Raw genomic sequence first — 57,671 nt, forward strand, 5'->3', positions numbered from 1 at the left:
GGGCCCACAGCGTGCGCTGTGGGCCCTCCGGCATGTTCACGCCCCGAGGGGCGCGGGGAACCGCGCGGCGAGCCACAGGGGGCTCGCAGGCCTCCTACGGCCCTCGTTCCCCGGCTCTCCCCGCGGAACTGATCGCTATTCGCGACGCAGAGACGGCTTGAGTTCCTTGAACCGGCCGAGCAGGCCGTTGACGAACGACGGCGACTCGTCCGTCGAGAACTCCTTCGCCAGCTGCACCATCTCGTCGAGAACGACCGCGTCCGGGGTCTCGTCGGCCCAGATCAGCTCGTAGGCGCCGAGACGCAGGATGTTGCGGTCGACGACCGGCATCCGGTCCAGCGTCCAGCCGACCGAGTACTGCGAGATCAGCTCGTCGATGCGACGCGCGTACCCGGCGTAGCCCTCGACCAGCTGCATCGTGTACTCGCTCACCGGCGGCTGCCGGGTGTCGGCCCGGGAGAGCCGGATCCAGTCCGCGAGGACTGTCAGGACGTCGACTCCGCGCTGGTCGCCCTCGAAGAGGATCTGGAAGGCGCGCTTGCGGGCCGTGTTGCGGGCAGCCACGGTTAGCTGTTCACCCGGCCGAGGTAGTCGCTGGTGCGGGTGTCGACCTTGATCTTCTCACCGGTGGTGATGAAGAGCGGGACGTTGATCTGGTGACCGGTCTCCAGGGTGGCGGGCTTGGTGCCACCGGTGGAGCGGTCGCCCTGAAGGCCCGGCTCGGTCTCCTGCACGACGAGCTCGACGGCGGCCGGCAGCTCTACGAAGAGCACCTCGCCCTCGTGCTGCGCCACGGTGGCCGTGAAGCCCTCGATCAGGAAGTTGGCGGCGTCGCCGACGGCCTTGCGGTCGACCATCAGCTGGTCGTAGGTCTCCATGTCCATGAAGACGAAGTACTCGCCGTCCATGTACGAGAACTGCATGTCGCGCTTGTCGACAGTGGCCGTCTCGACCTTGACGCCGGCGTTGAACGTCTTGTCGACGACCTTGCCGGAAAGCACGTTCTTCAGCTTGGTGCGCACGAAGGCCGGGCCCTTGCCGGGCTTGACGTGCTGGAACTCGACGACGGACCAGAGCTGGCCGCCTTCGAGCTTGAGCACCAGGCCGTTCTTGAGGTCGTTCGTGGAAGCCACGGTTGCGGAATCTCCTGGACTGACGTGGACGACCCCGGTGCACGCACCTGCCTAGAGGGCGAGCAGCTCCTTGGTCGTGATGGTGAGTAGCTCGGGTCCGCCGTCCGCCTCGGGGCGCACGACGAGCGTGTCATCGATCCGGACACCGCCCCGGCCCGGGAGGTGGACCCCCGGTTCGACGGTGACCGGCACGCAAGCGTCCAGTTTACCCATGGCCGCGGGAGACAACTGCGGGTCCTCCTCGATTTCGAGTCCGACACCGTGCCCGGTGAGCGCCGGAAGGCCCTCGGAGTGCCCCGCGGAGTCCAGGATCTGGCGGGCCGCGCGGTCCACGTCCCGGAAGGCGGCACCGGGTGCCAGAGCCTCTCGTCCGGCCCGCTGGGCAGCGAAGACGAGGTCGTACAGCTCGATCTGCCAGTCGGCCGGAGACGTGCCGATCACGAAGGTACGGCCGATCTCGCAGCGGTAGCCGCGGTAGCTCGCCCCCAGGCAGACGGAAAGGAAGTCACCCTCCTCGACCCGCCGGTCGGTGGGCCGGTGGCCGCGCCTGCCGGAGTTCGGGCCGGTGGCGACCGAGGTGGCGAAGGCGGGCCCGTCGGCACCGTGATCGACGAGGCGCCGCTCCAGTTCGAGGGCGAGATGCCGTTCCGTACGGCCCACCAGGATGGACTCCAGCAGCTCCCCCAGGGCCTGGTCGGCGATCTCGGCGCCGATCCGCAGACAGGAGATCTCCTCCTCGTCCTTCACCACCCGCAGCTGTTCGACCGCGGCACCCAGGTCGGCGAGGCGCAGCCCGGGCGCGACGGAACGCAGTTCGCGGTGGCGGGCCACCGTGAGGTGGTGCTCCTCCACCGCGAGGGAGTCGCCGCCCTCGCCCACGAGGAGGTCGGCGGCGGCGACCGCCGGATCGCCGCCGGGGCGGCGGAGGCAGTGGATCCGCAGGGCCTCGTCCGGCCGGCCCTCGCTCGGACGGTCGTCGGGCGGGTCCACGCAGACGAGAAGATCCTCACGTCTGCCCAACAGCAGCACGGCGCCGCGCGGGGCCGCACCCGCGAGGTATCTCACATTGGCGGGGCGGGAGATCAGCGCGGTGGCGCTGCCGCTCGCGTTGCAGCGTTCTCTCAGCCGGTTGCGGCGGGACGCGTAGACCTCTGACATGACACGAGCGTAGGAGGAGTGGCCGGATTGTGCCGGTTGGGAGGGCGTTCGGGGGAACGGTCCGGGTCGGGCCGGAGCGCTCGGGAGCGCTCTACCACTTCGGGGGGCTCGCGATCGCCCTCGCCAGCACGTCGTCCAGGACCCTCGCCGTCGTCGGGACGTCCAGTTGGGAGTTGTCGATGATGGGAAGGCCGGAGCCGTACCAGCCGGCCATGCGCCCGTGGATACGGGCCACCTCCTCGTCGGTGAGGCGGCGGTTGCCGGCGCGTTCGGCGTTGCGCTCCAGGACGACCTCCAGGCCGGGCAGGAGGACGACGGGCAGCAGCCCCGGGCCCACATGCCGTTTCCAGCCACCGAGGCCCACGGCCGGGCGGTCAGGGAAGATCGCGTCGTCCAGGATGCACGAGATGCCGTTGGCCAGGAAATTGCGGGCGGCGAAGCCGCAGGTGCGGCGGGCCAGGCGGTACTGGGCCTCGGAATGGTCGTTCCATCCCGACTGCGGGTCGGCGAAGCCCGAGCGGACCCATTCCCGTACGTCGTCGAGGCTGACGTGGGCCGTGGGCACGCGGCGGTGGTCGGCCCAGAACTTGGCGACGCTGGTCTTCCCGGCGCCCGCGGGGCCGATCAGCAGGACGGCCAGGGTGGTGGCCGTCGGGTCGGGGACGACGGCGGCGGGCGGCGCGCTGGGCATGGGGACGGGGCCGCCCGGCGGCAGCGGGACATGCCCGGTGGTGTCGGTGCCCTGCGGGACCGGGGCGTGCTGCGGGGCGGGCGGAGGCGGCACCGGCGGCTGGGGCGCGGGCGGGACCGGGCCCGAGGGGGCGCCGAGGTACCCCGGCTGCTGCTGGGGGGCGCCGCCCGGCTGGTGGGGCGGCGGCAGCGGAGAACCCACTGCGTGCTGCATCCGGTGCCACTCCGTCTCGTACAGGCAATGGGCGCTGGTTGTGAGGGGTGCGGACCCCCTGTTCGCTACTGAACGGTACCGCCCCCGGCCGTCCTTTGGTGAACGGCCGGGGGCGGTCCGAAGTGCCCGGTGTGGAAAGCGAATCGGGCGGAAGGGAAGCGGGCGGACCTACTCGCCCGTCCCGCGCTCCTACTCGCCCACCTCCCCGTACGCGGCCAGCAGGACGGCCGGGTCGGGACCCTCGAGGACGTTCGGCTTGGCGAGGCCGTCCAGGACGATGAACCGCAGCAGGTCGCCGCGGGACTTCTTGTCGACCTTCATGTTCTCCAGCAGCTTGGGCCACTGGTCGTAGCGGTAGTGCAGCGGCAGCCCCACCGATTCCAGGACCGTGCGGTGGCGGTCGGCCGTCGCGTCGTCCAGCCGGCCCGCCAGGCGGCCCAGTTCGGCGGCGAAGTGCATGCCCACGGACACGGCCGCGCCGTGCCGCCACTGGTAGCGCTCGTTCTTCTCGATGGCGTGCGCCAGGGTGTGACCGTAGTTGAGGATCTCCCGCAGGCCCGACTCCTTCAGGTCGGACGACACGACGTCCGCCTTGACCCGGATGGAGCGCTCGATGAGCTCGGCGGTGTGCGGGCCCGCCGGGGTGCGGGCGCCCTCGGGGTCGGACTCGACCAGGTCGAGGATCGCCGGGTCGGCGATGAAGCCGGCCTTGATGATCTCGGCGAGCCCGGAGACGTAGTCGTTGACCGGCAGCGAGTCCAGCGCGGCCAGGTCGCACAGCACACCGGCCGGCGGGTGGAAGGCGCCGACGAGGTTCTTGCCCTCGGCGGTGTTGATGCCGGTCTTGCCGCCGACGGCCGCGTCGACCATGGCCAGCACGGTCGTCGGGACGGCGACCCAGCGCACCCCGCGCAGCCAGGTCGCGGCGACGAACCCGGCCAGGTCGGTGGTGGAGCCCCCGCCGACGCCCACGACGACGTCGGTGCGGGTGAAGCCGGACTGACCGAGCGCCTTCCAGCAGTAGGCGGCGACCTCGGCGGTCTTGGCCTCCTCCGCGTTGGGCACCTGGATGGCGACGGCTTCGTAGCCCTGTCCGGCCAGGTCGGCGCGGAGGGCGTCGCCGGTGTCGGCGAGCGCCTCGGGGTGGATCACGGCGACCCGCTTCACCCGGTCGCCGATCAGCCCGCCGAGCTCGCCCAGCAGCTGACGGCCGACCAGGACCTCGTACGGCTCCGAGCCCGCGCTGCCGCCGACCCGGATCCGCGTTACGGACTCGCTGCTCATGCTTCCTTCAACTCCAAAGCGTCCAAGGCCACTTGACCGACCTCTTCGGGCGTACGGCCGTCCGTCGTCACGACCGCGGTGGCGACACCCTCGTAGAGATGACGACGGGCCTCCATCAGTTCGCGCCACTGCTTGCGCGGATTGACGGCGAGCAGCGGGCGCGCCGTGTTCAGGCCGGTGCGCTTGACGGCTTCCTCGACGTCCATGGCCAGGTAGACCACGCGCTGCCCGGCCAGCAGCGCGCGGGTGTCCGCGTCCAGGATCGAGCCGCCGCCGAGCGCCAGCACGCCGTCGTGCTCGGCGAGCGCGCGCCGCACGGCCCGCTTCTCGATCGCGCGGAAGCTCTCCTCGCCCTCGTCGACGAAGATCTCCGCGATGCTGCGGCCCGCCTCGGCGACGATGTCGTCGTCGGTGTCCCGGTAGCCGACACCGAGCCGCTCGGCCAGCAGTTGCCCGACGGTGGACTTGCCCACGCCCATCGGGCCGACGAGGACGACCAGTGGCCCGCTCATCGGATGTGCAGGCTGTCGAGGTACGAACGCACGTTGCGGCGGGTCTCGGTGACGCTGTCGCCGCCGAACTTCTCCGCCACCGCGTCCGCGAGCACCAGGGCGACCATCGCCTCGGCGACGATCCCGGCGGCCGGGACCGCGCACACGTCGGAGCGCTGGTGGTGCGCCTGGGTGGCCTCGCCGGTGGCGACGTCCACGGTCTTGAGCGCCCGCGGCACGGTCGCGATCGGCTTCATCGCCGCGCGCACGCGCAGCAGCTCGCCGGTGGTGAGTCCGCCCTCGGTGCCGCCCGAACGGCCGCTCGCGCGCCTGATGCCCTCGGGCGTGGTGATGATCTCGTCGTGCGCCTTCGAGCCCGGCACGCGCGCGAGGTCGAAGCCGTCGCCGACCTCGACACCCTTGATCGCCTGGATACCCATCAGGGCCGCGGCGAGGCGGGCGTCGAGCCGGCGGTCCCAGTGCACGTGCGAGCCCAGGCCGACCGGTACGTCGTACGCCAGCACCTCGACGACGCCGCCGAGGGTGTCGCCGTCCTTGTGGGCCTGGTCGATCTCCGCGACCATCGCCTTCGAGGCGTCCGCGTCCAGGCAGCGGACCGGGTCCGCGTCCAGCTTCTCGACGTCCGCGGGGGTCGGCAGGACGCCGTAGGGCGCCTTCGCGGCGGCCAGCTCGACGACGTGCGAGACGATCTCGATGCCGGCCGTCTCCTTCAGGTACGACCGGGCCACCGCGCCCAGCGCGACCCGGGCGGCCGTCTCCCGCGCGGAGGCGCGCTCCAGGATCGGCCGGGCCTCGTCGAAGCCGTACTTCTGCATCCCGGCGAGGTCGGCGTGGCCGGGGCGCGGGCGGGTGAGCGGGGCGTTGCGGGCGAGGCCCGCGAGGATCTCCGGGTCGACCGGGTCGGCCGACATGACCTGCTCCCACTTCGGCCACTCCGTGTTGCCCACCATGACGGCAACCGGGGAGCCCATGGTCAGGCCGTGCCGGACACCGCCGAGGAAGGTGACCTCGTCGCGCTCGAACTTCATGCGCGCACCGCGCCCATAGCCGAGCCGTCGCCGCGCGAGGTGGTCGGCGACCATCTCCGTGGTGATCGGCACGCCGGCGGGAAGGCCCTCCAGCGTCGCGACAAGTGCGGGTCCGTGGGACTCCCCCGCGGTCAGCCAACGCAGCCTGCTCAACGATGCTCCTCAGTGCTCGCGCTCTGCTAGCGCTCTGCGCACGCGCGTCCTTCGCGTACGTCGGTGGCGTGACCGGGTGCGCGGCCCTGGCCCGCCACCTCCGATCCTCCCACGTCCTGGCTCCGGAACCGGTCGAGGGTCCAGCCTGCGGACGGTGGAACATCCGGGGACGGGGTCACGGATGGTGCGGGTCCCGGCGCGCGGCGAGCGCGTGCTCGCCCGCCTTGCGCATGGCCTCCACCGGCGCCGGGACACGGCCGGTCATCTGCTCCACCTGGAGGACCGCCTGGTGCACCAGCAGGTCGAGGCCGCTGATGACGGCGCCGCCGAACATGGACCAGCGGGCGGCCAGCTCGGTCGGCCACGGGTCGTAGAGCACGTCGAACAGGGTGGCGGGGCGCTCCGGCACCGAGGCGGCGAGGGCGTCCGTGGCCCCGGCCGGGGTGGTCGCGACGACCAGGGGGAAGTGCAGCGCGTCGGCGGCGTCCGCCCAGTCGGCGATCCGGACCTCGACGTCGAGCCGCTCGCCCCACTGCCGCATCTCGGCGGCGCGGGCGGCGCTGCGGACGTAGGCGACGATCTCGCCGGTGCAGACCCGGGTCAGGGCGGCCAGGGCGGAGGACGCGGTGGCGCCGGCGCCGAGGATCGCGGCCGAGTCGGCCTGTTCGACACCACGCTCGCGCAGGGCGGCGACCATACCGGGGATGTCCGTGTTGTCGCCGAGCCGACGACCGTCCTCCGTGAACACGAGGGTGTTGACCGCCTCGACGGAGGCGGCCGTCTCGCTGATCTCGTCGAGCAGCGGGATGACCGCGCGCTTCAGCGGCATGGTCAGCGACAGACCGGCCCACTCGGTGCCGAGCCCGTCGACGAAGGCGGGCAGCGCCTCCTCGTCGACGTCGAAGCGGTCGTACGTCCAGCCGGTGAGTTCCAGTGCCTCGTACGCGGCGCGGTGCAGCACCGGGGAGAGGGAGTGGACGATCGGGCTGCCGAGTACCGCGGCCCGGCGGGCGTCAGTTGCCCGTGCTGGCATCGAACTTGTCCTTGAGTCTCTGGAATTCCGCGTAGGTCTTGGCGAATTCGGTGTTGCTCTCGCCGTCGGTCGCCACGAAGTAGATCCAGCCGTCCTTGGTCGGATTCATCGTGGCCTTCAGCGCGTCCTCACCGGGATTGCCGATCGGTCCCGGCGTCAGGCCCTTGTTGGTGTAGGTGTTGTACGGGTCCTTGTTGCTGTTGATCTCGGACTCGCTGATGTTGATCTTGCTCTCGCCCTTCAGGTAGTTGAAGGTCGAGTCGAACTGGAGCAACTGGTTGGTCTGGTCGTTCGTGGGCTTGAGCCGGTTGTAGACGACCTCCGCCATCTTGCGGTAGTCGTCGTGCGTCTTGCCCTCGGCCTGGACGAGGCTGGCGACCGTGATGACCTGCAACGGGCTTTCCAGCTTGAGCGTCTTGGCCTTGGCCTCGAGGTCGTACTCGCCGTACGCCTCGTTGGCGTGCGCGACCATCTCCTTCAGGACCGTCTCGGGCTTCATGCCCTTGGCCGCGCCGTACGTCCCCGGGAAGAGGAAGCCCTCCAACGGGTCCTTTATGTCCTCGTTGTCGTTCGCCCAGGCGGGCAGACCGAGCGTCTTGTACTTGCTCTCCGCCACTTTCCTGGTGGCACCGGAGGCGAGTCCGAGTTTCGTGTCGATGTTCTTGTAGACAGACACGTTCCGCTGACCCGGAGTGACCATCACATTGGCCTGGCTGGTCGGGTCGAGCATCATCTCCACGGCGCTCTTCGCGGACATCTCCTTCTTCAGGATGTACGCGCCCGCCTGGATGCCGCCCGCTTCGGGGTTGTTCGTGACCGCGGAGACGAACGCGTCCACACTCTTGACGACGCCGGCCTCCTTGAGCAGTCTGCCGATGGCGGCGCCGCCGGAGCCCTTGGGCACCTGGATGCTCACGGTCTGCTTCGTGCCCTCGCCCGTGTAGTCCGGAGCCGCGGCGTAACGATTCTGGTAGTAGTCGTAGCCGAAATATCCGACGCCCGCGACACCACCGCCGAACACCAGTACGACGACCAGACAGGCGCACCCGTTGCGGCTTTTCTTGCTCTTCGCGCCCTTGCCGCCCCGGCCCCGTCGGTCGCCGCGGCCCTCCGGCTCGCCGTCGTCCTCGTCGCCCTCGGCCCCGCCGCCCGCGAAGAAGGCGTGCTCACCCTGATCGGGCCCGGGGTCCCAGTCGGGCTTCCCCTCGGCGTCGGCTTCCGGCACCGGCTCCGGCTCGGGCTCGGCGCGGCGCCGGGCGGGCGGTTCCGGCGGCGGATACGCCTCGGGAGTGCCGTAGAGGTCGGGCTGTTCGGCGCCGTAGGCCGCGGCCTGCTGACCGTAGGGGTCACCGGGATCGGCGGCGTAGGGGACGTGGGCATGGGTGCCCGTGCCGTCCCAGCCGCCCTCCTGGTACCCCTCGTGGTAGGCCTGCGGGTTCTGGTGGGTGTACTGCTGGTCCTGAGCGCCGTACTGCTGCTGGTCGTAGCCCTGGTACTGCGGGTCGTACTGCTGCTGCCCGTACTGCTGTGCGTCGTACTGCTGTTGGTCGTACTGCTGCGCCTGTCCCTGGCCCCAGTCGCCGTACTCCTGCTGCTGCGGCTGCTGCGGGTAGTGGTGGTGCTGTGGCTGGCCGCCGTAGGCAGGCTGATGGCCCGTGGGGGCCTGCTGCCCTTCCCATCCGCCGTCCCCGTACAACGGGTCCTCCGGATGCCACGGTTCGGAGCCAGGGCCCCGGCCATACTCAGTCATCGATCCCCTAGAGCCGCGAGGCGGCGATCACGCGGCTTTCTCAGGCCCGTCACCGTTCCGTCTCTCTCTGTGCGGCAGCTGTTCGAACACCGCCGCATCGCGCGGAACGTTACCGTATCGCGATCAGATGACCACTTCGACGCCCTCGCCCGGTGCTTTACCTGACACCCGTTCGGATTCCAGGGCCTGCTGAAGGATGATCACAGCGGCTGCCTGGTCGATCACCGAGCGGCCCTTCTTCGCCTTCACCCCCGAGGCACGCAGTCCCTGACTGGCCGTCACGGTCGTCATCCTCTCGTCCACCAGACGTACGGATACGGGCGCGATTTTGTTCGCCAGCTCCTGTGCGAAGCCGCGGACCTTGACCGCTGCGGGGCCCTCGCCCCCCTTGAGGGAGCGAGGCAGACCCACGACGACCTCGATCGGCTCGTACTCCTCGACCAGTTGTCCGAGTCGGCGGTAGGCCGCGGGGACATCCCGGCCGGGGACCGTCTCCACCGGAGTGGCGAGGATCCCGTCGGGGTCGCACGAGGCGACCCCGATCCGGGCGTCCCCGACGTCGATCGCGAGTCGACGGCCCTTCCTCATCGGCTCGCTCACTTGGCCGTTTCCGCCACGAGCCGCTCGACGGCGTCGACGGCGTCGCCGACGGCGGCCGGGTTCTGGCCACCGCCCTGGGCGACGTCCGGCTTGCCGCCGCCGCCACCACCGAGGGTCTTGGCAGCCGTGCGGACCAGCTCGCCGGCCTTGAGACCACGCTCGCGGGCGGCCTCGTTGGTGGCGATGACCGTCAGCGGCTTGCCGTTGTTGACCGTGAACAGGGCGACCACGGCGGCCCGGCCGCCCTGGATGCGGCCGCGCACGTCGAGGACGAGCCTGCGCAGGTCGTCGGGGGTCGTGCCGTCCGGGACCTGACCGGTGACGAGGGCGACACCGCGGACGTCCTTGGCGGACTCCGCGAGACCGGCGGCGGCCTGCAGCACCTTCTCCGCGCGGAACTTCTCGATCTCCTTCTCGGCGTCCTTCAGCTTGCCGAGCATGGCGGAGACCTTCTCCGGGAGCTCCTCCGGACGGCCCTTGATCAGCTCCTGGAGCTGGGCGACGACCGTGTGCTCACGGGCCAGGAAGTTGTAGGCGTCGACACCGACGAGGGCCTCGATGCGGCGGACACCCGAGCCGATCGACGACTCGCCGAGCAGCTTCACCAGGCCCAGCTGGGAGGTGTTGTGCACATGGGTGCCACCGCACAGCTCCTTGGAGAAGTCGCCGATGGTCACCACCCGGACCCGCTCGCCGTACTTCTCGCCGAACTCGGCGATGGCGCCCTGCTTCTTGGCCTCGTCGATACCCATGACCTCGGCCTGGACGTCCAGGTCGCGGCCGAGGATCTCGTTGATCTTCTGCTCGACGTCGGTCATCACGGCCGTCGGGACGGCGGACGGGGAACCGAAGTCGAAGCGGAAGCGGCCGGGCTGGTTCTCGGAACCGGCCTGGGCGGCCGTCGGGCCGAGGGCGTCGCGCAGCGCCTGGTGCGTGAGGTGGGTGGCCGAGTGGGCGCGGGCGATGGCCGTGCGGCGGCGCCGGTCGATCGAGGCGTGGGCCTTGGCACCGAGCGTGACCTCGCCGACCTGGACGACGCCCTTGTGGACGTACACGCCGGGAACCGGCTTCTGGGTGTCGCGGATCTCGATGACGGCGCCGGTGTCCACCTTGATCCGGCCGGTGTCGCCGATCTGGCCGCCGCCCTCGGCGTAGAACGGGGTGCGGTCGAGGACGATCTCGACCTCGTCGCCCTCGGTGGCGGCCGGCGAGGAGGCGCCGTCGACGAGGATGCCGACGATCGTCGACTCGCCCTCGGTGTCGGAGTAGCCGATGAAGTCGGTCGCACCGGCCCGGTCGGCGATCTCGCGGTAGGCACCCACGCCGGCGTGCCCGGTCTTCTTGGCCTGGGCGTCGGCCTTGGCGCGTTCCCGCTGCTCCTTCATCAGGCGGCGGAAGCCGTCCTCGTCCACGGACAGCCCCTGCTCGGCGGCCATCTCGAGGGTGAGGTCGATCGGGAAGCCCCAGGTGTCATGGAGCAGGAAGGCCTTGTCGCCGGCCAGAACCGTGCCACCGGACTGCTTGGTGTCGGTGACGGCGGTGTCGAGGATGTTGGTGCCGGCCTTGAGGGTCTTGAGGAAGGCGTTCTCCTCGGCGAGGGCGACCTTCTCGATGCGCTCGCGGTCGGTGACCAGCTCCGGGTACTGCTGGCCCATCATCTCGATGACGGTGTCGATGAGGTCCTTGACGACCGGGCCGGTGGCGCCGAGGAGGCGCATGTTGCGGATGGCGCGGCGCATGATGCGGCGCAGGACGTAACCGCGGCCCTCGTTGCCGGGGGTGACGCCGTCGCCGATGAGCATCACGGAGGTGCGCATGTGGTCGGTGACCACGCGCAGCGAGACGTCCGACTCGTGGGCCTCGCCGTACTCGACGCCGGTCAGTTCGGTGGCCTTCTTGATGACGGCCATCGAGGTGTCGATCTCGTACATGTTCTGCACGCCCTGCAGAATCATGGCGAGGCGTTCCAGGCCGAGGCCCGTGTCGATGTTCTTGCTCGGCAGGTCGCCCAGGATCTCGAAGTTGTCCTTGCCGATGCCCTCGCCACGCTCGTACTGCATGAAGACGAGGTTCCAGATCTCCACGTACCGCTCGTCGTTGACGGCGGGGCCGCCCTCGACGCCGAACTCGGGGCCGCGGTCGTAGTTGATCTCGGAACAGGGGCCGCAGGGTCCGGGGACGCCCATGGACCAGTAGTTGTCCTTCATGCCGAGGCGCTGGATGCGCTCCTTGGGCACACCGACGACGTCGTGCCAGATGCGCTCGGCCTCGTCGTCGTCCTTGTACACCGTGATCCAGAGCTTCTCCGGCTCCAGGCCGTAACCGCCCTTGTCCTGGGGCGTGGTGAGCAGCTCCCAGGCGTACTTGATGGCGCCTTCCTTGAAGTAGTCGCCGAAGGAGAAGTTGCCGCACATCTGGAAGAAGGTGCCGTGGCGGGTGGTCTTGCCGACCTCTTCGATGTCGGGCGTGCGCACGCACTTCTGCACGCTGGTGGCGCGCGACCACGGCGGCTTGACCTCGCCGAGGAAGTACGGCTTGAAGGGGACCATGCCGGCGGGAACCAGGAGCAGAGTCGGGTCGTCCGCGATGAGCGACGCCGAAGGGACGACGGTGTGCCCGCGCTCCTCGTAGAAGCTCAGCCAGCGGCGGCGGATCTCGGCCGACTCCATCAGTGGTCCTCATTCCGGTTGTGCGAGTACGTCGTGTTCTCGATGTGCTCGGGGTACTGGGGGGTGCTGCGGTTGTGCTCGATGGCGTTGTACCGCCGGGGCGCGGGGAGTTCGGGGTCGTCGTGGATCCCCAGCGCCTCCCCCAGCTCGGCCTCCCGCTGGGCCATGTTGTCGCGGACGTCGAGCGCGAAGCCCACCGCGCGGTCCTTGAGGCGTGCTCCCGTCTCGAGCGCCTTGTTGGCCGCTGACGCGGCGAGGCTCTCGGGGGTCAGCTGCTTCAGCTTGCGATTGACCTTGGTGGTGGCCCAGACACCGGCGGCGACGCCCGTGGTGAACCAGAAGGTACGGCGGAACATCGCTGGTCTCAGTCCCTCTTTCCACGGGGCTTGCGCTTCTCCCGCCGGGAGACCGTTCGGCCCACGATCACGGTCCGCCGGGGCTCCCTGGCGGGCACGTCGTCCTTACGGCCGCCGAGGGCCCGGCGGACGCCGTAGCCGAAGGCGGCGACCTTCACCAGGGGGCCACCGAAGGTGGAGGCGACCGTGGTGGACAGCGCCGAGGCGTTCGACGTGACTTCCTGGACGTCGGTGGCGATCGCGTCGACCCGGTCGATCTGGGTCTGCGCGGAACGCACCGCCGCGGAGGCGTCGGCCAGCAGCGGCACGGCCTGCTCGGTCACATCGGCGACGAGTCTGGTGGTCGCCCTGAGCGTCTGGGCCAGCCTCGCCAGCGCGACGGCGAGGAAGGAGACCAGGATCGCCCAGAACACGGCCACCAGGATGCCGGCCACCTCTCCACCGGACACTGCGCACCCGCTCCCTGTCTGACGAACACCTATCTCTGGAGGCGAGCCTATCGCGCCGACGCCGGCGTTCCGTACCGGATTAGGCGTGCGAAAGCCCGCCGTCCCACCTGCCCCGAAGGGCAGGGAGACGACGGGCCTTGGCGCAGAAGTCCTACGACCGCCGCAGACCGATCCGGAAGGGGATCAGCGGGCGTAGTACTCGACGACGAGCTGCTCGTCGCAGATCACCGGGATCTCCTTGCGGTTCGGCTCACGGTCCAGGCGGAAGGCCAGGGCGCGGAGGTTCACCTGGAGGTAGCGCGGGGTCTCGCCGTCGGGGGCGAAGCCACCCTCGCGGGAGATCGAGAACAGCGTCTTCTCACGGCTGCGCTCGCGCACCATGACGACGTCGTCCGGCTTGACGCGGAAGGACGGCTTGTCGACCTTCTGGCCGTTGACCTCGATGTGGCCGTGGACGACCATCTGGCGGGCCTGGTAGATCGTGCGGGCGATGCCCGAACGCAGCACCAGCGCGTCGAGACGGCGCTCGAGCTCGATGATCAGGGCCTCACCGGTCTTGCCCTGGACCTTGGAGGCACGCTCGTAGGCGCGGACGAGCTGACGCTCGGACACGTCGTACTGCGCGCGCAGACGCTGCTTCTCGAGCAGACGGACCTTGTAGTCCGAGTTCTGCTTGCGGCCACGGCCGTGCTCACCCGGCGGGTAGGGGCGCGCCTCGAAGTACTTGACGGCCTTCGGGGTCAGCGCGATGCCGAGGGCACGCGACTTCTTGACCTTGGGACGGGGCTGGTTCGCCACGATCTCTCTCTTTCCAGAATTTCCGGCTCGTCAGGGTTAAGGGAGGTCGCATCCGCAGCCGGGGAAACCCGTCGGGTCCGCGTGGAACCTGTCGGGCAGCCGCTCCCCTGGTCTGGGCACATACATGCAGCACGCGAGTTGCCCACCGACCGGTCCCGGAATTCCGGGTGGTGATGGGCTGCCCGCGACACCGTTCGACGGTGCGCGACGCTCCTGGAGCGAGGTCCGAGGACCGGTGCTCCGGCCGACTGTCCTGTTCTGACTGCACGGGACGCGGCACTTCGGGCGAGTCTACAGGGTGCTCAGGACCCGTTGCGACCGAGGTGCTGCCGGGTCCACTCGACCGCGTCCGCGTAGCGGGCCTCGGCGCCGTGCCGGGTGGGCTCGTAGTACTCACGGTCCTTGATGGCGTCCGGGGCGTACTGCTGGGCGGCGATGCCCTCGGGCAGGTCGTGCGGATACACGTACCCCTGCGCGTGCCCCAGTTTGGCGGCGCCCTTGTAGTGCCCGTCGCGCAGATGCGGCGGCACCGGGCCGGCCAGGCCCTTGCGCACGTCTTCCAGGGCGGCGCCGATCGCGGTCGTCGCGGCGTTGGACTTGGGTGCCAGGGCGAGGGCGATGGTGGTGTGGCTGAGCGTGAGGGCGGCCTCGGGGAAGCCGATCATGGCGACGGCCTGGGCGGCGGCGACCGCGAGGGGCAGCGCGCCCGGATCGGCGAGGCCGATGTCCTCGCTGGCGGAGATCATCAGACGGCGGGCGATGAAGCGGGGGTCCTCACCGGCCTCGATCATGCGGGCCAGGTAGTGCAGGGCCGCGTCGACGTCCGAGCCCCGGATGGACTTGATGAGGGCGCTGGCGACGTCGTAGTGCTGGTCGCCGTCACGGTCGTACTTCACCGCCGCGCGGTCGACGGTCTGCTCCAGGGTCTGGAGGCTGATCCCGGTCTCGTCCTGGTCCAGGGCGGCCCCGGCGGCGGCCTCCAGGGCGGTCAGGGCACGGCGGGCGTCGCCGCCGGCGATGCGCAGCAGATGCGCCTCGGTGTCCTCGGGGAGGGTGAGGGTGCCCTTGAGGCCGCGGTCGTCGGTCAGGGCGCGCCGGACGAGGTCGCGGAGGTCGTCGTCCGTGAGGGGTTCGAGGGTCAGCAGGAGGGAGCGGGAGAGCAGCGGCGAGATGATCGAGAAGTACGGGTTCTCGGTGGTCGCGGCGATCAGCGTCACCCAGCGGTTCTCGACGGCCGGCAGGAGGGAGTCCTGCTGGGCCTTGCTGAAGCGGTGGATCTCGTCGAGGAAGAGGACGGTCTCCTTGCCGTAGCCGCCGATGGCGCGGCGGGCGCCGTCGATGACGGCGCGCACCTCCTTGACGCCCGCGGTGATGGCCGACAACTCGACGAACCGCTTGTTGGTGGCCTTGGAGACGACGTACGCCAGGGTGGTCTTCCCGGTGCCGGGCGGCCCCCAGAGGATCACCGAGGAGGGCCCGGCCGGGCCCGTGGCGCCCTCGCCGACCAGGCGGCGCAGGGGTGAGCCCGGCTTCAGCAGGTGCTGCTGGCCCACCACCTCGTCGAGGGTGCGCGGGCGCATCCGGACCGCCAGGGGGCTCCCGGCGGGGTCCTTCTCCTGGCGGTCTTCCGCTGCGGCGGTGAACAGGTCGGGCTCCACACATCGGAGCCTACGTCAGAGGTCTGACAGTCCTGTCCGGCGCCTGGTGCGCGGCCTGCTCCGACGCCTGTCCGGTGCCGGGCTCAGGCCCAGAGGTCCGCGCCCCAGCGGGTCAGGATCAGCATGGCGATGATGCCGACGTGGGTGACCGGCAGGACCCAGGTGAACTCGCCGAGGAAGCGCTTCAGCCAGCCCGGGGCGGGCAGCAGGCCGTTGCGCACGTTGAACGAGGTGACGTACCAGAACATGGTGATCGTCGCGACCCAGGCCAGCGAGCACCACAGGCACAGGGCGTTGATCTCGTACAGGGACTGGTACTGGAGCCAGGTGCAGAAGGCCACGCCGAAGAGGGTGCCGAAGTTGAAGGTCAGCCAGTACCAGCGCGGGAACGCGACCCGGGTCAGCAGGCTCATGCCGACACAGATCACGATGCCGTAGGCGACGAGACCGAGCATCGGGTTGGGGAAGCCGAAGGCGGCGGCCTGCTTGCTCTCCATGACGCTGCCGCAGCTGATGATCGGGCTGATGCTGCAACTGGGCGTGAAGGTCTTGCCGTCGACCTTGGCCTCGAGGATCTTGAACTTGTCGAGCGTGATGACCCAGGCGGCCAGCAGACCGGCGGCACCGGTGATCAGCAGCAGGATCGCGAACGCACGGCTGCCGCCCACGGTCCGGGGCTCGGTCGCGGTGACGCGCTCGGGCTCGGACTCCGTGGAGACGTCTTTGACTGTCGTCTTGCTCATCACGCCGATCCGTCACTTGAGAGTTGGACCATCTTCGGGCAGGGGCCATTGTGCCGCACCGGACCGGGTGCGCACCGTTCGCTGCGCATAAGGAAGTACGTACGGCCGTCCCTCGGCGTTCGGTTCCGGCCAAGGCCAGGCGCACACCCGCACGCGTGCGTGGCGGATCGGACGACGGCGCCCTCCGAAGGACGAACGGACGGCCGCCAGGTTGACGTGCGGCGCATGGCGAAGGCGCCGGGTCGTCCGACCCGGCGCCTTCCTCGGGCTCCTGCGCCCGTCAGCCCAGCTTCGACTCCAGCTCCGCCACGATCTCGTTGACGCCGATCGCCGTCTGCTCGCCGGACTCCATGTCCTTGAGCTGGACGACGCCCTCGGCGAGATCGCGCTCGCCCGCGACGATCGTGTAGCGGGCCCCGCTGCGGTTGGCGCTCTTCATGGCGCCCTTGAGCCCCCTGGAGCCGTAGGAGAAGTCCGCCGCGACACCGAGCTTGCGCAGTTCGGTGACCTTCGCGAAGAGGACCCGGCGGGCCTCCTCGCCGAGCGGGACGGCGAACACGGAGGTCGCGGCGGGCAGTTCCAGCTCCACGCCCTCCGCCTCCAGCGCCAGCACCGTACGGTCGACGCCCAGCGCCCAGCCCACCGACGGCAGCGCGGGGCCGCCGATCATCTCGGAGAGACCGTCGTAGCGGCCGCCACCGCCCACCGCGGACTGGGAACCGAGTCCGTCGTGGACGAACTCGAAGGTCGTTCGGGTGTAGTAGTCGAGGCCGCGGACCAGCTTCGGGTCGTCCTCGAAGACCACGCCCGCCGCCGTGATCAGCTCACGGACCTCCTCGTGGTACGCCTTGCACGCGTCACAGAGGTAGTCGCGCAGGAGCGGCGCGCCCCCGAGCTGCTTCTGGACCGCCTCGCGCTTGTCGTCCAGGACCCGCAGCGGGTTGATCTCCGCGCGGCGCAGCGTCTCCTCGTCGAGCTCCAGGCCCCGCAGGAAGGTCTGGAGCGCCTCCCGGTACACCGGGCGGCACTCCTTGTCGCCGAGGCTGTTCAGGAGGATGCGGAAGTCGCGCAGTCCCAGCGACCGGTACGCCTGGTCGGCCAGGATGATCAGCTCGGCGTCCAGCGCCGGGTCCTCCGCGCCGATCGCCTCGGCACCGACCTGGGAGAAGTGCCGGTACCGGCCCGCCTGCGGCTTCTCGTACCGGTAGTACGAGCCCGAGTACCAGAGCTTGACCGGCAGGTTGCCCTGCTTGTGCAGGTTCGCCTCCAGGGCGGCGCGCAGCACGGACGCCGTGCCCTCCGGGCGCAGGGCCAGCCGGTCGCCTCCCTTGGTCTCGAAGGCGTACATCTCCTTGCTGACGATGTCGGTGGACTCACCCACACCGCGCGCGAACAGATTGACGTCCTCGAAGCCGGGCGTCTCGACGTAGCCGTAGCCGGAGTTGCGCAGCGGGGCGGCGATCGCCTCGCGCACCGCGAGGAACTTCGCGGAACGCGGCGGAATCAGGTCGTACGTGCCCTTGGGGGCCTGAAAGGTACTCACGGAAGGTCTCTCGTCACATTCCTCGTCGGGGAGGGGCGTGCGTACCCGCTCCCTGGCCGCCGGCCGCCACCTGCCGCAGATGCGGGTTGGTGGCGCGCTCCTGGCCGATGGTCGTCTGGGGACCGTGGCCGGACAGCACCACGGTCGAGTCCTCGAGCGGCAGGCACACGCGGGCCAGCGAGTCGAGCATCTCGGCCATGTCGCCGCCGGGGAGGTCGGTGCGTCCGATGGAGCCGGCGAACAGCAGATCCCCGGAGAAGAAGACCGACGGGACGTCGGCCGCCTCGGGCATCCGGAAGGTCACCGACCCCTTGGTATGGCCCGGCGCATGGGCGACGGAGAACTCCAGACCGGCCAGGTCCAGCCCCACGCCGTCGGTCAGCTCACGGACGTCGTCCGGCTCCCCCACGGTCAGTTCGCCCATCAGCGGCATCCCGATGGACCGGCCGAGCGCCTTCTCGGGGTCACTCATCATGTAGCGGTCCTCGGGGTGGATCCAGGCCGGTACGTCGTGCGCTCCGCACACCGGGACGACCGAGGCCACGTGGTCGATGTGGCCGTGGGTGAGGACGACGGCGACGGGCTTGAGCCGATGCTTCCTGATCGCTTCCTCGACTCCTGGGGCCGCCTGGTGGCCCGGGTCGATGATCACGCACTCCTCACCGGCGGCGGGGGCGACGAGATAACAGTTCGTCCCCCAGGCCCCGGCGGGGAACCCGGCAATGAGCACGATCGTCCTTCGTTTGTGTCGATACGCGTGGGCTTCTGGGCGGCTGCGCCAGTGGTCAGAGCCTACCGGCGCTGCCGATTCCTCAGCGAACCCATATACGGTACGGGGCACACGCAGGCGGTCGGCTCACAAGACGCACGCGTCCCAGTCGACGTACGAGACGCACGAGGAGAGAACTCGGTGGTCACCCAGGAACAGCGGAAGCGTCAGCTCGCCCGGGAGAAGTTCTTGCGGCAGCAGCAGCGGCGCACCTCCGCGCGACGCAAGGCCCGTGCGCGCAACTCGGTGATCGCGTCGGTGCTCGGCGTGATCATCATCGGCAGCGTGGCGCTGTACGCGACCGGCGTCATGAAGGACGACGACAAGGCGAACGCGAGCTCGGAGACAACGCCGTCCGCGACGCCCAGCGCGGCCAAGGACCCGTGCGAGAAGGCGGCCGCGGGCTCGATCAAGACGCAGACCTGGAAGAAGGAGCCGGCGGTCACGATCGACAAGTCGGCGAAGTACACGATGACCCTCGCGACGACGTGCGGGGACATCGACATAGCGCTCAAGGCGAAGGCCGCGCCGCACACGGTGAACTCGTTCAGCTTCCTCGCCGGCAAGGGCTACTTCGACCACACCAAGTGCCACCGCCTCACCACCAACGGCATCTACGTGCTGCAGTGCGGCGACCCGACGGGCGCCGGCAGCGGCGGTCCCGGGTACACCATTCCGGACGAGAACCTGAAGGACACCAGCCTCAAGAACAACATCTACCCGGCGGGCACGATCGCGATGGCCAACACGGGTCAGGCGCACACCGGCGGGAGCCAGTTCTTCCTCGTCTACCAGGACAGTCAGCTGCCGCCGAGCTACACGCCCTTCGGCACCGTGTCGGCCGACGGCATGAAGGTGCTGACGAAGATCGCCGCCGCCGGTGAGAACACGGGAGCGGGTGACGGAGCCCCGAACGCGACGGTCGTGATCAACAAGGCGACGGTCACGAAATCCTGACGCCGATCAGGCGGCCAAGGGGCGGTCAACTGCGCAATTTCGGTCGCGCTGGATGCGGACAGGCGGCCCGCCGGTCGCCTATGTTGGCCGTGACGAAACTGTGGACGATGCCCAGGGGCGCTGAAGCCCCTCGGAGGCATCATGTGGAGGAGGCGCTGTGAGCAGCGACCCGTGGGGCCGCGTCGACGAGACGGGGACCGTGTACGTGCGTACGGCCGACGGCGAGCAGGTGGTCGGTTCCTGGCAGGCAGGCTCCCCCGAGGAGGCGCTGGCCTATTTCGAGCGCAAGTACGAGGGCCTGGTTGTCGAGATCGGCCTCCTCGAGAAGCGAGTGAAGACCACCGATCTGTCGACCAAGGACGCCCAGGTCGCCATCGACCACATCCGCGAACAGGTCGACGCGCACCACGCGGTCGGTGATCTCCAGGCACTGCGGGAACGGCTGGACAAGCTGGTGGCGACCGTCGAGTCGCGGCGCGAGGAGCGCAAGCAGCAGCGGGCCAAGCAGTCCGACGAGGCCCGCAAGGCCAAGGAGGACCTGGTCACCGAGGCGGAGCAGCTGGCGCAGTCCGACCAGTGGCGGGCCGCCGGCGAGCGGCTGCGGTCGCTGGTGGACACCTGGAAGGGTCTGCCGCGTCTCGACCGCAAGTCGGACGACGAGCTGTGGCACCGCTTCTCGCACGCGCGCTCGGCGTTCTCCAAGCGCCGCAAGGCGCACTTCGCGCAGCTCGACGCGCAGCGCGAGGAGGCCCGCCGGACCAAGGAGCGGCTGGTCTCCGAGGCCGAGGCACTGTCCGGTTCGGCGGACTGGGGTCCGACGGCCGCCCGCTATCGCGAGCTGATGGCGGAGTGGAAGGCGGCGGGCCGCGCCCAGCGCGAGCACGAGGACGACCTCTGGAACCGCTTCCGCGGCGCCCAGGACGTCTTCTTCGCCGCCCGCAGCTCGGTGTTCGCCGAGCGGGACGCGGAGCAGACGGAGAACCTGAAGCTCAAGGAGGAGCTGGCCGAGGAGGCCGAGAAGCTCCTGCCGATCGGTGACCTGAAGGCGGCGCGTGCCGCCTTCCGCTCGATCAACGAGCGCTGGGAGGCCATCGGCCATGTGCCGCGCGACGCCCGGCCGAAGGTCGAGGGCCGCATGCACGCCGTGGAGCGGGCGATGCAGGAGTCCGAGGAGACCGAGTGGCGCCGGACGAACCCGGAGGCACGCGCGCGTGCCGCGGGTCTGACCGGTCAGCTCCAGGCCGCCGTCGACAAGCTGCGGACGCAGATCGACCAGGCTCGCGCCCAGGGCAACTCCGCGAGGGCCGACAAGCTGGAGCGTGAGCTGGAAGGCCGTCAGGCGCTGCTGGACCAGGCTCTGAAGGGTCTCCAGGAGTTCGGCGGCTGATCCCGGCCCCCGACCCCTCCGGTCGACATCCGACGAGAGGCCCCCGTACATCGCGTACGGGGGCCTCTCGTGTGCTCGGCTACGGCCTGCGCGCCGATGTCACCCGGTACACGTCGTAGACGCCCTCCACGCCGCGTACGGCCTTCAGGACGTGTCCCAGGTGCTTGGGGTCGCCCATCTCGAAGGTGAAGCGGGAGGTGGCCACCCGGTCGCGGGAGGTCTGGACGGCCGCGGACAGGATGTTGACGTGCTGGTCGGACAGCACCCGGGTGACGTCCGAGAGGAGGCGGGAGCGGTCCAGGGCCTCGACCTGGATGGCGACCAGGAAGACCGAGGACTGGGTGGGCGCCCACTCGACCTCGAGGATGCGCTCCGGCTCGCGGGAGAGTGACTCCACGTTGACGCAGTCGCTGCGGTGAACCGATACACCGCTACCGCGCGTGACGAAGCCGATGATGCCGTCCCCGGGGACGGGCGTACAACAGCGGGCCAGCTTGACCCAGACGTCGTCGACGCCCTTGACGACCACACCGGGGTCCTGGTTGCTGCGCCGCTTGCGGCCACGGCTGCGGGACGGGACCGTCTCGTCGATCTCCTCGGTGGCCGCCTCCTCGCCGCCGAGGGCCTGCACCAGCTTCTGCACGACGTTCTGCGCGGCCACATGGCCCTCGCCGATCGCCGCGTACAGCGAGGAGATGTCCGGGTAGCGCATCTCGTGCGCCAGCGTGACCAGCGAGTCACCGGTGAGGATCCGCTGGATCGGCAGGTTCTGCTTGCGCATCGCCCGCGCGATGGCGTCCTTGCCCTGCTCGATGGCCTCGTCGCGGCGCTCCTTGGAGAACCAGGCCCGGATCTTGTTGCGGGCGCGCGGCGACTTCACGAAGTTCAGCCAGTCCCGGGACGGCCCGGCCCCGGCCGCCTTGGAGGTGAAGACCTCCACCAGGTCGCCGTTGTCCAGGGTCGATTCCAGCGGGACCAGGCGTCCGTTGACGCGGGCTCCTATGGTGCGGTGGCCCACCTCGGTGTGCACCGCGTACGAGAAGTCCACGGGTGTGGCGCCGGCCGGCAGCGCTATCACGTCGCCCTTCGGCGTGAAGACGAAGACCTCGTTGCGCGACAGGTCGAAGCGCAGGGACTCCAGGAACTCGCCGGGGTCCTCGGTCTCCTTCTGCCAGTCGAGCAGCTGGCGCAGCCACGCCATGTCGTTGAGGTGGTCGTCCTTGCCGGTGGTCCTCGGCTGGTCCGAGCGCACCTTGGAGGCGCCGGCGACGGCCTCCTGCTTGTACTTCCAGTGCGCGGCGATGCCGTACTCCGCGCGGCGGTGCATGTCGAACGTGCGGATCTGGAGTTCGACCGGCTTGCCGTTGGGGCCGATGACCGTCGTGTGCAGCGACTGGTACATGTTGAACTTGGGCATCGCGATGTAGTCCTTGAACCGGCCGGGGACCGGGTTCCATCGCGCGTGCACCGTGCCGAGGGCCGCGTAGCAGTCCCTGACCGTGTCCACGAGGACACGGATGCCCACCAGGTCGTAGATCTCCGCGAAGTCACGGCCGCGGACGATCATCTTCTGGTAGACGCTGTAGTAGTGCTTCGGGCGGCCCGTCACGGTCGCCTTGATCCGCGCGGCGCGCAGGTCGGCCTGGACCTCGTCGGTCACTATGGCCAGATACTCGTCACGCTTCGGAGCCCTCTCGGCCACCAGCCGTACGATCTCGTCGTACATCTTGGGGTAGAGGATCGCGAAGGCGAGGTCCTCCAGTTCCCACTTGATGGTGTTCATGCCGAGGCGGTGGGCGAGCGGCGCGTAGATCTCGAGGGTCTCGCGCGCCTTCTTCTCCTGCTTCTCGCGCTTGAGGTAACGCATGGTGCGCATGTTGTGCAGCCGGTCGGCGAGCTTGATGACCAGGACGCGCGGGTCCTTGGCCATGGCGACGACCATCTTGCGCACGGTCTCGGCCTGCGCGGCCTCGCCGAACTTGACCTTGTCCAGCTTGGTGACGCCGTCGACGAGCAGGGCGACCTGGTCGCCGAAGTCGCGGCGCAGGTCCTCCAGGCCGTACTCGGTGTCCTCGACGGTGTCGTGCAGCAGGCCCGCCATGAGCGTGGCCGGATCCATGCCCAGCTCGGCGAGGATCGTGGTCACCGCGAGCGGGTGCGTGATGTACGGGTCGCCGCTCTTGCGCTTCTGACCGCGGTGCCAGCGCTCGGCGACCTGGTAGGACTTCTCGATCTGGCGCAGCGTCGCCGTCTCGATCTTGGGGTCGTTGCTGCGCACTATCCGCAGCAGCGGTTCCAGGACCGGGTTGTACGGGTTCTGGCGCTGGACGCCGAGCCGGGCGAGGCGGGCACGGACGCGGTTGGAGGAGCCGGAACGGGCCGAGGGCTGCGCGGCGGCCGGTCGGCCGGCGGGCACGACCGAGGAGCCGTCGGGCTGGGCCGGCTTGGGCCGGGGCTGCTCGGCGGGCTTGTCGACCGGCGCGGACCGGTCGTGCTCGACCGCCCCACGGCCGTCGTCCTTCGCCTGCGACGCGGGCGTGGCCGCGGGGCCCGAGGCGGACTCGGGCTTGGCGGCGGTCAGGTGCTGGGCCTCGTCTGGCAAGAGGACTCCTCGTGCGCGATCCGGGTCCCCGGTCAGGCTCCGGAGCACCCATCGTAGCGATCCTGAGCTCCAGGATCGCCTTCAGCCCGATGTGAGGGCCGTCTACCGGAGAAACACAAGGGGCGGGCTCCGGATTCCTCCGGGCCCGCCCACTTGGCGTACGACGGTTCTGGCACCGCGCTCAGATCGTGAGCAGGGCCTCCAGGGGCGCTCCGCCGAGAGCCGCCTCCAGGCGGGGACGGCCGGCGAGGAAGCCCAGCTCCATCAGGACGGCGACGCCCGCGACCTGGGCGCCCGCCCGGTGGATGAGCTGGATCGACGCCTCGGCGGTGCCGCCGGTGGCGAGGACGTCGTCGACGATCAGCACCCGGTCGTCGGCGGACAGGTCCTCGGCGTGCACCTCGATCTCGGCCGAGCCGTACTCCAGGTCGTAGGCCTGGCCGAGGGTGGCTCCGGGGAGCTTGCCGGCCTTGCGTACGGGGATGAAGCCGAGGCCGGCCCGGACGGCGACCGGGGCACCCAGGATGAAGCCCCGCGCCTCCAGGCCGACGACCTTGGTGGCGCCGGTGCGCTCGGCGATCCCGGCGAACGCGTCGGTGAGCGCGGTGAACGCCACCGGGTCCGCCAGGAGCGGGGTGATGTCCTTGAACATCACGCCCGGCTCCGGGTAGTCGGCCACGTCACGGATGCGGCTGTGGAGCAGCGTTGTGATGTCGGTGAGCTCCGTCATCGGCGCTTCCCCGACGGACGGCCACGGCCCCGGCCCCGGGACGCGGGCTGGTTGCGCGGCCCGACGACCGCGGCTTCGGCGTCCTCCGGCTCGTCGCCGTAGGTGTCGTCGCCGCGGGTCTGCGCGGGCGCCTCCTCGGCCGACGCCTGGGCGCGCTTGGCCAGGACACGCTTCTTCAGCGCCTTGATCTGCGGCTCGCGCTCCTTGAGGTCGGCGACGAGCGGCGTGGCGATGAAGATCGACGAGTACGCACCGGCGGCGAGGCCGACGAACAGCGACAGCGAGATGTCGTTGAGCGTGCCCGCGCCGAGGAAGCCGCCGCCGATGAACAGCAGTCCCGCCACCGGCAGCAGTGCGACGACCGTGGTGTTGATGGAACGGACCAGGGTGCCGTTGATCGACCGGTTGGCGATCTCGCTGTAGGTGAAGCGGGTCTGCTTGGTGAGGTCCTTCGTCTGTTCCTTGAGGGAGTCGAAGACGACGACCGTGTCGTACAGCGAGTAACCGAGGATCGTCAGCAGACCGATCACCGTGCCGGGCGTCACCTCGAAGCCGACGAGGGCGTAGATGCCGACCGTGATGGTGATGTCGTGGATCAGGGCGACGAGGGCCGCGATGGCCATGCGCCACTCGAAGGCGATCGCCAGATAGATCACGACCAGCACCATGAAGATCGCCAGGCCCTGCCAGGCCTTGCTGGCGATCTGGTCACCCCAGCTGGGGCCGACCAGTTCGGCGGTGATCGACTCCGGGTCGGCCTTGAAGTCCTTGGCCAGGTCGGTCTTGATCTCGTTGGACTGCTTGATGTCCATGCCGGCGATCTGGATGCGCAGCGTGCCGTTGCCCAGCTTCTGCACGACCGCGTCATGGCCCGATGCCGACTTCGCGTACTCCTCGGCCTGGGAGACCGAGACGCTGGTCTTCTCGGTGGTGAAGACGGCGCCGCCCTGGAAGTCGATCCCCATGTTCAGACCGCGCACCGCCAGGCCGACGATGGCCGTGATGGTGATCAGGATCGAGATGCTGTACCAGAGCTTGCGGTGGCCGATGAAGTCGTAGCTGATCTCGCCACGGTGCAGCCGGGCGCCGAGGTTACCGAGTTTCGACATCGCTCAGGCCTCCTTCGTCTCGACGGGGCCGGCGGCGGGACCGCCGGGACGGCGGGTGCGGCGCAGCGGCGGCTGGGCACCCAGGCTCTTCGGGTCGAGGCCGGACCACTTGTGGCCACTCGCGAAGAACTTCCGCCGAGCGATGAGCGTCATCAGCGGCTTGGTGAAGAAGAAGACCACGACCACGTCCAGGACGGTGGTCAGGCCCAGCGTGAACGCGAAGCCCTGGACCTTGCCGACCGTGACGATGAAGAGCACCGCGGCGGCGAGGAACGACACGAAGTCGGAGACCAGGATGGTGCGCCGGGCACGCGGCCAGGCCCGTTCGACGGCGGGGCGCAGGGTACGGCCCTCGCGGATCTCGTCCCGGACGCGTTCGAAGTACACGATGAACGAGTCCGCCGTGATGCCGATGGCGACGATGGCGCCACAGACGGCGGGCAGGTTCAGCGCGAAGCCGATGGCCGGGCCGAGCAGCGCCATGAGCACGTAGGTGAGGGCCGCGGAGACCAGCAGCGACGCGAGCGCGATGAGCGCCAGGCCGCGGTAGTAGGCCACCAGGTAGATCACGACCAGCAGGAGGCCGATGGCGCCGGCCAGCAGACCGGCGTGCAGCTGGTCACCGCCGAGCGCCGCCGTCACCGTGGTCACGCTCTGCTCCTGGAAGGAGAGCGGGAGCGCACCGTAGGACAGCATGTTGGCGAGGCCCTGTGCCTCCTCCTGCGTGAAGCTGCCCGAGATCTGGGCCTGGCCGCCGGTGATGGAGGAGCTCACGTACGGGCTGGAGACGACGTTGCCGTCGAGCACGATGCCGAACTCGTTCTGCGGCTGGGTGTTCTGCGCGAGCTGGCCGGTGATCGTGGCGAACTTCTTGGCGCCGGACTTGTTGAAGTCCATGGTGACCTGCCAGCCGGCGGCGGTCTGCGTGTCGTAGACGGCCTGGGCCTTGTCGACCTCGGTGCCGTCGACGGCGGCCGGGCCGAGCAGGTACTTGTACCAGACCTTGTCGATCTCACCGCAGGCCACGGTCGTGTCCTCGGGCTTGACGCCCTCGCCGGTCTTGGCCCGGACCGACTCCTTGGAGCAGTCCAGGGCGGCGTACTTGGCCTGGAGCGCGGCGTCGTCCGCGCTGACGGCGGCGCCGCCGCTCGCGGAGGCCGACGGGCTCGCGGAGGAGTCCGCCTTGGCACTGGCGGAGGCCGACGGGGTCGAGTCGGCCTTCAGCGCGTCGGTGACGGCGCGGCCCTGCGAGGTGGCGGAGGCCGACGGGGAGGACGAGGAGGTCGCCTTCTCACCGGTGCCGGAGGCGCTCGCCGAGGGACTCGGTGAGGCGCTGGAGGAGCCGCTCGGGGACGCGCTCGGCGAGGCTGCGGCGGAGCCGGTGGCCTCCTGGGCCAGGACCGGACGGAAGTACAGCTTGGCGGTGGTGCCGACCTGCTCCCGGGCCTTCTCCGAGTTGGTGCCCTTGGGGATGTTCACGATGATGTTGCGACTGCCCTGGGTCTGCACCTCCGCCTCGGAGACGCCCAGCCCGTTGACACGGCGGTTCATGATCTCGACCGCGGTGTCCATGTTGGCCTTGTTGATCGCTGATCCCTGGTCCGACTTCGCCTCCAGCGTGATGCTGGTACCGCCGGCAAGGTCGATGCCGAGACGCGGAGTGGTGTGACCGGAGGCGAACATGCCTGCGGTGAGCCCCACGATGGCGATCAGGATCAGGGCCAGCGAGCGCCCTGGCTTGCTCTGGGCACTCGCGCTCCGGCCCTTCTTAGGTGCTGCCACCTTCTCGTACTCCCTCTCGGGCCACCTCGCGCCGGGTCAGCGCTGCGGCGGCCATGACATGGTGTCGGGATCCCCTGGCGAGATGCGCGCGCCCCGGCGCGGACGGGTGTGACCTGTGCGCGCCGGGGACGGGGCTACTTCTTCGCGTCGGAGTCGCCGTCGGTCTTCTTCGGCTCTTCGGCGGCCTCGGCCTGCTCGGCGTCGGCGGTCTTCTCCTGCACCTCGTCGGTCGCGTCCTTCTTGCCGAGGTCGACGGCCTTGTCGTCGGAGGCGGCGGCAGCGTCGTCGACGGAGTCGTCGGTCTCGGTGGACTCGGTGAGGGAGGAGGCGTCGTCGGGGACGACGTCGGAGTCGGACTTCAGGTCGTGCTCGATGCCGTGGACGATGCGGTTGTACTCGTCGTCGGTCAGGACGGCACCGATGGAGTTCTTCGCGAAGAGCAGGTCGACGCCCGGACCGGCGTCGAGGAGGACCGTGTCCTCGTTGACCTCCTTCACCGTCGCGTACATGCCCCCGATGGTGCGGACACCACTGCCGGGCTGCATGTCGTTGCGCATGCTGGCGGCCTGTTGCTGCTTCTTCTTGGCCGACCGGGTCATCAGGAACATGGCCCCGATGAGCACGATGAACGGGAGGAGGGTCACAGGACTCACGGGACGGACTTCCTTCGGACGACCGCGATGGTGGAGCGGCCTGTTGGATGGGGGTTGTGTGCTGCCGACAACGGCGGCATCGGCGGAGTCTAAGCGAGTCCGCGCGCATGGAACAACGCTCAGCATGGCACCTGGGTTCCTGGCCCGGCCAACACCTCCGCCGCAGTCCTCCGCCTCACGCCCCGAACAGGTCCTGTTGTCCACTTCCCTGAGCCGGGGTGAGGCCGAGGTGCGCCCACGCGGCCGGGGTCGCCACCCGCCCTCGCGGGGTACGGGCGAGCAGTCCCTCCCTCACCAGGAAGGGCTCGGCCACCTCCTCCACGGTCTCACGCTCCTCCCCCACCGCCACGGCGAGCGTGGACAGACCGACCGGGCCGCCGCCGAACAGCTTCAGCAGGGCCTCCAGGACGCCACGGTCGAGACGGTCCAGGCCGCGGCCGTCCACCTCGTAGACCTTCAGGGCGGCCTCGGCGATCGCGCGGGTGATCCTCCCGTCGGCCTTGACCTGCGCGTAGTCACGTACGCGGCGCAGCAGGCGGTTGGCGATCCGGGGGGTTCCGCGGGAGCGGCCGGCGATCTCGGCGGCGCCGGCGGTGTCGATCTCCACGTCGAGGAGATCCGCGGAGCGGTGGATGACGCGCTGGAGCTCGGCGGGCTCGTAGAACTCCATGTGCGCCGTGAAACCGAAGCGGTCGCGCAGCGGGGGCGGCAGCAGGCCCGCGCGCGTGGTGGCGCCGACCAGCGTGAACGGGGGCAGCTCGAGCGGGATCGCGGTGGCACCGGGGCCCTTGCCGACGATGACGTCGACGCGGAAGTCCTCCATCGCCATGTAGAGCATCTCCTCGGCGGGCCGGGACATGCGGTGGATCTCGTCGAGGAAGAGGACCTCGCCCTCCTGGAGGGAGGAGAGGATCGCCGCGAGGTCGCCCGCGTGCTGGATGGCGGGGCCGCTGGTGATGCGGATCGGGGCGCCCATCTCGGCGGCGATGATCATCGAGAGGGTGGTCTTGCCGAGACCCGGGGCGCCGGAGAGCAGCACATGGTCGGCGGTGGCGCCACGCGCGCGGGCGGCGCGCAGGACGAGGTCGAGCTGTTCGCGGACCTTCTCCTGGCCGATGAACTCGCCCAGGTCCTTGGGGCGCAGCGCGGCCTCGACGGCCTGGTCCTCACGGTCGGCGACAGAGCCGACCAACCGCTCCGGGGCGGTCTCTTCGGTCGTGTCGTCCCAGTTCACTGACGTCTCCTAGCGGGCGCGGTTCAGGGTCTGAAGGGCGGCCTTCAGGAGGTGGCCCACCTGGGGCGCGCCGTCCGCGGCCTCGGCCTGCGGGGTCACGGCGGCGACCGCCTCGTCGGCCTCGCGGGTCGCGTAGCCGAGGCCGATCAGGGCGGCGTGCAGCTGGTCGCGCCAGCCGCTGGTGACCGGAGCGCCGACCACGGGGGCGCCGAGCGGCTCGCCCAGGCGGTCCTTCAGTTCCAGGAGCAGCTTCTGGGCGCCCTTCTTGCCGATGCCCGGCACCGCGATGAGGGCCTTCTCGTCGCCCGTGGCCACCGCGCGGCGCAGGGCGTCCGGCGCGTGCACCGCCAGCATGGCCTGGGCCAGCCGGGGGCCGACCCCGCTCGCCGTCTGGAGCAGCTCGAAGACCTGGCGCTCGTCGTCGTCCACGAAGCCGTACAGGGTCAGCGAGTCCTCGCGGACGACGAGGGACGTGGCGAGCTTGGCCGGCCGGCCGAGCCGGAGCGTGGACAGCGTGTTCGGCGAGCACTGGATGGCCATGCCCACGCCACCCACCTCGACCACGGCGGTGTCGGGAGCGAGGGCGGCGACGGTGCCGCTGACGAAGGCGATCATGCCGTACGGCCTTTCGATGTCGACTGTGCTGCGGCCGTGTGCAGGGCGACGGCCCGCTGGAGCCGGTTCTGCGCGGGGCCGCGCCAGATGTGGCAGATGGCGAGCGCGAGGGCGTCGGCCGCGTCGGCGGGCCTGGGCGGCGCGTCGAGCCGCAGCAGGCGGGTGACCATCGCGCCGATCTGGGCCTTGTCCGCGCGTCCGCTGCCGGTGACGGCGGCCTTGACCTCGCTCGGGGTGTGCAGGGCGACGGGGATGCCGCGGCGGGCGGCGCACAGCATCGCGACGGCGCTTGCCTGGGCGGTGCCCATGACCGTGCTGACGTTGTGCTGGCTGAACACCCGCTCCACGGCGACGAATTCGGGACGGTACTCGTCGAGCCACCGCTCGATGCCCTGCTCGATGCCGACGAGGCGCTGCCCCAGCTCGGCGTCCGCGGGCGTGCGTACGACACCCACGCCGAGCATGGTGAGCGGCCGGCCCGCGACCCCCTCGACGACACCGACGCCGCATCGCGTCAGTCCGGGGTCCACCCCCAATACCCGCACGGGCCTTCCCTCCTCGCGGCCGGACCGCCGCAACGGTCCGTGGACGGTGATCTCTGACGCCCGCCAGGCTATCCGCTGCCACCGACAACGACGTCGGGCCGGTAGGACGTGTCCCACCGGCCCGACGGATCCGCTCAGCTCGCGGCGGAGCTACGCGTCGACCTTCTCCATGACCTCGTCGCTGACGTCGAAGTTGGCGAAGACGTTCTGCACGTCGTCGCTGTCCTCGAGCGCGTCGATCAGCTTGAAGATCTTCCGTGCCCCGTCCTCGTCCAGCTCGACCTGCATGGTCGGGACGAAGTTGGCCTCGGCGGAGTCGTAGTCGATGCCCGCTTCCTGGAGGGCGGAGCGGACCGCGACCAGGTCGGTGGCCTCGGACAGGACCTCGTAGGACTCACCGAGGTCGTTGACCTCCTCGGCGCCCGCGTCGAGCACGGCACCGAGCACGTCGTCCTCGGCCAGCTCACCCTTGGGGACGATGACGACGCCCTTGCGGTTGAAGAGGTACGACACCGAGCCCGGGTCGGCCATGGAGCCGCCGTTGCGGGTCATGGCGACGCGGACGTCGGAGGCGGCGCGGTTGCGGTTGTCGGTGAGGCACTCGATCAGGACCGCGACGCCGTTCGGGCCGTAGCCCTCGTACATGATCGTCTCGTAGTCGGCGCCACCGGCCTCGAGACCGGCGCCGCGCTTCACCGCGGAGTCGATGTTCTTGTTCGGGACCGAGCTCTTCTTGGCCTTCTGGATGGCGTCGAACAGCGTCGGGTTGCCGGACACGTCCGCGCCACCGGTACGGGCCGCGACTTCGATGTTCTTGATCATCTTCGCGAAGAGCTTGCCGCGCTTGGCGTCGATCACGGCCTTCTTGTGCTTCGTCGTAGCCCATTTAGAGTGGCCGGACATCTGCCTGTCTCCTTCGCGTAACCCAACCTGGACGAACTCCCCGGGCCTGCGGAGCCTGAGGGGACCCCCAGATCCTACAAGGACGCCGCCACCCGGTTCGCGCGCACCATGTCGACGAACAGGGCGTGCACACGGTGGTCGCCGGTCAGTTCCGGGTGGAACGACGTGGCGAGCGCGTTGCCCTGACGGACGGCGACGATGTGGCCCTCGTGCTCGGCCAGCACCTCGGCCTCGGCGCCGACGGACTCGACCCAGGGGGCGCGGATGAACACGCCCTCCACCGGATCGCCCGCGATGCCGTTCACGTCGAGGGCGGCCTCGAAGGACTCGTTCTGCCGCCCGAAGGCGTTGCGGCGCACGATCATGTCGATGCCGCCGACGGTCTCCTGGCCCGAGCGCGGGTCGAGGATCTTGTCGGCGAGCAGGATCATGCCCGCGCAGGTCCCGTAGACGGGCATTCCGGCCCGCACGCGCGCGCGGAGGGGCTCCATCACGCCGAAGAGGACGGCCAGCTTGGAGATGGTGGTCGACTCACCGCCGGGGATGACGAGACCGTCGACCTCGGCGAGTTCCTCGGGACGCCGCACCGGCCTGGCCACGGCGTCGGCCGCGGCCAGGGCGATGAGGTGCTCCCGGACGTCGCCCTGGAGTGCCAGGACACCTATGACGGGGGCTTCGTGGCTCATGGAGTGATTACCAGCCGCGGTTGGCGTAGCGCTCGGCCTCGGGCAGGGTGTCGCAGTTGATGCCGACCATGGCCTCGCCCAGGTTGCGGGAGGCGTCCGCGATGATCTTCGGGTCGTCGTAGAAGGTGGTGGCCTTCACGATGGCGGCAGCGCGCTTGGCCGGGTCGCCGGACTTGAAGATGCCGGAGCCGACGAAGACGCCCTCGGCGCCGAGCTGGCGCATCAGCGCTGCGTCGGCCGGGGTCGCGACACCACCGGCGGAGAACAGCACGACGGGGAGCTTGCCGAGCTCGGCGACCTCCTTGACCAGCTCGTACGGGGCGCGCAGGTCCTTGGCGGCGGCGTACAGCTCGTTGTTGTCGAAGCCGCGCAGCCGGGCGATCTCGTTCTTGATCTGGCGCAGGTGACGGACGGCCTCGACGACGTTGCCGGTGCCGGCCTCGCCCTTGGAGCGGATCATCGCCGCGCCCTCGGCGATACGGCGCAGGGCCTCGCCCAGGTTGGTGGCGCCACAGACGAAGGGGGTGGTGAACGCCCACTTGTCGGAGTGGTTGACCTCGTCGGCCGGGGTGAGGACCTCGGACTCGTCGATGTAGTCGACGCCGAGCGACTGGAGGACCTGGGCCTCGACGAAGTGACCGATACGGGACTTGGCCATCACCGGGATGGAGACCGCCTCGATGATCTCCTCGATCATGGTGGGGTCCGACATCCGGGCCACGCCGCCGTCCTTGCGGATGTCGGCCGGGACCCGCTCCAGCGCCATGACGGCCACGGCGCCGGCGTCCTCGGCGATCTTCGCCTGCTCGGCGTTGACCACGTCCATGATCACGCCGCCCTTGAGCTGCTCGGCCATACCGCGCTTCACGCGCGCGGTGCCGGTCTCGGGGGTCTGGTTTTCGGAGATCGTGCTGGACACGGGGTGACCTCACTCGTCGGAAAAAAGGGGCTTCGGCAGCAATGAGGAAACGCGAGTGGACCAGTCCACAGCAAGGGCCAATGGAAAGCCCGTGGATCCTTTTGGTGGATCATGTGGCCCGCACCGGCCCCATGGACCCACCTCGGCGGCCGGTCGCCCGGGTCGCGCGGCTCCGCTCAGCCGGAGTTCTCCCGGACCAGCACCCCGGGCCCGTCGGGCGTCGGAACCGGCACCCATGCCTCGTCCGCTGCGGCTGGGCGGGACTCGTCGAGGACCAGCGGGCCGGGGAACACGTCGTCGCGGTTCGCGGAACCGTAGAGGTGGAACGCGACGGCGCTCCGCAGACGGTCGAGCAGCTCCGCGGGCCAGTCCAGTCCTCTGGAGCCCGAGCTCTTCAGCTCCCCGACGAAGATTCCCCTTCAGCTCCGGGTCGAGGTCCCGCCCGAACACGGGCAGCAGATACCCCCTCCTGCGTTCACGGGACACAGCCGTAGCCGCCGCCCTGCACCTCGTACGCCACGCCGGTCGGCGCGGCCACGACGACGAAGACCCAGCCCCTGCCCGACTCCGCCGGGTCGAGGAAGACGCGGCGCCCGCCGTCCGTCGTCGGCTCAGGCCGCGCGGTCCGCGAGGGCGGGCGGCGGTTCGTCGTCCATCTCGAACGCCATCGGGAACGGGGCGTGGCCGGCCAGCCGGAACCAGCGGACCTTGCGGTGCTGGCGCAGTCTGCGGACCGCGCCCACCGCGTCGTTGTGGAAGCGGCGGGCCATGGGGACCCGGCGGACGGCCTCGGTGAGCTCACGGGCCGCCGCGTCTCCCCCGGGCGCCTCGCGTACGACGTCCAGTTGCCGCGCGTCCGCGAAGACGGCCCGCAGGGCCTGGCTGAGGTCGCTCTCGGCGACCTCCCGCTGCTCCTCCTCGGCCTGCCGCGCCGCGTGCGCGGCCTCGTACAGGACGATCGAGGCGGCAGGGTCGAGCACCTTGGAGGTGGCCAGCTCCTGGGCCACGGACGCCCGGCGCAGCAACTGTGCGTCCAGCGCAGCGCGGGCGGCGTCGATGCGGGCGTGCAGCCGGTCCAGCCGTCCCGCCGTCCAGCTCAGGTACAGGCCGATCGCGACGAGGACGACCAGGGTCCAGATCAGGGTTGCGGTCACGGGCGGCAAGGCTACCCGTGACCTTCACGACGGCGGGGCGGGGTCAGTCCCGCGCCAGCCCGAGCCGGGCCCGCAGACCCGGCGATCCGCGGTCGTCGTCGGCCGCCACCGCCGCCGCGCCGGCCGTCACCGTCTCGTACACCGACAGGATGTCCGCGCCGACGGTCGACCAGTCGAAGCGCCGTACGTGCGCGCTGCCCCGCTCCCGCAACTCGCCTCTGCGCTCCGGGTCGCCCAGGAGCCGTACCGCCGCCTCGGCCAGGGCGTCCGCGTCCTCGGTGGCGAACAGCTCGCCGGCCGCTCCCTGGTCGAGGACCTGGGCGAAGGCGTCCAGGTCGGAGGCGAGCACCGGGGCCCCGGCCGACATGGCCTCGACAAGGATGATGCCGAAGCTCTCACCGCCGGTGTTGGGGGCGACGTACAGGTCGACGCTGCGCAGGAAGCGCGCCTTGTCCTCGTCGCTGATCATGCCGAGGAACTCCACGCGCGCGTGCAGTTCCTTGGGCAGGCTCTCGACCGCCTCCTTCTCGTCGCCGCGGCCGGCGACCAGCAGCCGGGCGTCCGGGCGCTCCGCGAAGATCTTCGGCAGGGCCCGCATCAGCACGGGCAGACCCTTGCGGGGCTCGTCGATGCGCCCGACGAAGCCGATCGTGTCGCCCTGCCACTCGGGGTTGGGCTCGGCCCTGGCGAAGAAGTCGACGTCGACGCCGTTGGGGATGACGACCGCGTCCCCGCCGAGGTGCTCCACCAGCGTGCGCCGGGCGTACTCGCTCACCGCGATCCGCGCGCTGATCTTCTCCAGGGCGGCCTGGAGAATGGAGTACGCGGCGATCATGGCGCGCGAGCGCGGGTTGGACGTGTGGAAGGTGGCCACGATCGGGCCCGAGGCCGCCCAGCAGGTCAGCAGGCCGAGCGACGGCGAGGTCGGCTCGTGGATGTGGACGACGTCGAACGCGCCGTCGTGCAGCCAGCGCCGCACGCGCGCGGCGGACAGGAAGCCGAAGTTGAGGCGCGCCACCGAGCCGTTGTACGGCACGGGGACCGCGCGGCCGGCCGAGACGACGTACGGCGGCAGCGGGGTGTCGTCGTCGGCCGGGGCCAGGACGGACACCTCGTGGCCGAGCCGGATGAAGTACTCGGCGAGGTCGCGGATGTGGAACTGGACGCCGCCCGGCACATCCCAGGAGTACGGGCAGACGATGCCGATTCTCACGCGGGGTCCCCGTCCGACGGGCGGGGTTCCAGATCCGCGAGCCACAACCGCTGCAACATGTGCCAGTCCTCCGGGTGGTCGGCGATGCCGGTGGCGAAGGCGTCTGCCAGCGACTGTGTCATGACAGACGTCTTCTCGGCCCGCGTACCTGACTCGGGTACCTCTACCGGGGGATGCACCCGGCCCCGCATGACGGGTGTGTCGTCGTACCAGAGGGTGACGGGGAGCAGCAGCGCGCCGGTCTGCTGGGCGAGCAGGGCGGGTCCGGCGGGCATCGTGGCGGTGTCCCCGAAGAAGTCCACCTCGACCCCTGAGGCGGACAGGTCGCGCTCGGCGACCAGGCAGACCAGCCCGCCGTCGCGCAGCCGCCTGGCCAGGGTGCCGAAGGCGGTACCGCCGCTGTGCGGCAGCACCTCCATGCCGAGGCCCTCCCGGTAGGCGACGAACCGGTCGTACAGCGTCTCCGGCTTGAGGCGTTCGGCGACCGTGGTGAAGGGCGTCCGCAGCTCGGTGGTGACCCAGGCGCCGGCCAGGTCCCAGTTGGCCATGTGCGGCAGGGCCAGGACGACGCCCCGGCCGGAGGCGATCCCGTCGGTCAGGTGGTGCACGTCCTGGGGGACGAAGCCGGTGCGGACCCGCTCGGCGCTCCAGGCGGGCAGCCGGAAGGACTCCATCCAGTACCGCAGATAGGAGCGCATCCCGGCGCGTGAGAGCTCGGCCAGGCGCTCGGGGCTCGCGTCGGGCACCACGCGCGCGTAGTTGCTCTCCAGCCGACGCACTCCCTTGCCGCGCCGCTTCCAGGCGAGGTCGGCGACGGTGCGGCCGAGGCGTACGGCGACGGGCTCGGGGAGCTTCTTGACGGTGCTCCAGCCGAGGCCGTACAGCGCGTCGGCCAGGCGCTCCTGGGCGCTCACTTCGCGGCCTCGCTCCCCTGCGCCTCGTGTCCCCGGGCCTCGGGAGTCTCCTGGGCCTCCTGCGCCTCCTGGGCCGCGGCGGCCTCCGCCTCGGCCGACTCGCGCCGGACCGTGACGACCCGCTGGATCAGCGTGACGAGGCTGCCGACGGCGACGATCCACAGCGCGATCGGCAGCAGCACCTGGATGCCGGGCACGCCGAACGTGTGCAGACCAGCCAGGCCGGCCGCGACCAGGGAGATCACCAGTCGCTCGGCGCGCTCCACGAGCCCGTTGACGGCGACCGGCAGGCCGATCGACTCGCCGCGGGCCTTCGTGTACGACACCACCTGGCCGCTGGTCAGGCAGAAGATCGAGACGGCGCACAGGACGTTGTCGTCGCCGTTGCCCGCGTACCAGAGCGCGAAGCCGCCGAAGATCGCGCCGTCGGCGACCCGGTCGAGCGTGGAGTCCAGGAAGGCGCCCCAGCGGCTGGTCCGGCCGAGCTGGCGGGCCATGTTGCCGTCGACCAGGTCGGAGAAGACGAAGAGCGTGATCACGATCGTTCCCCAGAAGAACTCTCCCCTGGGGTAGAAGACCAGCGCGCCCGCGATCACGCCGGCCGTGCCGAGGAGCGTGACCGTGTCGGGGCTCACACCCCGGCGGATGAGAAACGCGGCGAACGGTGTGAGGACACGCGTGAAGAATGCACGCGCGTACTTGTTCAGCATGGCCTTCCCGAGGGTCGGTGTCGCCGCGCGGCCCCTGCTGGCCGCCGGCTGGCCCATCGTAGCCACGCGCGCGTGTGTGCGACGGTCGGGCACCCGGACCCCCGTGTCCCGGCCCGACGTCATCCGGGTCACGGCCGCGTCGCGTCCGCCGTATGGACGCGCCGTGACGGGAGTGGAAAGCTCGAAGGACCGCGGGCGTCGCCGGAGCCGCCATCGCACGCGGGGCCGCCGTGCCCGCGCCCCCAGTGACCTCACCGTGTTCGGGAGGCAAGGAAAATGGGCGACAAGGCGAATGCACATCCCGGAGCCGCCGGCAGGGCTACAGCGGCCGACCACCCCGCGTCCGTACGGAATGTGGTGCTGGTCGGCCACTGCGGATCGGGCAAGACGACATTGGTGGAGGCTCTCGCGCTGACGGCGGGAGCGGTGAACCGGGCGGGCCGCGTGGAGGACGGCGGCACCGTCTCCGACTACGACGAGATCGAGCACCGGCAGCAGCGCTCGGTACAGCTCTCCCTGGTGCCCGTGGAATGGGACGGCATCAAGGTCAACGTTCTCGACACCCCCGGATACGCCGACTTCGTCGGAGAACTCAGGGCCGGTCTGCGCGCAGCGGACGCGGCCCTCTTCGTCGTCTCGGCGTCGGACGGCGTGGACGGCTCGACCCGGATGGTGTGGGAGGAGTGCGCGGCCGTCGGCATGCCCCGCGCGATCGTCGTCACCCACCTGGAGGCCGCCCGCGCGGACTTCGAGGAGATGACGCGGATCTGCGCGGAGGCCTTCGGCGGCGACGACCCGGACGCGGTCCTCCCGCTCTACCTGCCGCTGCACGGGCCCGAGGGGCCCGACGGGCACGCGCCCGTCACCGGACTGACCGGGCTGCTGTCCCGGAAGCTGTTCGACTACTCCACCGGCGAACGCAAGGAGTCCGAGCCGGGCGAGGACCAGCTGCCGGGCATCGAGACGGCCCGCAACCGGCTGATCGAGGGGATCATCGCCGAGAGCGAGGACGAGACCCTCATGGACCGCTATCTCGGCGGCGAGCAGATCGACGTCAAGACGCTGATCGAGGACCTGGAGCGGGCCGTCGCGCGCGGCACCTTCTTCCCCGTCCTAGCGGCCGCTCCCGCCGCCGAGGGCGCCCGGCAGGGCCTCGGCACGGTGGAGCTGCTGGAACTGGTCACCAGGGGCTTCCCGACGCCCCTGGAGCGCCCGGCGCCCCGCGTGACGACGATCGACGGCGAGCCGCGCGAACTGACCGCGTGCGATCCGGACGGGCCCCTGGTCGCGGAGGTCGTGAAGACCTCGTCCGACCCCTACGTGGGCCGTGTCTCGCTGGTCCGGGTCTTCTCCGGCACCCTGCACCCCGACGAGACCGTCCATGTCTCGGGGCACGGCCTCGCCGACCGCGGCCACGAGGATCACGACGTCGACGAACGCATCGGCGCCCTGTCCGCGCCGTTCGGGAAACAGCAGCGGAACCTGACGCACTGCATCGCGGGCGATCTGGCGTGTGTGGCGAAACTCGGCCGCGCGGAGACCGGCGACACCCTGTCCGCCAAGGGCGACCCGCTCCTCATGGAGCCCTGGCGGATGCCCGACCCGCTGCTGCCGCTCGCCATCCAGGCGCACAGCAAGGCCGACGAGGACAAGCTCTCGCAGGGCCTGGGCCGGCTGGTCGCCGAGGACCCGACGATGCGCCTGGAACAGAACCAGCACACCCACCAGGTGGTCCTGTGGTGCCTGGGCGAGGCCCACTCGGACGTGGCCCTGGAACGGCTGCGCTCCCGCTACGGGGTCCAGGTCGACGTCGTGCCGCACAAGGTCCCCCTCCGGGAGACGTTCGCCGCGAAGTCCGGCGGGCGCGGGCGGCATGTCAAGCAGTCCGGCGGACACGGCCAGTACGCCGTCTGCGAGATCGAGGTGGAACCGCTGCCGGGCGGCACGGGCATCGAGTTCGTGGACAAGGTCGTCGGCGGCGCGGTGCCCCGGCAGTTCATCCCGTCCGTCGAGAAGGGCGTACGGGCACAGGCGGCCAAGGGGGTGGAGGCCGGGCATCCGCTGGTCGACATCCGGGTCACCCTGCTCGACGGCAAGGCGCACTCGGTGGACTCCTCCGACGCCGCGTTCCAGACGGCCGGCGCGCTGGCGCTGCGGGAGGCGGCGGCCGAGGCGCGGATCCATCTGCTGGAGCCGGTGGCCGAGGTGACCGTCCTGGTCGGCGACGCGTACGTGGGCGCCGTGATGAGCGATCTGTCGGGACGGCGCGGGCGGGTGCTGGGCACCGAGCAGACCGGCGGCGGGCGCACCCTCGTCAGGGCCGAGGTGCCCGAGATCGAGATCGGCCGGTACGCGGTCGACCTGCGCTCCCTCTCCCACGGCACGGCGCGCTTCCAGCGCGCGTACGCCCGGCACGAGCCGATGCCGGCACAGGTCGCCGAGAAGGTCCGCCAACAGGCGCGGACCGGCTGACGGTTGGTGCCCGCCGGCCCTCAAGTGGCCGGTGGGACACCGTAGTGGAACGTTTCCCTCCGATTCGGCGGGCGGCTTCGGCCGTCCGCCGACGGATGTCGCCGCCTGCGGATACGCTGATGACCTGATCAACAGGTGTGCGAAGTACGGAAGTCGGGAAAGCCGCAGAAGCGGGAGCGGCGGCGATCGGGGGCGGGAATGACCGTTGACAGCGGTTACGCGGACATCTTCGGACCACAGGTGCCGCAGACGGGCGACGGCGGGCAGACACCGACCTTCGCCCTGGCCTCGGCGGCCTATCGGGACAACCCGGTCGAGGACATCAAGAAGGCCGACAACGAGTGGCACCAGACGGCGGTCAATCCCGGCCGCCGCTGGGCCAAGATCTTCCGGCCCAACCTCGGTGAGGCGTTCTCCCAGGCGGTGATCGACCGCATGCTGGGGGTCGGCCGCAAGCCGCTCATCCAGTCCTTCGGCAGTGAGCCGCAGGCCGTCGTCGAGCACTGCCTCGCGGCCAACCGCATCCGCCGCGAGCGCGACCAGAAGCTGACCGGCGTGATGCTGCTGTGCGGGGTGCTCTTCCTGCCGGGGCTGCTGGTGTGGCTGCTGGTCTTCCAACTGCGGGCGACCATGGGGAAGCTGGACAACAAGCGGGTCTCCGGCGTCGGCACCGGCCTGCTCGTCGCCGTGGGCGCCCTCGCCGTGCTCTTCCTGGTCAAGATGCCGTTCGGCGGCCTCGTGGGCTGGTACGCACGCGGATGCGTCGTGGCACCCGTGGCCGGCTGGTTCCTGGCCAAGCGGATCTGCGAGAGCACCGCGACGGACCTGCGCGGGCGCTGGGACAGCCTGCTGGCCGGCAGCAGCGTCGGCGCCAAGGTCCCCGAGGCCGTGCCGACCAGCCCGAACCAGACGGCGGCCGAGCAGCTGCGCCAGTCCCTGGCCCGGCTCAGCGCCGAACAGCAGTCCAACTCGGTCTTCTACGCCGGCCCCAAGGGCATACTCGGCATGGGCACGCGCTGGGGCGCCTGGCACCTCGCCGAGGAGCTGACACCGCTCGACCCCGTGAAGGGCGTCCACGAGTTCCGCAGCTGGACGGTCGTGCGGGCCATCCACGACCAGCTGAAGCTGCTGCCCCGACAGAGTCTGAAGACCGGCGGCTTCCCGCCGCCCTCGGTCCGGCACTGGATCGTCACCCCGGTCGGCGAGAACGCCAAGGCGGTCGCCCGGCCGGAGGGCACCGACGTCGAGGCGTACCAGGTCAAGCCGCGGGCCATAGAGGACATCTGCAACAACCAGCAGTTCGGCGGCGGCGACCGGCACTACCTGGGCGTCCAGTGGCCCCTCTGGGACGGCCAGTTGATCATCACCATGCTGATCACGGTGACCGTGCTGCACGAGACGCTGCGCATCGAGGTCACCGGCCACGCCCTGGGCCCCGTGAACGGCCTGTTCACCACGAAGTCCGAGGCCCCCACCAAGGAGGTCGCCAAGAGCGTCCGGTTCTGGGAGACGCGCACGGTCAAGCTCCCGCTGGTCACCCCCGACGAGGTGGTCCGGCTGGCCGCGCGGGCGACGATCAGCTGGTACCCGCCGCTGCTGAAGTGGCTCGGCGGTTCCATCGGCCTGCCGGAGCCCTTCGGTCTGCGGCACGCCTGGGCCGACCAGCCCTGGCGGCACCGCTTCATGGCCGACGACGCGCTGCGCGCGGCCACGCCGGTGCTGCGCGTGGTGCACACGGCCGCGATCAAGGTGCTCAAGGAACACGACGTGGACATCGACAAGTTCAGCTCGCGCTCGTCGGCGCTCAGCGGTGCGGTCCAGGACGTGTCACCGCGCAAGGCCGACACCTACGACGCGTAGGCCTCCGGCGGTCGGCCGGAATCGTGCGGGTGTCGTGGGTGCCGTCCCCCCGGGTGCCGTCCCCCCCCGGGTGCTGCGCCCCCGGACCCCCGCTGTCGGCCTGGACGGCTTCGTCCTCAAACGCCGGACGGGCTGGAATCGCCGGGCCGGAAGCCCGGGCCGGCGACCTAGGCCGGCGTCGGCCAGGCCTCCGCCAGCATTTTTCTCGTGTCTGCCAGGAGTTGCGGGAGGACGCGTGTGTGGCCCACCACCGGCATGAAGTTCGTGTCCCCGCCCCAGCGGGGCACGATGTGCTGGTGCAGGTGGGCGGCGATGCCGGCGCCCGCGACGGTTCCCTGGTTCATGCCGATGTTGAAGCCGTGCGCGCCGGACGCGAGGCGCAGGGCCGTCATCGCCTGCTTCGTCAACTCGGCGAGCTCGGCGGTCTCCGGCACCGTCAGGTCGGTGTAGTCGGCGACATGCCGATAGGGGACGGTCATCAGGTGGCCGCCGTTGTACGGGTACAGGTTCAGTACCGCGTACACATGCTCACCGCGGCGGACGACCAGCCCGTCCTCGTCGGATTTGGCCGGGATCGAGCAGAAGGGACAGCCGTCGTCGGCACCCGGACCGGTCGGCTTGTTCTCACCCTGGATGTAGGCCATCCGGTGGGGCGTCCACAGACGCTGGAACGCGTCCTGCGTGCCCACTCCGATCTGCTGTTCCGGCTCACTCGTCATGCAAGGCAGCATATTGCTTCGCCCATTCGCGGCGTGTCGGCGGGGCTGCGGGAAAGGCCTCGCGGGCCAAGCTGGGCCGATGGACGAAGACGGCCGTCTGGCCCGCTGGGAGCAGAGCACCGAGATCCCTCTCGCGCTGGCCTCCCTGGCCTTCCTGTGCGGGTACGCCATCCACGTTCTCGCCCAGGACATCACGGACGGCTGGCGGGACCTCGCCTTCGCCGTGATGCTGATCGCGTGGGCCATGTTCGGCGTGGACTACGCGGTGCGCTGGCGGCTCAGCGGACAGCGGCTGCGCTTCGTGCGCACCCACTGGCTGGACGGACTGGTCGTCCTGCTCCCCCTGCTGCGCCCGCTGCGGATCGTCAAGCTCTACGAGGCCGTGCAGCGCCGGCACGGGGAGCCCCGGTTCTCGCTGCACGCGCGCGTGATCGCCTACGCCGGGCTGTCCACGGGACTGCTCGGCTTCGCCGGCGCGCTCGCGGTGTACGACCAGGAACGGGGGGCTCCGGGCGCGAGCATGAAGACCTTCGGCGACGCCCTCTGGTGGACCTGCGAGACGCTCACCACGGTCGGCTACGGCGATGTCACCCCGGTCACCACGGGAGGCCGGCTGATCGCGGTCGGCATGATGGCGTGCGGGCTGGCGCTGCTTGGTGCGGTGACCGGATCGTTCTCGTCGTGGCTGATCCAGGTGTTCTCTCAGGAGGGCGACGCCCGGGACGGCGAAGGGCCCCCGCGGAGGTGAACTCCCCGGGGGCCCGCGCACTGCAGGGTCAGACCTGCGTCCGCTCCTCGACGACCTTCGCGATCTTCGCGAGGGCCTCGTCGAACGGGATGCCGTTCTCCTGCGAACCGTCGCGGTAGCGGAAGGAGACCGAGTCGCCCGACATGTCCTCGTCGCCCGCGATGACCATGAAGGGCACCTTCTGCTTCTGGGCGTTGCGGATCTTCTTCTGCATCCGGTCGGAGGAGGAGTCGACCTCCACCCGCAGGCCCCGCTTCTTCGCGGCCGCGGCGAACTTCTCCAGGTACTCCACGTGCCCGTCGCCGATCGGGATGCCGATCGCCTGGACGGGGGCCAGCCACGCCGGGAAGGCGCCCGCGTAGTGCTCCAGGAGCACCGCGAAGAACCGCTCGATCGAGCCGAAGAGGGCACGGTGGATCATCACCGGACGCTGCTTCGAGCCGTCGGGGCCGGTGTACTCGAGGTCGAAGCGCTCGGGCAGGTTGAAGTCGAGCTGGACGGTCGACATCTGCCAGGTGCGGCCGATGGCGTCCTTCGTCTGGACGGAGATCTTGGGGCCGTAGAAGGCGGCGCCACCCGGGTCGGGCACGAGCGGCAGGCCCTGCTTCTCGGCGACCTGGCGCAGCGTCTCGGTCGCCTCCTCCCAGGCCTCGTCGGAGCCGACGAACTTCTCCGGGTCCTTGGTGGACAGCTCCAGGTAGAAGTCGGTCAGGCCGTAGTCGCGCAGCAGGCCGAGGACGAAGGTGAGCGTCTTGTCGAGCTCCTCCGCCATCTGCTCGCGGGTGCAGTAGATGTGCGCGTCGTCCTGGGTGAAGCCGCGCGCGCGGGTCAGGCCGTGCACCACGCCCGACTTCTCGTACCGGTACACGGTCCCGAACTCGAAGAGGCGCAGCGGCAGCTCACGGTAGGAGCGGCCACGCGCGTCGAAGATCAGGTTGTGCATCGGGCAGTTCATGGGCTTGAGGTAGTAGTCCACGCCCTCGTCGAGCTGCATGGGCGGGTACATGCCGTCGGCGTACCAGTCCAGGTGGCCCGAGGTCTCGAAGAGCTTCCCCTTGGTCGCGTGCGGGGTGTAGACGAACTCGTAGCCCTCCTCCTCGTGACGGCGCCGCGAGTAGTCCTCCATGACCCGGCGGATGACGCCGCCCTTGGGGTGGAAGACGGCGAGGCCGGAGCCGATCTGCTCCGGGATGGAGAACAGGTCCAGCTCGCTGCCCAGCTTGCGGTGGTCGCGCTTCTCGGCCTCGGCGAGGAAGTCGAGGTGGGCCTTCAGCTCCTCCTTGGAGGGCCAGGCGGTGCCGTAGATGCGCTGGAGCATGGGGTTCTTCTCGCTGCCGCGCCAGTAGGCGGCCGCGTTGCGCATCAGCTTGAACGCCGGGATGTTGCGGGTGGTGGGCAGGTGGGGACCGCGGCAGAGGTCCTTCCAGCACAGGTCACCGGTCTTGGCGTCCAGGTTGTCGTAGATCGTCAGCTCGCCGGCGCCGACCTCGACGTCCGCGCCGTCGTCGGTGGAGGCCGAGCCCTTGATGCCGATGAGCTCGAGCTTGTAGGGCTCGTCGGCGAGCTCCTCGCGGGCGGCCTCGTCGGTGACCACGCGGCGGGCGAACCGCTGCCCGCGCTTCTGGATCTCCTGCATCTTCTTCTCGACGGCCTTGAGATCCTCGGGCGTGAACGGCTTCTCGACGTCGAAGTCGTAGTAGAAGCCGTCCTTGACCGGCGGGCCGATGCCCAGCTTGGCCTCGGGGAAGAGCTCCTGCACGGCCTGGGCCATGACATGCGCGGTGGAGTGGCGCAGGATGTTCAGACCGTCGGTGGAGGAGATCTCGACGGGCTCGACCTCCTCACCGTCGACGAGCACGTACGACAGGTCCCTGAGCTCGCCGGCCACGCGCGCGGCGATGATCGAGCGCTCGCCGGCGAAGAGGTCGGCGGCCGTGGTGCCCGTCGTCACCGTGCGCTCTTCCCGCTCGGAATCGCGTTGGATGATCACACGGACGTCCGACACCGGTATCTCCTGACTGAAGGTGGGTGCGGCGCCATACCCTGGGCGCGCGCAAGAGGCGATCGTACCGACCCGCACCCGCCGACCGCGAAATCAGTCCCCCGGCTCGTCCTCTCCGACGGCTTCCTCGAAGTAGTCCGCGCCCCCGGCGTTCCCCTGCACCGATTTCATCAGCCGGTCCCGCTCGGCCTCGTCGACCTGCACGGCCACCACCCCGCAGGCGCCGGTGACCCTGCGGAAACCGCCCCTGCTCTCGAGCCGGCCCTGCACCCGCACCGGCAGTCCGACCAGGTGGGCCTGCCCGGCGATGCGGTAGTCCTCCTCGTCGAGGGTGAGCCGGACGTGCGGGATGTCGGCGCCGGCCAGCACCCGCAGCCGTACGCTGCCCTCGCCGCGCGGCCCCGACCTGCGCATCCGGACGACCGCGCCGGTGATCCGCACCGGCACGGAGGGCTCCGCGCGGAGATAGCGGGCGCCCGCCTCGCGCAGTACGGAAAGGTCTCCGGGTGAGAACTCGACCGGTTCACCGCCCGCGGCGCAGCCCCCGGGAACCCCGGCGTTCGGCGCCCACTCGACGGCGATCCGGGCGCCCTCGGTGCCCCGGACGAGGGTGATCAGCGCCTCGGTGAGCTCGCGGCTGGCGCCGGCCTCCACCGCGCTGTCGAAGGCGTCCATGCCCCCGGTGGCCCGCTGGTAGTCGATGGCCTCACGGATCGCGTACAGGGCCTGGTGGAGGCGGACGGCCAGGGGGCGGGCGCCCACGACGGGCGCGAAGGCCGTGAGAAGGCGTCCACCGGCCGCGGAGCCGACGAGGACGCTCTCCAGCGTCGCGAAGGCCGCGCGGCGGTGCCGGGCACCGTGGTAGCCGGCACGCGCGCGTGTGGCGAGCGCGCCGGCCAGCAGCATCTGACGGGCGGCGGAGCGCAGCTGCTCCTCGACGGGCCAGGACGCGGCCCCGGCGGGCCCGGCCGGGGTGTCCCGCCACCAGCGGATCTCGTCGCTCGGGACGGCGAGGCCGACGAGCACCTCACGCGCGGAGGGCATGCCGCTGCGGGCCAGCGCGAGCAGCGCCTCGCCGAGCAGGTCGTCGCTGTCGGGGAAGGCCCGGCTCTCCGGCACGAGAAGGCTGGTCCCGCCCCCGCCCGGCCCGGGCGGGGTCCAGCGGCCGTAGCGGCCCGCGGCACCGCCGCGCCGCTGCCAGCCGTGCCGGCGCAGCAGGGCACCGAGGACGGCCGGGTCGACCTCGCCGGGCTCGGGCGCCTGGTTCCAGTGGGCCTCGGGGTGCGGCCGTACGGCCCGCAGTGGCTCGTCGAGGGGGCGGTGGGTCATGGTCTGCCTCCCGTCCCGGCCCGCGTCATGATCTCGCACAGCGCCCGGTCGTCGAAGATGCGTGTGGTCGGTATCCGCACGGTGGTCCGGGTCCGGCCGGTGATCGGGTGGCCGGCGAGATTGACCCAGTAGCAGCAGTGCCGCAGTTCGAGGCAGTCGTGGCCGGCGCGCAGCCACTGGTCCTGGGACCGCGGGACGAGCATCACGACGAGGATCTTGTGCACCGACACCGGGGTGCGGGCGAGTTTGCGCAGGTGGTCGTTGTCGAGCGTGAAGGAGAAGAAGCGGCCGGGCGGGTTGGGCCGGATCTGGTAGGTCGCCTTGAGCTGCACCTTGATGGTGACCTCGTCGTCGACGGTGTGCCCGGGTGCGCTGTGGCTGACGTGCCAGTCGATGCCGTTGTCCGGGAACGGCTGGGACAGCGAGCACCCCGCCGCCGCCGCGACGGAGTGCAGATAGCCCACCTGGAGTGTCTCCATGCAGGCGGTGGTGGCGAGCGTGCCGCGATGAAGCCCTTCGCGTTCGGGCAGCAGCCCGCCCCGCTCGGGCTGCGCTATCGCCATGACCAACAGCCTTCCACGCAAAGCCAGTCCCCGTGACGGGTCGCTGAACTGCGAGGACCCGTACTCGTGTTGTGTCCTTCCGGCGTACGTCGCAAACAGCCCGGGTATCACCAAACAGGCAGAAGACGGGGCGTCAGCTGCCGTGGGTGAACGAGGGGTTGTGTGGGTATGACGTACTGGTACGAGGGGCCTCTGGCCGCCTTTGACACGGAGACGACGGGCGTCGACGTGGAGACCGACCGCATCGTGTCGGCCGCCCTCGTCGTCCAGGATGCGCCGGGAGGCCGGCCGAGGGTGAGCCGCTGGCTGGTGAACCCGGGCGTGCCGGTGCCGGCCGGGGCGACGGAAGTGCACGGACTGACGGACGACCATCTCCAGCGCAACGGCCGCTGGCCGTCGCCGGTGATGTTCGAGATAGCCGGGCTGCTCGCCGAACAGGCCGCCGCGGGACGTCCGCTGGTGGTGATGAACGCGCCGTTCGACCTGACGCTGCTCGACCGTGAGCTGCGCAGGCACCGCGCCTCCGCGCTGGACCACTGGCTCGACGCGACGCCGCTGCGGGTGCTGGACCCACGGGTCCTCGACAAGCACCTGGACCGCTACCGCAAGGGCCGGCGCACCCTCACCGACCTGTGCGCGCACTACGGCGTCACGCTGGCCGACGCGCACGACGCGGCGGCGGACGCGCTGGCCGCCCTGGAGGTCGTCCGGGCGCTGGGACGACGGTTCGCGGCCCGGCTGGAACGGCTGTCCCCCGCCGAGCTGCACACGCTCCAGACGACCTGGCACGCGGCGCAGGCGCGGGGGCTCCAGGCGTGGTTCGCGCGCAGCGGTACACCGGAGACGGTGGACACCTCCTGGCCGCTGCGCCCGGAGCTGCCGGCGGCGGCCTAGGCCGGGGCACCGACACAAAAAAGCCGGTCCGCGTGACGCGGACCGGCCTTTCCCGGTGGGCGATACTGGGTTCGAACCAGTGACCTCTTCGGTGTGAACGAAGCGCTCTCCCACTGAGCTAATCGCCCGGGAACGCACCGAACAATACAGGTCTTCGCGGGCTTCCTTCAAACCGCTTCGAGGTACGCGGCCAGGCCGCGCCGTCCGGCCCGCATCATCAGCCGGTGGTTGAGGCGGAACACCGGCCGGCCGGGGACGGCGAACCGCCGCAGCAGCGGCTTGTTGACCTGGACCACCTGCTCGTAGCGGGCGAGGGTGCCGGAGCCGTCGGCGGTGACCGTCCAGCGCGCCCAGCCGTCGATGTCGCCCGTCATCGCGATCTCCAGGACTCCGGCCGCCGCGTCGCGCCGCACCTCCCGCGCGGTGAAGGTCAGGTCGTACGGGAGGAGCGAGCGGACGCGGATCACGCCGGTCGCGCCGTCGACCTGGGTCACCTCGCGCACCTGGCGCCACCAGCGCGGGTAGTCCTCGGCCCGCTCCAGCGCGTCGTACACGCGGGCGGGCGGCGCGGGCAGGGCCCACAGGCTGCGGAAGCGGTAACGGGTCCAGTCCATGGGCCGAGTGTGCCCGCGCGGGAGCCGGCCGAACGGGAATTGAGTACGTTCTGAGTACGTGCGCTCATGCCGTCGGGCGTGACGCGGACCACACTGCGGCACATGACGTATTTTCCGCCCCCGGCCGAGGAGCTGCGCTTCCTCGACAGCGAGCTCCGGCAACTGGACGCCCGCCGGGCCCAGTTGCTGGCCCGCCGCGCCTGGCTGATCACGATGGTTCAGCAGACGGTACAGCCGGCCCCGCCGGTGTGGCCGAGCCGGCCGGCGCAGTCCGGCCCCTCCGCCCGTCCCGAGGCCACCGCCCCGGGTGTGCAGAACGTCCTCCTCCTGCTCGGCGGTGTGCTGCTCACCATCGCGGCGATGGTGTTCACGCTGGTCAGCTGGGGGCATCTGGGGATCGCGGGCCGATCCCTGGTGCTGGGCGCGGTCACGCTGGCGGTGCTCGGCGCGCCCGTGGCGCTGCTGCGGCGGGGGCTGCGTTCGACCGCCGAGTCGGTGGCCGGCCTCGGCCTCGCGCTGACCGTGCTGGACGCCTACGCCCTGCACGAGGTCGTGTTCACGGCGGCGGACGGTACGACGTACGCGGCGGCGGCCTCGACGGCGCTGGCGGCACTGTGGGCGGCGTACGGCACGGCGCTCACCGCGCTGCCGGGTTCGGCCGCGCTGCGACTGCCGCACCCCGCCGCCCTGGCGGTCGCCCAACTCCCCCTGGTCCTGTGGACGGTCGCACTCGGCGGCGGCCCGCTCACGGTCACGGCCGCGGTGCTGCTGACGACGGCGTTCGACGCGGTGGTGGCGCTCCGGGTGTCCGAGCGGCCGGTGTGTCTCGTCGCCGTGGTGTGCGCGTTCGGCACGGGCGGCTGGGGTGTCCTGGCGGCCGGTCTGCTCTGTCTGGGAGCGGCCGGTCCGAGCGCCGCCGCCCGTGCGGCGGCGCTCCTCCTCCTGGCGGCGGCGATCGCCCTGGGCGTGGCCCGGTTCGCGCCGCGGCCGGGGCTCGCGACGGGTATGGCGACGACCGGCGTCCTGTGCGTGGTGGCCGGCCTGGGCGGTGTCCTCCGGGTGTCGGTACCCGGCGACTGGGTGGTGCCGGCCTGTCTGGCCTGCGGTATCGCGCTGTTGGCCGCCGCGCGAGGCCCGGCGGCGGTGCGCCGGGGTGTCGCCCTGGCGTCCGGTGTCGTCCAGGCGGGTGCGGTGCTGTGGGCGGTGCCCGCCGTGGGCGTCACGCTGCTGGGACCGGTGGCGTGGCTGCGGCACATCTGGGCCGGGGCCCCGGCCGACGCCCGTGCCGCGGTGACGGTCGACGCCTTCTGGCCGCCGTACGCCGTCACGGTGCCGCTGGTCCTCCTCGCGGTCGCCGCGGTCCTGGCCACGGCGGTCCGCGGCGAGGAGCGGCGCCCGCAGGCACTGACCGCCGCGCTGACACTGACCTGGGCCGCGGGGCTCGTCGCGCCCACGGCCCTGGAGCTTCCCTACCTCGTCGGTCTGTTGATCCAGGGGCTCACCGTGCCGGCGCTCCTGGCCCCGGCGCTTCGAGGGGCGGCGCTTCGGGGGGCGGTTGCGCGGACGGCCACCGGGCTCGCCCTGCTCACCTCGCTCGGTCTCGCCTTCCTGTCGCTGGCCACCGAGCCGGCGACCCTCGGCGTTCTCGCGTCGCTGACCGTGGTGTTCGCGGTGGCCGCGTGGCGCGGTCCACAGGCGCCGGTGTCCGCGGCGGCCGCCCTGGGCTGGGCCACGGCCCTGGCCTGCGCCGTGGGCGCGTCCGCCGGCTGGCAGCCGGAGCTCGTCGCGCTGCTGGTGCTCGTCGTCCCGGTGGCAGCGGCCCTGCTCGCGGCGCGGCTGGACGACTCCGTGACGACGGTGACGGTCGAGGTGACGGGGGCCGTCGCCGGGCTGGTCGCCATCGGTCTCGCGGTGGCCGACCCGCCCCTGCTGGCCCTGGTGCTGTCCCTGTGCGGGGTGATCGTGGCCGGCACGGCCGTACGTCCGGACCGCCGTGACGTCGGCTACGCGGCGGTCGCCCTCTTCGTGCTGGCCGCGTGGGTCCGGCTGGCGGCCTGGCGGGTGGGGCTCCCGGAGGCGTACACGCTGCCGGTCACGGTCCCGGCGCTGCTCGTCGGAGCCCTGCGGCGGCGCCGCGACCCGGCCGCGTCGTCCTGGACGGCCTACGGTCCCGGTCTCACCGTGACGCTCCTGCCGAGCCTCGCCACGGCCTGGAGCGACGTCGAGTGGACGCGCCCGCTGCTGCTGGGCGCGGCCGGGCTGCTGCTCACCCTGCTGGGCGCCCGGTACCGGCTGCGGGCCCCGCTCGTGCTGGGCGGCTCGGTGCTCGCCCTGGTCACGCTGCACGAACTCGCCCCGTACCTGGTCCAGATGACCGACGCGCTCCCCCGCTGGGTGCCTCCCGCCCTCGCCGGGCTGCTGCTGCTCGCACTCGGTGCGACGTACGAGCGGCGGCTGCGCGATGTCCGGCGGGTGCGGGAGGTCCTGGGGCGGATGAACTAGCTGTCCGTCACGGCATCTTGTCGCCGAGCAGCGCCAGGTTCTCGATGGCGGCGAGACCGTAGAGGGCGGTGTCGTTGGTGGCCACCCAGGTGGCCTCGCTGCCCGCCACCAGGGCGGCGGGGCCGCTCACCGGCTCCGTCTTCCAAGGCGAGGACTCCAGGTATCCGTCGGAGCTGTAGAACTTCGTCCACGCCCGCTTGGCGAGCGTCTCGTCCCCGGTCTGGACGGCGGCGTACGCGTCGAGACGTGAGTGGCCCTGGAAGAGCAGCAGGGTGCCGAAGTTGCTGCCGTAGCGCGCCGCCTGTTCCGCCTTGGTGGCGTTGAAGTAGCGGCAGTAGTCCAGGTACGCCTCCTTGAACTTCGGGATGTCGACCAGGTGGATGAGCTCGGCGCACAGTTCGTTGAGGCCGAAGACGGCCGACAGGTGCGAGACGCCGACGACTGGGGTGGTGGCCACCGCGAACCTGCCGGTGTCCAGGTCGTACAGGCCGCTGCCCTGCACGAAGCCGTTGGGCTGGGCGCCGATGGTCTCCATGGTGGACAGGACGCGGGCCTTCGCCTTCTCCCACTTCGGGCCCTTGCGTTCCCACTCGGTCAGCCACGCCGACACCAGACCGCTCCAGTCGGTGCCGAAGCCGATCGACAGGGCGTGCCGGTCGGGGGTGTACGGCTCGGTGCGGATCTTGCGCAGCGGGTCCAGGGCGAGGAACGTCTCGTCGGAGTCGACGTTGGCGTGCATGAGGTCGCCGACGCGTTCGTCCGCGGTGAGGAAGTAGTAGTAGCGGCGGTAGGTGGTGTTGGCGATGCGCTGCTGCTTGGCGCTGTCGGCGTAGTGCTGCACGCCGTGCCGGGTGCCCAGGCCCGCCCACTGGCCGAGGTGGTAGACGTCGACCTCGCCGGTGTGCCGGGTCATCGCCTCGGCGAAGCGGAAGATGTCCGCGCGGCCGGAGCGCAGATAGGCGAACCAGAGCCAGAGGTCCGGTGACAGCTCGGAGTTGTCCCAGGCGTAACCGCCGATGTCGTACCGCCACTGGTGCCTGACGGCGTCGTAGGTGTGCATGATGTCGCCGTAGTCCCAGAAGCCGTACCAACGGCGCTGCTCCACCTGGTCCTTGTAGTAGGTGAAGAGGAAGTCGAGGTGGTCCTCGATCTTCGTCTTGGCGGGAGTGGAGCGGTCCGGCTCGGCGTACAGACCCGGGCCGAACACCTTGGCCTTGATGAGCTGCTTGGGCGGGGCGGCGAGCTGGGGCAGCACCCGGACGGCCTCGACCTGTTCGGCGAGCTTCTCCGGAGCGGGGGTCGACTCGTTGGCCCAGAAGAGGAGTTCGGAGGTACGGGCGATGCCATAGGGGGTGCCGAAGCCGGGCTCGTAGTCCTCGTAGGTGATGTTGAGGCCTTCGAGCTGTTCGGGGAAGGTGTCCTGGCCCATGCCGTCGTGATAGAAGCGCAGGTCCATGGGCTGCGCCTCGGGCGACCAGAGCCAGAGGGTGACCTCCGCCTCGTCGGTGTGCGCGTCGCGGATGTCGAGCTGGGCGGGGTGCTTCTCCCAGAAGTCCCTGAGGCCGAACGAGAACCCGCCGCTCGCCCCGCCGACGTATCCGAAGCCGGAGGCCCGCTTTCCGCCGCCGGCGCCGATCCAGCCGTAGCCCTTCTTGGTGCGCTTGCGCAGTGTGAAGCCGTCCGCGGACAGCTGGGAGAGGGTGTAGTCGCCCCACTCGGGGATGTACTGGAGGCGGGTGGTGACCCGCTGGTCCCAGGTGGCGGGGTCGGGGAGCTTCTGGCCCGCGTACTGGGCCGCCTGCACCGCCGCACCGGGGTCACGGCGCAGACCCGTGATGCCCTTGACCGCCTCGCGCAGCAGACCGGTGCCCTCGCCGCCGATGCGGATGTGGCGGTCGTAGGACTCGTCACGCATCGGGACGGTGAAGCGGACGCCCAGCCCCCGGATGAAGTCGCCGCTCGCCTTGCCGGGCTCCTGCTTGCCGTCGTAGGTGATGGTGTGCACCATGCGGAAGGAGTCGGCGCCCGCGTAGAAGTACAGCCGGATGGAGAACGGGAGCCAACTGCGGCTGCCCTTGCGGTGCTTGCCGTCGATGCGGACGACCGCGCGGACCGGGCCGCTCTGCTCGACGGTGACCTCGTCGATGGCGCCCTCGAAGCGCTCGGTCTTGACGGTGCCCTGGTCCTCGTCCTCGATCTCGGGCTGCCGGATCAGGACCAGCCGGCCGTTCTTGGCGATCTCGGTGGAGCCACGGGTGACGGACTTGATGAGGGTGGCGCCCGACTTGCCGATCTTCGCGGTGATGACGCCCGTCGACACGGTGATGGTGCCGCCGCTCTTGTCGACGGTGACCTTCTTGGCGGGCGCGGCCGGGGCGCCGGCGGCGAGGGTGAGCTTGCCGGAGCCCGAACCGACGGCGTGCGCCGTCCACTTCAGCGACCCGTCCGGCCAGTAGGCGAGCGGCCAGGACTGTACGGGGACGTCCTTGCCCTCGGCGTCCGTCAGCGCGAAGGTCTGGTCCTCCTGGTAGGTGCCCATGGGCCAGGGCACGCCGAGCGTGGAACCGGGGGCGGCGCCGAGGCCGCCGTCCTCCAGCCAGTCCAGGGTCACGGGATCGGCGTCGGCCGAGGCGGCTCTCGGCTCGGCCTGCGCGTCCTTGGCGCCCAGGGCCCAGCTGAACTGGGCGGCGGCTCCGGCGACGGCAGCCGCCTTGAGGAGGGACCTACGGGGGATGGGAGACATGGGATGCAGCCTTTCCTTTCCGTGCGGGTGCAGGGGTGGTCAGGGGCATGACAGAGAGAGGCACGGCGCCCGGGGCGCCGGCCTGGTGCGAGGGCACGGCCGTCAGCGGCGCCGGTACCGCTCCTCGACGGCGACGGCCGCAGCCGCGACGGCCCCGAGGACGGGGATCGCCAACGGCGCGACGACCCAGGCGGACAGGATGACGACGGCCAGCCCGCAGACGATCAGGAAGGAACCGGCGGGATCGAGCACGGTCCGTCGCCCGGCCTCCGCCAGCAGTGCCCGCCAGGCGCGGCCCGGCGTCCAGACGGCCGCCGCCCGCAGCAGGGCCACGGCGAGCCCGATCAGCGCGAGGATGCCGACGGCCCCGACGAGCGGCCCGCCGGGAATCCCGGCCCGCGCCGCCAGGACGTCCATCCAGACCGCGGCGGCCGCCGCCCACCCGGCGAGCCCGACGAGCCACCCGCCGCGCACGGCCGCCCGGAAGTCCGTGACGAACTCCCGCGCGCCACCGACCTCATGGGACGTACGGCGCCGCAGATGCCGTGCGCCGGCGGCGAAGGCCGCGGGGTAGGTGACGACCCCGAGGCAGGCCACGGCGATCCACACTCCGGTGAGCAGACACTCGGCGAACACCGCGAAGCGCTCCCCGAACACGGACTCCTTGCGTGGCTTCACACGCGCTTGCGCCATGGTGAACCTCCTCAGCCCTTCAGTCCGGAGGTCGCCATGCCGTCGATGAGATAGCGCTGGAAGGCCATGAAGAAGGCGATGACCGGAACCAGCGCCACCAGCGACATCGCGATCATGCTGCCGTAGTTGGAGATGCCCTCCTGGTCGCGGAACATCATCAGGCCGAGCGAAACGGTGTACTTGGACGGGGTGTTGAGATAGATCAACGGCCCCATGAAGTCGTTCCACGCGTTGATGAAGGTGAAGATGGCGCTGGTGATGATGGCCGGGCGGCTCAGCGGCAGCACGATGGACCAGTAGGTCCTCAGGTGCCCGCAGCCGTCGAGCTTGGCGGCCTCGTCCAGCTCGCGCGGCAGCCCGCGCATGAACTGCACCATCAGGAAGACGAAGAACGCCTCCGTGGCCAGGAACTTCCCCGCGACGAGCGGCACGAGCGTGTCGATGTAGCCGAGGTTGCGGAACAGCACGTACTGCGGGATGAGCAGCACGTGGTACGGCAGCAGCAGGGTGCCGATCATCAGAGTGAACAGCAGGTTCCGCCCGGCGAACCGGATCTTGGCGAAGGCGTACGCCGTCAGCGAGCTGGAGAGCACCACACCGACCACGGCCAGGCCCGCGTACATCAGCGAGTTGGTGAAGAAGCTGGTGATGGAGATGCCGGAGATGCCGTCGGCGAGCCCGGAGAAGTTCGCCCAGACCGGTTCGGTGGGCAGCAGGTCGAGGCTGGCGATGATGTCCTTGCTCGGCTTGAACGAGGCGCCGAGCACCCAGACGACCGGGTAGAGGACGACCGCGAGCACGAGGATCGCGCCCACGTGCCAGGCGAGAGATCCGATGCGCCGCCGCTCGTGCGCGGGACGCACGGCGGGGCTGGTGGCACTCGTCACTTGGCGGCCTCCTCGTAGTGCACCCACTTCTTCTGCGACCAGAACAGGACCGCCGTGACGAGCGCCACCGCGATCACCAGCGTCCAGGCCATCGCGGAGGCGAAGCCCATCTGGGCCTCCTTGAAGCCCTTCTGATACAGGTAACAGGTGTAGACGAGGGTGGCGTCGGCCGGCCCGCACCGGGTGTCGGAGACGACGTACGCCGAGCCGAACACCTGGAACGCGTGGATGGACTCCAGCAGCACGTTGAAGAAGAGCACCGGGGAGATCATCGGCAGCGTGATGTTCCAGAACCGCCGGAAGGGGCCGGCCCCGTCCATCTCGGCGGCCTCGTACAGCTCCTGCGGCACCTGCTTGAGCCCCGCCAGGAAGATGACCATGGGCGCACCGAACTGCCAGATGCTCAGAGCCACCAGGGAGTACAGGACATAGTCCGGGTTGCCGATCCAGCCGCCGACGTCCAACCCGAAGATCTTCTGCGTACGGTCCACGACGGCGTCGTCGGAGAACAGCGCCCGCCACACGAAGCCCACGGAGACGCTGGCGCCGATGAGCGACGGCATGTAGAACGCGGCCCGGTACAGAGCCTGTCCGCGCCGCTTCTGCGCGAGCAGCAGCGCCACTCCGAGCGCGAGGAGCAGCTTCAGCGGTGTGGCGACGACGACGTACTTCAGCGTGACCTCGACCGACTTCTGCCAGCGCGGGTCCTGGAACATCGTCGTGAAGTTGTCCAGCCCCACCCACCGGGGTGGCGTGAACAGGTTGTAGCTGGTGAACGCGTAGTAGAGCGAGGCGATCATCGGCCCCGCCGTAAGCAGCAGGAAACCCGCGATCCACGGCGACATGAAGAGATAGCCGGCGAGGTTCTCGCGGCGCCGCCCGCGCCGCCCGGCGACAGGAGCGGCGGACCGCTTCTTCGCCGGGCGGGCGGGCGCTTCCTTGACGAGCGTCATGGTGGTACGTCCCCTCAGCCCGCGAACGCGGCCTTGGCCTCGCTGAACAGCGCCTTCGCGGCATCGGCCGGCTTGGTCTTGCCCTGGGCGACCTCACCGCCGATCCGCAGGAAGGCCGCCTCGATGACGTCCGCGCCGGACGGGTGCGGGGTGATCTTCCCGAGGACTCCGGCCTTGGCGACCTCGTCCTCGTAGGCCGAGACACCCTTGTTGTTGGGGTCGGTCGGCTTGAAGGCGTCGTACTGCTCGGTGGTAGCGAGGATGCCGCGGTCGTAGCCCATGATCTTGCCGGCCTCGGGGTCGTGGACCATGAAGTCGATGAACTGGGCCACTTCCTTCGGGTGCTTCGTCCCGGAGAAGGCGCTCAGCATCAGCGAACCGAGGTACTGGCCGGTGTCCTTGCCGTCCGTGGTGGGGATCGGCGCGAGCCCGTAGTCCGACTCGCCCTCGCCCTGGTAGCGGATGGAGAAGTTGTCCCAGGTGAACTCGGACGCGGCGAGGCCCGCCGAGAGACCGGACTTCGGCTTGACCTGCTCGATCTTCTTCGGGTCGGCGACCAGCCCGGACTTCACGCGCTTGTAGCCGTCCTCCCACCACTGCGTCACATCGTCCTCGGTGAAGCCGAGATCGCTGTCGGTGAAGAAGGCCTTGCCGTTCTGACGCAGGTACAGGTCGTAGAGGTACATGATGCTGAAGTAGCCGGTGTCGCCGGCGATCTTCAGCTTGTCCTGGATCTTCTGCAGCGCGGCGAAGTACTCGTCCCAGGTCCACCCGAACTTAGCCTCGACGCCCGCCTTCTTGAAGGCGTTGAGGTCGATGACGAGCGCCATGGTGTTGGCGCCGACGGGTATGCCGATCTGCTTTCCGTCGACCTGACCGTTCGCCAGCACCCCGTTGCGGAAGTTCTCCAGGTTCAGGTTCCCCGCGTCCGCCTGCGACTTGAGATCCATCAGAACCCCGCGCTTGTCGTACTTGCGCAGAAAGCCGACCGCATTCTGGAAAACGTCCGGCGGATTCCCGCCGGAGGCCTGGGTCTGGAACTTCTCCCAGAACGCCTCGTAGTCGGTGAATTCGGGCTTGATCTTGATCTTCGGGTACTTCTTCTCGAAGAGCGCGATCGTCTTCTTGATCGCGATGGTGCGCGGCTCGCCGCCCCACCAGGCGTAACGGATCGTGACCGTCCCGTCCGCCGACGTACCGTCGCCTCCCCCGCACCCCGTGGTCGCGGCCAGGCCCAGTGTGGCCGCCGTCGCCCCCGCGGCCTTCAGGATCGTTCGCCTCTCAACATTCCTGCTGGTTCCCACAGTCGGGCCCTCCCCGCAGCGTCGTTGCCGCTTGCATGAATCGTTTCAAGAAAGCGCTTGCTGGCACAAGGTACGAGGGGGTTGAGAGAGCGTCAATGATTCGGACAGGAATTTCTTGCACGCGGACTCTTCGATGAACCACGCCCGTTCGAGTGGTGTGGTCTCACCGACCGGGCGAACTCGCAGGTGAGAGACGTACGTTCGCATCACCGAACCGCTGACCGGTCGTCGGAAGATCACGCCGAGGGGCTGAAATCCGCCTGCGGGAAAGGGAGTCGCCCGAGGCGCGGGAGCCTGGGCGGGACGAGGGAGCGGCGGGTTGACGAGCAGGTCGCCCAGCACCCGGCTCATCCGTTTGCCGTTCATCTCGACCGGAAAGGGCTCGACCTGGACGCCGGCGAGCCGTACGCCGTGTCGACGGACGAGCGGGTCGGCGTCGGCGTCGGCGAGGGAGGGTGCTGGAAGCTGGGGCGGGGCGGGTGAGGCGAGGGACGGCGCAGGAGGCGGGGACGGGGATCGAGGCTCGTCGCCAGGGGGTGACCGAGGCAGCGGCGGGGCCGGGCTCGAAGGGGCCGAGAGGGGCACTCCAGGCCCCAAGGGGCGGGGAGGGGGCACTGCCAGGCTCGAAGGGCTGGGAGGCGGTGCGAGCAACCGGGCTCGAAGGGGCGGAGGGAGGCGTCACAGGGACCGAGGCTGGAGAGGGTGGGGCCGAGCCCGCAGGGGCGGGGAGGCAGC

General features: G+C 70.5%; 51 protein-coding genes and 1 tRNA gene. 7 read left to right on the forward strand and 45 right to left on the reverse strand.

Translation table 11 applies throughout. The features are described from left to right. Nucleotides 1–135: 135 nt before the first annotated feature. The 18 genes from nusB to ACFVYS_RS35510 form a co-directional block, all read right to left on the reverse strand. Complete coding sequence (nusB, locus tag ACFVYS_RS35425; RefSeq protein WP_020128857.1) at nucleotides 136–564, reverse strand: transcription antitermination factor NusB; 429 nt, start codon at nucleotides 562–564, stop codon at nucleotides 136–138. Nucleotides 565–566: 2 nt separating this feature from the next. Continuing rightward, nucleotides 567–1,133, reverse strand: coding sequence for an elongation factor P (efp, locus tag ACFVYS_RS35430; protein ID WP_020128856.1), 567 nt, complete (start codon nucleotides 1,131–1,133; stop codon nucleotides 567–569). A gap of 51 nt (nucleotides 1,134–1,184) precedes the next feature. Then, entirely contained in the window at nucleotides 1,185–2,291 is a 1,107-nt protein-coding gene (locus ACFVYS_RS35435; RefSeq protein ID WP_389508855.1) for an aminopeptidase P family protein, read from the reverse strand. A 91-nt stretch (nucleotides 2,292–2,382) separates the two neighbouring features. Beyond that, nucleotides 2,383–3,195, reverse strand: a complete 813-nt coding sequence (locus tag ACFVYS_RS35440; protein ID WP_389508857.1) for a Pro-rich N-terminal domain-containing protein — start codon at nucleotides 3,193–3,195, stop codon at nucleotides 2,383–2,385. Nucleotides 3,196–3,384: 189 nt separating this feature from the next. After that, entirely contained in the window at nucleotides 3,385–4,479 is a 1,095-nt protein-coding gene (aroB, locus tag ACFVYS_RS35445) for a 3-dehydroquinate synthase (RefSeq protein WP_389508859.1), read from the reverse strand. Continuing rightward, nucleotides 4,476–4,991, reverse strand: a complete 516-nt coding sequence (locus ACFVYS_RS35450; protein WP_389508861.1) for a shikimate kinase — start codon at nucleotides 4,989–4,991, stop codon at nucleotides 4,476–4,478. Before ACFVYS_RS35450 ends, aroB begins: the two co-directional genes overlap by 4 nt. Next, a complete protein-coding gene (gene aroC, locus ACFVYS_RS35455; protein ID WP_020128851.1) occupies nucleotides 4,988–6,172 on the reverse strand; it encodes a chorismate synthase in 1,185 nt (394 codons plus the stop codon). Before aroC ends, ACFVYS_RS35450 begins: the two co-directional genes overlap by 4 nt. A 175-nt stretch (nucleotides 6,173–6,347) precedes the next feature. After that, entirely contained in the window at nucleotides 6,348–7,205 is an 858-nt protein-coding gene (locus tag ACFVYS_RS35460; RefSeq protein WP_389508863.1) for a shikimate dehydrogenase, read from the reverse strand. After that, nucleotides 7,186–8,955 (reverse strand): endolytic transglycosylase MltG, encoded by a 1,770-nt coding sequence (mltG, locus tag ACFVYS_RS35465; protein ID WP_389508865.1) that lies wholly within the window; start codon nucleotides 8,953–8,955, stop codon nucleotides 7,186–7,188. The genes ACFVYS_RS35460 and mltG overlap by 20 nt, the downstream gene beginning before the upstream one ends. Before the next feature lie 123 nt (nucleotides 8,956–9,078). After that, nucleotides 9,079–9,543 (reverse strand): Holliday junction resolvase RuvX, encoded by a 465-nt coding sequence (gene ruvX, locus ACFVYS_RS35470; protein ID WP_314222133.1) that lies wholly within the window; start codon nucleotides 9,541–9,543, stop codon nucleotides 9,079–9,081. Between the two features lie 8 nt (nucleotides 9,544–9,551). After that, nucleotides 9,552–12,224, reverse strand: a complete 2,673-nt coding sequence (alaS, locus tag ACFVYS_RS35475) for an alanine--tRNA ligase (protein WP_389508867.1) — start codon at nucleotides 12,222–12,224, stop codon at nucleotides 9,552–9,554. After that, nucleotides 12,224–12,580 carry a hypothetical protein gene (locus ACFVYS_RS35480; RefSeq protein ID WP_389508869.1) on the reverse strand — a complete coding sequence of 119 codons (357 nt, stop codon included), beginning with the start codon at nucleotides 12,578–12,580 and terminating at the stop codon, nucleotides 12,224–12,226. The genes alaS and ACFVYS_RS35480 overlap by 1 nt, the downstream gene beginning before the upstream one ends. Nucleotides 12,581–12,588: 8 nt before the next feature. Continuing rightward, on the reverse strand, nucleotides 12,589–13,029 hold the full coding sequence (locus ACFVYS_RS35485) for a DUF948 domain-containing protein (RefSeq protein WP_062646681.1): 441 nt from the start codon (nucleotides 13,027–13,029) through the stop codon (nucleotides 12,589–12,591). Between the two features lie 183 nt (nucleotides 13,030–13,212). After that, nucleotides 13,213–13,827, reverse strand: coding sequence for a 30S ribosomal protein S4 (gene rpsD / locus ACFVYS_RS35490; protein WP_020128844.1), 615 nt, complete (start codon nucleotides 13,825–13,827; stop codon nucleotides 13,213–13,215). Nucleotides 13,828–14,129: 302 nt separating this feature from the next. Then, entirely contained in the window at nucleotides 14,130–15,485 is a 1,356-nt protein-coding gene (locus ACFVYS_RS35495) for a replication-associated recombination protein A (RefSeq protein WP_389508871.1), read from the reverse strand. Between the two features lie 83 nt (nucleotides 15,486–15,568). Beyond that, complete coding sequence (locus tag ACFVYS_RS35500; protein ID WP_389508873.1) at nucleotides 15,569–16,228, reverse strand: vitamin K epoxide reductase family protein; 660 nt, start codon at nucleotides 16,226–16,228, stop codon at nucleotides 15,569–15,571. Between the two features lie 280 nt (nucleotides 16,229–16,508). Further along, nucleotides 16,509–17,771: a histidine--tRNA ligase gene (hisS, locus tag ACFVYS_RS35505; RefSeq protein ID WP_389508875.1), complete on the reverse strand. Its 1,263-nt coding sequence runs from the start codon at nucleotides 17,769–17,771 to the stop codon at nucleotides 16,509–16,511. 13 nt (nucleotides 17,772–17,784) lie between these two features. After that, nucleotides 17,785–18,501, reverse strand: coding sequence for an MBL fold metallo-hydrolase (locus tag ACFVYS_RS35510; protein ID WP_020128840.1), 717 nt, complete (start codon nucleotides 18,499–18,501; stop codon nucleotides 17,785–17,787). Between the two features lie 180 nt (nucleotides 18,502–18,681). Between ACFVYS_RS35510 and ACFVYS_RS35515 the strand changes: the two genes are divergently transcribed. Further along, complete coding sequence (locus tag ACFVYS_RS35515) at nucleotides 18,682–19,497, forward strand: peptidylprolyl isomerase (RefSeq protein ID WP_389508877.1); 816 nt, start codon at nucleotides 18,682–18,684, stop codon at nucleotides 19,495–19,497. Between the two features lie 157 nt (nucleotides 19,498–19,654). Next, nucleotides 19,655–20,884 carry a DUF349 domain-containing protein gene (locus ACFVYS_RS35520; RefSeq protein WP_389508879.1) on the forward strand — a complete coding sequence of 410 codons (1,230 nt, stop codon included), beginning with the start codon at nucleotides 19,655–19,657 and terminating at the stop codon, nucleotides 20,882–20,884. Nucleotides 20,885–20,963: 79 nt separating this feature from the next. Here ACFVYS_RS35520 and ACFVYS_RS35525 read toward each other — a convergent pair whose 3' ends face one another. The 16 genes from ACFVYS_RS35525 to pgsA form a co-directional block, all read right to left on the reverse strand. Next, nucleotides 20,964–23,486 (reverse strand): RelA/SpoT family protein, encoded by a 2,523-nt coding sequence (locus ACFVYS_RS35525; RefSeq protein ID WP_389508880.1) that lies wholly within the window; start codon nucleotides 23,484–23,486, stop codon nucleotides 20,964–20,966. A gap of 181 nt (nucleotides 23,487–23,667) precedes the next feature. Beyond that, a complete protein-coding gene (locus tag ACFVYS_RS35530; RefSeq protein WP_389508882.1) occupies nucleotides 23,668–24,216 on the reverse strand; it encodes an adenine phosphoribosyltransferase in 549 nt (182 codons plus the stop codon). Beyond that, on the reverse strand, nucleotides 24,213–25,325 hold the full coding sequence (gene secF, locus ACFVYS_RS35535) for a protein translocase subunit SecF (RefSeq protein ID WP_389508884.1): 1,113 nt from the start codon (nucleotides 25,323–25,325) through the stop codon (nucleotides 24,213–24,215). Before secF ends, ACFVYS_RS35530 begins: the two co-directional genes overlap by 4 nt. Nucleotides 25,326–25,328: 3 nt before the next feature. Beyond that, on the reverse strand, nucleotides 25,329–27,107 hold the full coding sequence (gene secD, locus ACFVYS_RS35540; protein ID WP_389508886.1) for a protein translocase subunit SecD: 1,779 nt from the start codon (nucleotides 27,105–27,107) through the stop codon (nucleotides 25,329–25,331). 134 nt (nucleotides 27,108–27,241) lie between these two features. Then, nucleotides 27,242–27,760, reverse strand: a complete 519-nt coding sequence (gene yajC / locus ACFVYS_RS35545; protein WP_389508888.1) for a preprotein translocase subunit YajC — start codon at nucleotides 27,758–27,760, stop codon at nucleotides 27,242–27,244. A gap of 175 nt (nucleotides 27,761–27,935) precedes the next feature. Beyond that, complete coding sequence (gene ruvB, locus ACFVYS_RS35550; protein ID WP_389508889.1) at nucleotides 27,936–28,994, reverse strand: Holliday junction branch migration DNA helicase RuvB; 1,059 nt, start codon at nucleotides 28,992–28,994, stop codon at nucleotides 27,936–27,938. A 9-nt stretch (nucleotides 28,995–29,003) separates the two neighbouring features. Beyond that, nucleotides 29,004–29,609 (reverse strand): Holliday junction branch migration protein RuvA, encoded by a 606-nt coding sequence (gene ruvA / locus ACFVYS_RS35555; RefSeq protein ID WP_020128831.1) that lies wholly within the window; start codon nucleotides 29,607–29,609, stop codon nucleotides 29,004–29,006. Continuing rightward, the gene (gene ruvC, locus ACFVYS_RS35560) at nucleotides 29,606–30,154 is read right to left on the reverse strand and encodes a crossover junction endodeoxyribonuclease RuvC (protein WP_389508891.1); all 549 of its coding nucleotides are present in this window, start codon (nucleotides 30,152–30,154) and stop codon (nucleotides 29,606–29,608) included. The genes ruvA and ruvC overlap by 4 nt, the downstream gene beginning before the upstream one ends. A 150-nt stretch (nucleotides 30,155–30,304) precedes the next feature. Continuing rightward, nucleotides 30,305–31,057, reverse strand: a complete 753-nt coding sequence (locus tag ACFVYS_RS35565; RefSeq protein ID WP_389508893.1) for a YebC/PmpR family DNA-binding transcriptional regulator — start codon at nucleotides 31,055–31,057, stop codon at nucleotides 30,305–30,307. A gap of 74 nt (nucleotides 31,058–31,131) precedes the next feature. After that, nucleotides 31,132–31,743, reverse strand: coding sequence for a pyridoxal 5'-phosphate synthase glutaminase subunit PdxT (gene pdxT / locus ACFVYS_RS35570; protein WP_020128828.1), 612 nt, complete (start codon nucleotides 31,741–31,743; stop codon nucleotides 31,132–31,134). 7 nt (nucleotides 31,744–31,750) lie between these two features. Next, the gene (gene pdxS / locus ACFVYS_RS35575) at nucleotides 31,751–32,662 is read right to left on the reverse strand and encodes a pyridoxal 5'-phosphate synthase lyase subunit PdxS (protein ID WP_355705482.1); all 912 of its coding nucleotides are present in this window, start codon (nucleotides 32,660–32,662) and stop codon (nucleotides 31,751–31,753) included. A gap of 176 nt (nucleotides 32,663–32,838) precedes the next feature. Then, complete coding sequence (locus ACFVYS_RS35580; RefSeq protein WP_389508922.1) at nucleotides 32,839–33,075, reverse strand: DUF6210 family protein; 237 nt, start codon at nucleotides 33,073–33,075, stop codon at nucleotides 32,839–32,841. 198 nt (nucleotides 33,076–33,273) lie between these two features. Further along, nucleotides 33,274–33,825 (reverse strand): hypothetical protein, encoded by a 552-nt coding sequence (locus ACFVYS_RS35585; RefSeq protein WP_082412619.1) that lies wholly within the window; start codon nucleotides 33,823–33,825, stop codon nucleotides 33,274–33,276. A gap of 34 nt (nucleotides 33,826–33,859) precedes the next feature. After that, entirely contained in the window at nucleotides 33,860–35,029 is a 1,170-nt protein-coding gene (locus ACFVYS_RS35590) for a glycosyltransferase family 4 protein (protein WP_389508895.1), read from the reverse strand. Further along, entirely contained in the window at nucleotides 35,026–35,943 is a 918-nt protein-coding gene (locus ACFVYS_RS35595; protein WP_389508897.1) for a phosphatidylinositol mannoside acyltransferase, read from the reverse strand. The genes ACFVYS_RS35590 and ACFVYS_RS35595 overlap by 4 nt, the downstream gene beginning before the upstream one ends. Beyond that, nucleotides 35,940–36,710, reverse strand: a complete 771-nt coding sequence (gene pgsA / locus ACFVYS_RS35600; protein WP_389508924.1) for a phosphatidylinositol phosphate synthase — start codon at nucleotides 36,708–36,710, stop codon at nucleotides 35,940–35,942. Before pgsA ends, ACFVYS_RS35595 begins: the two co-directional genes overlap by 4 nt. 219 nt (nucleotides 36,711–36,929) lie before the next feature. Here pgsA and ACFVYS_RS35605 point away from each other — a divergent pair, with 219 nt between their 5' ends. Continuing rightward, on the forward strand, nucleotides 36,930–39,125 hold the full coding sequence (locus tag ACFVYS_RS35605; protein WP_389508899.1) for an elongation factor G-like protein EF-G2: 2,196 nt from the start codon (nucleotides 36,930–36,932) through the stop codon (nucleotides 39,123–39,125). Between the two features lie 198 nt (nucleotides 39,126–39,323). After that, nucleotides 39,324–40,985, forward strand: a complete 1,662-nt coding sequence (locus ACFVYS_RS35610) for a hypothetical protein (protein ID WP_389508901.1) — start codon at nucleotides 39,324–39,326, stop codon at nucleotides 40,983–40,985. A gap of 167 nt (nucleotides 40,986–41,152) precedes the next feature. Here the strand turns inward: ACFVYS_RS35610 and ACFVYS_RS35615 are convergent, their stop codons facing one another. After that, nucleotides 41,153–41,716 (reverse strand): HIT domain-containing protein, encoded by a 564-nt coding sequence (locus tag ACFVYS_RS35615; RefSeq protein ID WP_078615651.1) that lies wholly within the window; start codon nucleotides 41,714–41,716, stop codon nucleotides 41,153–41,155. Between the two features lie 67 nt (nucleotides 41,717–41,783). On the opposite strand from ACFVYS_RS35615, the gene ACFVYS_RS35620 reads away from it, so the two are divergent. Beyond that, nucleotides 41,784–42,452, forward strand: coding sequence for a potassium channel family protein (locus tag ACFVYS_RS35620; protein ID WP_389508903.1), 669 nt, complete (start codon nucleotides 41,784–41,786; stop codon nucleotides 42,450–42,452). 28 nt (nucleotides 42,453–42,480) lie between these two features. Here ACFVYS_RS35620 and thrS read toward each other — a convergent pair whose 3' ends face one another. From thrS to ACFVYS_RS35635, 3 genes are all read right to left on the reverse strand, one after another. Then, nucleotides 42,481–44,457 (reverse strand): threonine--tRNA ligase, encoded by a 1,977-nt coding sequence (gene thrS, locus ACFVYS_RS35625; protein WP_389508905.1) that lies wholly within the window; start codon nucleotides 44,455–44,457, stop codon nucleotides 42,481–42,483. A gap of 90 nt (nucleotides 44,458–44,547) precedes the next feature. Further along, complete coding sequence (locus ACFVYS_RS35630) at nucleotides 44,548–45,783, reverse strand: hypothetical protein (RefSeq protein WP_389508907.1); 1,236 nt, start codon at nucleotides 45,781–45,783, stop codon at nucleotides 44,548–44,550. Beyond that, nucleotides 45,780–46,346 (reverse strand): DUF4365 domain-containing protein, encoded by a 567-nt coding sequence (locus ACFVYS_RS35635; RefSeq protein ID WP_389508909.1) that lies wholly within the window; start codon nucleotides 46,344–46,346, stop codon nucleotides 45,780–45,782. The genes ACFVYS_RS35630 and ACFVYS_RS35635 overlap by 4 nt, the downstream gene beginning before the upstream one ends. 168 nt (nucleotides 46,347–46,514) lie before the next feature. Here ACFVYS_RS35635 and ACFVYS_RS35640 point away from each other — a divergent pair, with 168 nt between their 5' ends. Continuing rightward, the gene (locus ACFVYS_RS35640) at nucleotides 46,515–47,240 is read left to right on the forward strand and encodes a 3'-5' exonuclease (protein WP_389508911.1); all 726 of its coding nucleotides are present in this window, start codon (nucleotides 46,515–46,517) and stop codon (nucleotides 47,238–47,240) included. Nucleotides 47,241–47,296: 56 nt separating this feature from the next. Here ACFVYS_RS35640 and ACFVYS_RS35645 read toward each other — a convergent pair. Together ACFVYS_RS35645 and ACFVYS_RS35650 are read right to left on the reverse strand one after the other, a co-directional pair. Then, a tRNA-Val gene (locus tag ACFVYS_RS35645) sits at nucleotides 47,297–47,368 on the reverse strand. A gap of 39 nt (nucleotides 47,369–47,407) precedes the next feature. Continuing rightward, nucleotides 47,408–47,854 carry an SRPBCC family protein gene (locus ACFVYS_RS35650; RefSeq protein WP_389508912.1) on the reverse strand — a complete coding sequence of 149 codons (447 nt, stop codon included), beginning with the start codon at nucleotides 47,852–47,854 and terminating at the stop codon, nucleotides 47,408–47,410. A 66-nt stretch (nucleotides 47,855–47,920) separates the two neighbouring features. Here ACFVYS_RS35650 and ACFVYS_RS35655 point away from each other — a divergent pair, with 66 nt between their 5' ends. Continuing rightward, nucleotides 47,921–50,356: an SCO7613 C-terminal domain-containing membrane protein gene (locus tag ACFVYS_RS35655; RefSeq protein WP_389508914.1), complete on the forward strand. Its 2,436-nt coding sequence runs from the start codon at nucleotides 47,921–47,923 to the stop codon at nucleotides 50,354–50,356. Between the two features lie 7 nt (nucleotides 50,357–50,363). Here the strand turns inward: ACFVYS_RS35655 and ACFVYS_RS35660 are convergent, their stop codons facing one another. The 5 genes from ACFVYS_RS35660 to ACFVYS_RS35680 all read right to left on the reverse strand — a co-directional run bounded on the left by ACFVYS_RS35660 (nucleotide 50,364) and on the right by ACFVYS_RS35680 (nucleotide 56,936). Next, entirely contained in the window at nucleotides 50,364–53,099 is a 2,736-nt protein-coding gene (locus ACFVYS_RS35660) for a Tat pathway signal sequence domain protein (RefSeq protein WP_389508915.1), read from the reverse strand. 102 nt (nucleotides 53,100–53,201) lie between these two features. Continuing rightward, complete coding sequence (locus ACFVYS_RS35665; protein ID WP_389508917.1) at nucleotides 53,202–53,792, reverse strand: hypothetical protein; 591 nt, start codon at nucleotides 53,790–53,792, stop codon at nucleotides 53,202–53,204. Between the two features lie 11 nt (nucleotides 53,793–53,803). Further along, entirely contained in the window at nucleotides 53,804–54,679 is an 876-nt protein-coding gene (locus tag ACFVYS_RS35670) for a carbohydrate ABC transporter permease (RefSeq protein WP_389508918.1), read from the reverse strand. Next, complete coding sequence (locus tag ACFVYS_RS35675) at nucleotides 54,676–55,632, reverse strand: carbohydrate ABC transporter permease (protein ID WP_057606941.1); 957 nt, start codon at nucleotides 55,630–55,632, stop codon at nucleotides 54,676–54,678. Before ACFVYS_RS35675 ends, ACFVYS_RS35670 begins: the two co-directional genes overlap by 4 nt. A gap of 14 nt (nucleotides 55,633–55,646) precedes the next feature. Further along, the gene (locus ACFVYS_RS35680; RefSeq protein WP_389508920.1) at nucleotides 55,647–56,936 is read right to left on the reverse strand and encodes an ABC transporter substrate-binding protein; all 1,290 of its coding nucleotides are present in this window, start codon (nucleotides 56,934–56,936) and stop codon (nucleotides 55,647–55,649) included. Nucleotides 56,937–57,671 lie beyond the last annotated feature (735 nt).

The organism is Streptomyces sp. NPDC058295, from assembly GCF_042880655.1.
GTDB lineage: Bacteria > Actinomycetota > Actinomycetes > Streptomycetales > Streptomycetaceae > Streptomyces > Streptomyces coriariae.

Coding starts and splice junctions, on each gene's coding strand:
- secF (WP_389508884.1), bottom strand. CDS start 25,325: ATGTCGAAACTCGGTAACCTCGGCGCCCGGCTGCACCGTGGCGAGATC.
- pdxT (WP_020128828.1), bottom strand. CDS start 31,743: ATGAGCCACGAAGCCCCCGTCATAGGTGTCCTGGCACTCCAGGGCGAC.
- ACFVYS_RS35530 (WP_389508882.1), bottom strand. CDS start 24,216: ATGACGGAGCTCACCGACATCACAACGCTGCTCCACAGCCGCATCCGT.
- ACFVYS_RS35665 (WP_389508917.1), bottom strand. CDS start 53,792: ATGGCGCAAGCGCGTGTGAAGCCACGCAAGGAGTCCGTGTTCGGGGAG.
- ACFVYS_RS35650 (WP_389508912.1), bottom strand. CDS start 47,854: ATGGACTGGACCCGTTACCGCTTCCGCAGCCTGTGGGCCCTGCCCGCG.
- ACFVYS_RS35500 (WP_389508873.1), bottom strand. CDS start 16,228: ATGAGCAAGACGACAGTCAAAGACGTCTCCACGGAGTCCGAGCCCGAG.
- ACFVYS_RS35655 (WP_389508914.1), top strand. CDS start 47,921: ATGCCGTCGGGCGTGACGCGGACCACACTGCGGCACATGACGTATTTT.
- ruvX (WP_314222133.1), bottom strand. CDS start 9,543: ATGAGGAAGGGCCGTCGACTCGCGATCGACGTCGGGGACGCCCGGATC.
- ACFVYS_RS35630 (WP_389508907.1), bottom strand. CDS start 45,783: ATGACCCACCGCCCCCTCGACGAGCCACTGCGGGCCGTACGGCCGCAC.
- alaS (WP_389508867.1), bottom strand. CDS start 12,224: ATGGAGTCGGCCGAGATCCGCCGCCGCTGGCTGAGCTTCTACGAGGAG.
- ACFVYS_RS35635 (WP_389508909.1), bottom strand. CDS start 46,346: ATGGCGATAGCGCAGCCCGAGCGGGGCGGGCTGCTGCCCGAACGCGAA.
- ACFVYS_RS35565 (WP_389508893.1), bottom strand. CDS start 31,057: ATGTCCGGCCACTCTAAATGGGCTACGACGAAGCACAAGAAGGCCGTG.
- ACFVYS_RS35435 (WP_389508855.1), bottom strand. CDS start 2,291: ATGTCAGAGGTCTACGCGTCCCGCCGCAACCGGCTGAGAGAACGCTGC.
- ACFVYS_RS35620 (WP_389508903.1), top strand. CDS start 41,784: ATGGACGAAGACGGCCGTCTGGCCCGCTGGGAGCAGAGCACCGAGATC.
- ACFVYS_RS35480 (WP_389508869.1), bottom strand. CDS start 12,580: ATGTTCCGCCGTACCTTCTGGTTCACCACGGGCGTCGCCGCCGGTGTC.
- ACFVYS_RS35450 (WP_389508861.1), bottom strand. CDS start 4,991: ATGAGCGGGCCACTGGTCGTCCTCGTCGGCCCGATGGGCGTGGGCAAG.
- ACFVYS_RS35660 (WP_389508915.1), bottom strand. CDS start 53,099: ATGTCTCCCATCCCCCGTAGGTCCCTCCTCAAGGCGGCTGCCGTCGCC.
- ACFVYS_RS35440 (WP_389508857.1), bottom strand. CDS start 3,195: ATGCAGCACGCAGTGGGTTCTCCGCTGCCGCCGCCCCACCAGCCGGGC.
- ACFVYS_RS35675 (WP_057606941.1), bottom strand. CDS start 55,632: ATGACGCTCGTCAAGGAAGCGCCCGCCCGCCCGGCGAAGAAGCGGTCC.
- ACFVYS_RS35605 (WP_389508899.1), top strand. CDS start 36,930: ATGGGCGACAAGGCGAATGCACATCCCGGAGCCGCCGGCAGGGCTACA.
- ACFVYS_RS35610 (WP_389508901.1), top strand. CDS start 39,324: ATGACCGTTGACAGCGGTTACGCGGACATCTTCGGACCACAGGTGCCG.
- mltG (WP_389508865.1), bottom strand. CDS start 8,955: ATGACTGAGTATGGCCGGGGCCCTGGCTCCGAACCGTGGCATCCGGAG.
- ACFVYS_RS35640 (WP_389508911.1), top strand. CDS start 46,515: ATGACGTACTGGTACGAGGGGCCTCTGGCCGCCTTTGACACGGAGACG.
- pgsA (WP_389508924.1), bottom strand. CDS start 36,710: ATGGGCCAGCCGGCGGCCAGCAGGGGCCGCGCGGCGACACCGACCCTC.
- ACFVYS_RS35460 (WP_389508863.1), bottom strand. CDS start 7,205: ATGCCAGCACGGGCAACTGACGCCCGCCGGGCCGCGGTACTCGGCAGC.
- ruvA (WP_020128831.1), bottom strand. CDS start 29,609: ATGATCGCCTTCGTCAGCGGCACCGTCGCCGCCCTCGCTCCCGACACC.
- ACFVYS_RS35615 (WP_078615651.1), bottom strand. CDS start 41,716: ATGCTGCCTTGCATGACGAGTGAGCCGGAACAGCAGATCGGAGTGGGC.
- aroB (WP_389508859.1), bottom strand. CDS start 4,479: ATGAGCAGCGAGTCCGTAACGCGGATCCGGGTCGGCGGCAGCGCGGGC.